The organism is Paenisporosarcina macmurdoensis (assembly GCF_042658845.1).
GTDB classification, from domain to species: domain Bacteria; phylum Bacillota; class Bacilli; order Bacillales_A; family Planococcaceae; genus Paenisporosarcina; species Paenisporosarcina macmurdoensis.
The window spans coordinates 1-56,161 of record NZ_JBHSRI010000020.1 but is presented as its reverse complement, the minus strand read 5'-3'; the positions used below and the strand labels follow the sequence as shown (position 1 = coordinate 56,161).

49 protein-coding genes, 1 tRNA gene, 1 rRNA gene, 1 pseudogene and 2 riboswitches are annotated in these 56,161 nt (G+C 37.7%); of the genes and pseudogenes, 40 read left to right on the top strand and 12 right to left on the bottom strand.

The window, feature by feature from the left end; translation table 11 throughout:
• Positions 1-208: 208 nt before the first annotated feature.
• Together rrf and ACFPYN_RS13055 are read left to right on the top strand one after the other, a co-directional pair.
• A 5S ribosomal RNA gene (gene rrf, locus ACFPYN_RS13060) occupies positions 209-324 on the top strand.
• Between the two features lie 306 nt (positions 325-630).
• Positions 631-786: a hypothetical protein gene (locus ACFPYN_RS13055; RefSeq protein ID WP_377734764.1), complete on the top strand. Its 156-nt coding sequence runs from the start codon at positions 631-633 to the stop codon at positions 784-786.
• Between the two features lie 88 nt (positions 787-874).
• Here the strand turns inward: ACFPYN_RS13055 and ACFPYN_RS13050 are convergent, their stop codons facing one another.
• Positions 875-2,311, bottom strand: coding sequence for an S-layer homology domain-containing protein (locus tag ACFPYN_RS13050; protein WP_377734762.1), 1,437 nt, complete (start codon positions 2,309-2,311; stop codon positions 875-877).
• Between the two features lie 155 nt (positions 2,312-2,466).
• Here ACFPYN_RS13050 and ACFPYN_RS13045 point away from each other — a divergent pair, with 155 nt between their 5' ends.
• The 6 genes from ACFPYN_RS13045 (at position 2,467) to tsaD (ending at position 5,815) form a co-directional block, all read left to right on the top strand.
• Entirely contained in the window at positions 2,467-2,721 is a 255-nt protein-coding gene (locus tag ACFPYN_RS13045; RefSeq protein WP_377734761.1) for a hypothetical protein, read from the top strand.
• 202 nt (positions 2,722-2,923) lie between these two features.
• Positions 2,924-2,999, top strand: a tRNA-Asp gene (locus tag ACFPYN_RS13040).
• 191 nt (positions 3,000-3,190) lie between these two features.
• Positions 3,191-3,643, top strand: coding sequence for a tRNA (adenosine(37)-N6)-threonylcarbamoyltransferase complex ATPase subunit type 1 TsaE (gene tsaE / locus ACFPYN_RS13035; RefSeq protein WP_377734759.1), 453 nt, complete (start codon positions 3,191-3,193; stop codon positions 3,641-3,643).
• Positions 3,640-4,347, top strand: a complete 708-nt coding sequence (gene tsaB / locus ACFPYN_RS13030; RefSeq protein ID WP_377734758.1) for a tRNA (adenosine(37)-N6)-threonylcarbamoyltransferase complex dimerization subunit type 1 TsaB — start codon at positions 3,640-3,642, stop codon at positions 4,345-4,347. The genes tsaE and tsaB overlap by 4 nt, the downstream gene beginning before the upstream one ends.
• Positions 4,344-4,799 (top strand): ribosomal protein S18-alanine N-acetyltransferase, encoded by a 456-nt coding sequence (gene rimI, locus ACFPYN_RS13025; protein WP_377734767.1) that lies wholly within the window; start codon positions 4,344-4,346, stop codon positions 4,797-4,799. Before tsaB ends, rimI begins: the two co-directional genes overlap by 4 nt.
• On the top strand, positions 4,796-5,815 hold the full coding sequence (gene tsaD / locus ACFPYN_RS13020) for a tRNA (adenosine(37)-N6)-threonylcarbamoyltransferase complex transferase subunit TsaD (RefSeq protein WP_377734755.1): 1,020 nt from the start codon (positions 4,796-4,798) through the stop codon (positions 5,813-5,815). The genes rimI and tsaD overlap by 4 nt, the downstream gene beginning before the upstream one ends.
• A gap of 335 nt (positions 5,816-6,150) precedes the next feature.
• Here tsaD and ACFPYN_RS13015 read toward each other — a convergent pair whose 3' ends face one another.
• Positions 6,151-8,082 (bottom strand): ABC-F family ATP-binding cassette domain-containing protein, encoded by a 1,932-nt coding sequence (locus tag ACFPYN_RS13015; RefSeq protein WP_377734754.1) that lies wholly within the window; start codon positions 8,080-8,082, stop codon positions 6,151-6,153.
• Between the two features lie 124 nt (positions 8,083-8,206).
• Between ACFPYN_RS13015 and ACFPYN_RS13010 the strand changes: the two genes are divergently transcribed.
• From ACFPYN_RS13010 to tatC, 3 genes are read left to right on the top strand one after another with little or no spacing between them, the layout of a single operon-like run.
• Positions 8,207-8,872, top strand: coding sequence for a redox-sensing transcriptional repressor Rex (locus ACFPYN_RS13010; protein ID WP_377734753.1), 666 nt, complete (start codon positions 8,207-8,209; stop codon positions 8,870-8,872).
• A gap of 52 nt (positions 8,873-8,924) precedes the next feature.
• Positions 8,925-9,122, top strand: a complete 198-nt coding sequence (gene tatA, locus ACFPYN_RS13005; protein ID WP_377734752.1) for a twin-arginine translocase TatA/TatE family subunit — start codon at positions 8,925-8,927, stop codon at positions 9,120-9,122.
• A gap of 21 nt (positions 9,123-9,143) precedes the next feature.
• Entirely contained in the window at positions 9,144-9,923 is a 780-nt protein-coding gene (gene tatC, locus ACFPYN_RS13000; RefSeq protein WP_377734751.1) for a twin-arginine translocase subunit TatC, read from the top strand.
• Between the two features lie 484 nt (positions 9,924-10,407).
• On the opposite strand, the gene ACFPYN_RS12995 is transcribed toward tatC, so the two are convergent.
• A complete protein-coding gene (locus ACFPYN_RS12995) occupies positions 10,408-11,139 on the bottom strand; it encodes a CPBP family intramembrane glutamic endopeptidase (RefSeq protein ID WP_377734750.1) in 732 nt (243 codons plus the stop codon).
• Between the two features lie 195 nt (positions 11,140-11,334).
• Between ACFPYN_RS12995 and groES the strand changes: the two genes are divergently transcribed.
• The gene (groES, locus tag ACFPYN_RS12990; protein ID WP_377734749.1) at positions 11,335-11,619 is read left to right on the top strand and encodes a co-chaperone GroES; all 285 of its coding nucleotides are present in this window, start codon (positions 11,335-11,337) and stop codon (positions 11,617-11,619) included.
• A gap of 31 nt (positions 11,620-11,650) precedes the next feature.
• Positions 11,651-13,270: a chaperonin GroEL gene (groL, locus tag ACFPYN_RS12985; RefSeq protein WP_377734748.1), complete on the top strand. Its 1,620-nt coding sequence runs from the start codon at positions 11,651-11,653 to the stop codon at positions 13,268-13,270.
• A gap of 204 nt (positions 13,271-13,474) precedes the next feature.
• Here the strand turns inward: groL and ACFPYN_RS12980 are convergent, their stop codons facing one another.
• Positions 13,475-14,485: a tyrosine-type recombinase/integrase gene (locus tag ACFPYN_RS12980; RefSeq protein WP_377734747.1), complete on the bottom strand. Its 1,011-nt coding sequence runs from the start codon at positions 14,483-14,485 to the stop codon at positions 13,475-13,477.
• 131 nt (positions 14,486-14,616) lie between these two features.
• On the bottom strand, positions 14,617-15,156 hold the full coding sequence (locus ACFPYN_RS12975; protein ID WP_377734746.1) for a hypothetical protein: 540 nt from the start codon (positions 15,154-15,156) through the stop codon (positions 14,617-14,619).
• Between the two features lie 158 nt (positions 15,157-15,314).
• Here ACFPYN_RS12975 and ACFPYN_RS12970 point away from each other — a divergent pair, with 158 nt between their 5' ends.
• From ACFPYN_RS12970 to ACFPYN_RS12960, 3 genes are all read left to right on the top strand, one after another.
• Positions 15,315-15,485 carry a hypothetical protein gene (locus ACFPYN_RS12970; protein ID WP_377734745.1) on the top strand — a complete coding sequence of 57 codons (171 nt, stop codon included), beginning with the start codon at positions 15,315-15,317 and terminating at the stop codon, positions 15,483-15,485.
• Between the two features lie 107 nt (positions 15,486-15,592).
• The gene (locus ACFPYN_RS12965; protein WP_377734744.1) at positions 15,593-16,417 is read left to right on the top strand and encodes a hypothetical protein; all 825 of its coding nucleotides are present in this window, start codon (positions 15,593-15,595) and stop codon (positions 16,415-16,417) included.
• 48 nt (positions 16,418-16,465) lie between these two features.
• Positions 16,466-17,560: a DUF4238 domain-containing protein gene (locus tag ACFPYN_RS12960; RefSeq protein ID WP_377734743.1), complete on the top strand. Its 1,095-nt coding sequence runs from the start codon at positions 16,466-16,468 to the stop codon at positions 17,558-17,560.
• Positions 17,561-17,940: 380 nt separating this feature from the next.
• Here ACFPYN_RS12960 and istB read toward each other — a convergent pair whose 3' ends face one another.
• Entirely contained in the window at positions 17,941-18,714 is a 774-nt protein-coding gene (gene istB / locus ACFPYN_RS12955; protein ID WP_377734742.1) for an IS21-like element helper ATPase IstB, read from the bottom strand.
• Positions 18,711-20,249 (bottom strand): IS21 family transposase, encoded by a 1,539-nt coding sequence (gene istA / locus ACFPYN_RS12950; protein ID WP_377734741.1) that lies wholly within the window; start codon positions 20,247-20,249, stop codon positions 18,711-18,713. The genes istB and istA overlap by 4 nt, the downstream gene beginning before the upstream one ends.
• Before the next feature lie 89 nt (positions 20,250-20,338).
• On the opposite strand from istA, the gene ACFPYN_RS12945 reads away from it, so the two are divergent.
• From ACFPYN_RS12945 to ACFPYN_RS12925, 5 genes are read left to right on the top strand one after another with little or no spacing between them, the layout of a single operon-like run.
• Positions 20,339-21,841 (top strand): class I SAM-dependent DNA methyltransferase, encoded by a 1,503-nt coding sequence (locus tag ACFPYN_RS12945; protein WP_377734740.1) that lies wholly within the window; start codon positions 20,339-20,341, stop codon positions 21,839-21,841.
• A complete protein-coding gene (locus ACFPYN_RS12940) occupies positions 21,831-23,108 on the top strand; it encodes a restriction endonuclease subunit S (RefSeq protein ID WP_377734739.1) in 1,278 nt (425 codons plus the stop codon). The genes ACFPYN_RS12945 and ACFPYN_RS12940 overlap by 11 nt, the downstream gene beginning before the upstream one ends.
• Positions 23,092-26,193, top strand: a complete 3,102-nt coding sequence (locus tag ACFPYN_RS12935; RefSeq protein WP_377734738.1) for a type I restriction endonuclease subunit R — start codon at positions 23,092-23,094, stop codon at positions 26,191-26,193. Before ACFPYN_RS12940 ends, ACFPYN_RS12935 begins: the two co-directional genes overlap by 17 nt.
• Before the next feature lie 30 nt (positions 26,194-26,223).
• Complete coding sequence (locus ACFPYN_RS12930) at positions 26,224-27,225, top strand: nucleotidyltransferase (protein WP_377734737.1); 1,002 nt, start codon at positions 26,224-26,226, stop codon at positions 27,223-27,225.
• Positions 27,226-27,229: 4 nt separating this feature from the next.
• A complete protein-coding gene (locus ACFPYN_RS12925; RefSeq protein WP_377734736.1) occupies positions 27,230-28,138 on the top strand; it encodes an S-4TM family putative pore-forming effector in 909 nt (302 codons plus the stop codon).
• A 378-nt stretch (positions 28,139-28,516) separates the two neighbouring features.
• On the opposite strand, the gene ACFPYN_RS12920 is transcribed toward ACFPYN_RS12925, so the two are convergent.
• Positions 28,517-28,930 carry a hypothetical protein gene (locus ACFPYN_RS12920; protein WP_377734735.1) on the bottom strand — a complete coding sequence of 138 codons (414 nt, stop codon included), beginning with the start codon at positions 28,928-28,930 and terminating at the stop codon, positions 28,517-28,519.
• 504 nt (positions 28,931-29,434) lie between these two features.
• On the opposite strand from ACFPYN_RS12920, the gene ACFPYN_RS12915 reads away from it, so the two are divergent.
• The 9 genes from ACFPYN_RS12915 to ACFPYN_RS12875 all read left to right on the top strand — a co-directional run bounded on the left by ACFPYN_RS12915 (position 29,435) and on the right by ACFPYN_RS12875 (position 38,278).
• Positions 29,435-29,959 (top strand): YehS family protein, encoded by a 525-nt coding sequence (locus ACFPYN_RS12915; protein ID WP_377734734.1) that lies wholly within the window; start codon positions 29,435-29,437, stop codon positions 29,957-29,959.
• Between the two features lie 447 nt (positions 29,960-30,406).
• Entirely contained in the window at positions 30,407-31,123 is a 717-nt protein-coding gene (locus ACFPYN_RS12910; RefSeq protein ID WP_377734733.1) for a thermonuclease family protein, read from the top strand.
• 181 nt (positions 31,124-31,304) lie between these two features.
• On the top strand, positions 31,305-33,116 hold the full coding sequence (locus ACFPYN_RS12905; RefSeq protein ID WP_377734731.1) for a LysM peptidoglycan-binding domain-containing protein: 1,812 nt from the start codon (positions 31,305-31,307) through the stop codon (positions 33,114-33,116).
• Between the two features lie 248 nt (positions 33,117-33,364).
• Entirely contained in the window at positions 33,365-34,078 is a 714-nt protein-coding gene (locus tag ACFPYN_RS12900; RefSeq protein WP_377734730.1) for an EcsC family protein, read from the top strand.
• A 17-nt stretch (positions 34,079-34,095) separates the two neighbouring features.
• On the top strand, positions 34,096-34,896 hold the full coding sequence (locus ACFPYN_RS12895) for a DUF4097 family beta strand repeat-containing protein (protein WP_377734729.1): 801 nt from the start codon (positions 34,096-34,098) through the stop codon (positions 34,894-34,896).
• Between the two features lie 308 nt (positions 34,897-35,204).
• Positions 35,205-35,492, top strand: coding sequence for a DUF1292 domain-containing protein (locus ACFPYN_RS12890; protein WP_377734728.1), 288 nt, complete (start codon positions 35,205-35,207; stop codon positions 35,490-35,492).
• Positions 35,493-35,658: 166 nt separating this feature from the next.
• A complete protein-coding gene (locus ACFPYN_RS12885) occupies positions 35,659-36,804 on the top strand; it encodes a cation:proton antiporter (protein WP_377734727.1) in 1,146 nt (381 codons plus the stop codon).
• 363 nt (positions 36,805-37,167) lie between these two features.
• Positions 37,168-37,761: a bifunctional transcriptional activator/DNA repair enzyme AdaA gene (locus ACFPYN_RS12880; RefSeq protein WP_377734725.1), complete on the top strand. Its 594-nt coding sequence runs from the start codon at positions 37,168-37,170 to the stop codon at positions 37,759-37,761.
• Positions 37,748-38,278 (top strand): methylated-DNA--[protein]-cysteine S-methyltransferase, encoded by a 531-nt coding sequence (locus ACFPYN_RS12875; RefSeq protein ID WP_377734724.1) that lies wholly within the window; start codon positions 37,748-37,750, stop codon positions 38,276-38,278. The genes ACFPYN_RS12880 and ACFPYN_RS12875 overlap by 14 nt, the downstream gene beginning before the upstream one ends.
• A gap of 65 nt (positions 38,279-38,343) precedes the next feature.
• Here the strand turns inward: ACFPYN_RS12875 and ACFPYN_RS12870 are convergent, their stop codons facing one another.
• Positions 38,344-39,813, bottom strand: coding sequence for an aldehyde dehydrogenase family protein (locus tag ACFPYN_RS12870; protein ID WP_377734721.1), 1,470 nt, complete (start codon positions 39,811-39,813; stop codon positions 38,344-38,346).
• A 395-nt stretch (positions 39,814-40,208) separates the two neighbouring features.
• On the opposite strand from ACFPYN_RS12870, the pseudogene ACFPYN_RS12865 reads away from it, so the two are divergent.
• Positions 40,209-40,418: pseudogene (locus ACFPYN_RS12865) on the top strand (endonuclease/exonuclease/phosphatase family protein); the annotation flags it as partial.
• A 439-nt stretch (positions 40,419-40,857) separates the two neighbouring features.
• Here the strand turns inward: ACFPYN_RS12865 and ACFPYN_RS12860 are convergent.
• Entirely contained in the window at positions 40,858-41,934 is a 1,077-nt protein-coding gene (locus ACFPYN_RS12860) for an alanine/ornithine racemase family PLP-dependent enzyme (RefSeq protein WP_377734720.1), read from the bottom strand.
• Positions 41,931-43,019, bottom strand: coding sequence for a DUF1611 domain-containing protein (locus tag ACFPYN_RS12855; protein ID WP_377734719.1), 1,089 nt, complete (start codon positions 43,017-43,019; stop codon positions 41,931-41,933). Before ACFPYN_RS12855 ends, ACFPYN_RS12860 begins: the two co-directional genes overlap by 4 nt.
• Before the next feature lie 422 nt (positions 43,020-43,441).
• Between ACFPYN_RS12855 and ACFPYN_RS12850 the strand changes: the two genes are divergently transcribed.
• Positions 43,442-44,194, top strand: coding sequence for an exodeoxyribonuclease III (locus ACFPYN_RS12850; RefSeq protein WP_377734718.1), 753 nt, complete (start codon positions 43,442-43,444; stop codon positions 44,192-44,194).
• A gap of 171 nt (positions 44,195-44,365) precedes the next feature.
• Here ACFPYN_RS12850 and ACFPYN_RS12845 read toward each other — a convergent pair whose 3' ends face one another.
• Positions 44,366-44,737, bottom strand: coding sequence for a hypothetical protein (locus tag ACFPYN_RS12845; protein ID WP_377734717.1), 372 nt, complete (start codon positions 44,735-44,737; stop codon positions 44,366-44,368).
• 270 nt (positions 44,738-45,007) lie between these two features.
• Between ACFPYN_RS12845 and ACFPYN_RS12840 the strand changes: the two genes are divergently transcribed.
• From ACFPYN_RS12840 to ACFPYN_RS12805, 8 genes are all read left to right on the top strand, one after another.
• The gene (locus ACFPYN_RS12840; protein WP_377734715.1) at positions 45,008-45,211 is read left to right on the top strand and encodes a hypothetical protein; all 204 of its coding nucleotides are present in this window, start codon (positions 45,008-45,010) and stop codon (positions 45,209-45,211) included.
• A 114-nt stretch (positions 45,212-45,325) separates the two neighbouring features.
• The gene (locus ACFPYN_RS12835; protein ID WP_377734766.1) at positions 45,326-46,795 is read left to right on the top strand and encodes a nicotinate phosphoribosyltransferase; all 1,470 of its coding nucleotides are present in this window, start codon (positions 45,326-45,328) and stop codon (positions 46,793-46,795) included.
• A gap of 12 nt (positions 46,796-46,807) precedes the next feature.
• Positions 46,808-47,635: an ammonia-dependent NAD(+) synthetase gene (gene nadE / locus ACFPYN_RS12830; RefSeq protein WP_377734713.1), complete on the top strand. Its 828-nt coding sequence runs from the start codon at positions 46,808-46,810 to the stop codon at positions 47,633-47,635.
• Between the two features lie 147 nt (positions 47,636-47,782).
• Positions 47,783-48,733 (top strand): AAA family ATPase, encoded by a 951-nt coding sequence (locus tag ACFPYN_RS12825; RefSeq protein ID WP_377734712.1) that lies wholly within the window; start codon positions 47,783-47,785, stop codon positions 48,731-48,733.
• Positions 48,730-49,944 carry a DUF58 domain-containing protein gene (locus ACFPYN_RS12820; RefSeq protein ID WP_377734710.1) on the top strand — a complete coding sequence of 405 codons (1,215 nt, stop codon included), beginning with the start codon at positions 48,730-48,732 and terminating at the stop codon, positions 49,942-49,944. The genes ACFPYN_RS12825 and ACFPYN_RS12820 overlap by 4 nt, the downstream gene beginning before the upstream one ends.
• A complete protein-coding gene (locus tag ACFPYN_RS12815; protein ID WP_377734708.1) occupies positions 49,941-52,142 on the top strand; it encodes a transglutaminase TgpA family protein in 2,202 nt (733 codons plus the stop codon). Before ACFPYN_RS12820 ends, ACFPYN_RS12815 begins: the two co-directional genes overlap by 4 nt.
• A gap of 34 nt (positions 52,143-52,176) precedes the next feature.
• Positions 52,177-52,278, top strand: a riboswitch (purine riboswitch).
• A gap of 268 nt (positions 52,279-52,546) precedes the next feature.
• Positions 52,547-54,085 (top strand): glutamine-hydrolyzing GMP synthase, encoded by a 1,539-nt coding sequence (gene guaA / locus ACFPYN_RS12810; RefSeq protein ID WP_377734765.1) that lies wholly within the window; start codon positions 52,547-52,549, stop codon positions 54,083-54,085.
• 104 nt (positions 54,086-54,189) lie between these two features.
• Positions 54,190-54,291: riboswitch (purine riboswitch) on the top strand.
• A 174-nt stretch (positions 54,292-54,465) separates the two neighbouring features.
• Positions 54,466-55,806 carry an NCS2 family permease gene (locus ACFPYN_RS12805; protein WP_377734707.1) on the top strand — a complete coding sequence of 447 codons (1,341 nt, stop codon included), beginning with the start codon at positions 54,466-54,468 and terminating at the stop codon, positions 55,804-55,806.
• The last annotated feature ends 355 nt before the right edge of the window (positions 55,807-56,161 follow it).

The following is a 56,161-nucleotide window of genomic DNA, read 5'->3' as shown; positions in this document are numbered from 1 at the left end:
GAGGTAGATAGGTTCGAGGTGGAAGCACGGCGACGTGTGCAGCTGACGAATACTAATCGATCGAGGACTTAACCAAAATTTTGAATGGCTTTCAATGGCCCGTTTATCCAGTTTTGAGTGAACAAGCACTAGTTTTTTAATAAAATAAAAAACACTTGTAAATCTCGACAAAACTTGTTATACTAAGTCTTGTCTCTAAAAACAATAGTCTAGTGATAATGGCAAAGAGGTCACACCCGTTCCCATACCGAACACGGAAGTTAAGCTCTTTAGCGCCAATGGTAGTTGGGGGTCTCCCCCTGCAAGAGTAGGACGTCGCTAGGCAAATAGAAAGCCGGTACCTGTTAAAGGGTATCGGTTTTTTTGTGTTCTAATGAATTGAAGTTGTAAGAAATAGATGAGCGATAAATAGTCCTAGGATACAAAGGAGAGATACTGATTATATTGCGTATAATTTTCTATTGATTCGAAGGTGTGTGAGAAAGAGGAGGAACAAAGAGTTCGAGGAAACAAGTTAGCTTACATTCCATAATGTGTTGCTGATCCAACAGCAGCGTAGCGAAAACCAAAGCAAAAAAAATTGCCCTCCTCGGATAGACCCTCGAGGAGGTTTTCTATGGGGAAATATGGGTGAAACCGAATAAATTACGCTTTAAGCCGAATAAACGAATCGTGAAGCCGATTAAATCTCATTTGAAGCCGAATAAAACACCACCGAAGCCGATTATTACCCATTTGAAGCCGATTAAATACCATATGAAGGGTGATCTTACATCCATGTCTTAGTATATAGGAAAGAGAAGATTCACTTCTCTAAGAGCCTAGTAAGGCATCACAAATAAAATAAGCCTTGCAAGATCCGCAAGGCTTATTTTTATTGGATTAAAGTTGACGCAATATAACCGAATACAGGGTCACCATTTCTCATAACCTTGGCTGGATACCAACCAAAAGTATTATATGGATTATTATTGTCGTACACTAACCCACCAACGATGGTAATAGTTTCCTGTGTAGTTGTTTTAGTTACATATAAATCAGGTTTTGTACCAGGTTGAGGGCGAAGTCCGTTTCCTTCATAGCGAACAGTGTCTTTATCTTCAAACATTTCTTTCGATAAGGTCGTTACATTTCCTACGATAGGGAAATGGGATTGTTGAAAGTCGATGTTATTATTTGCGAGATAAATGAAATCATCCGCGGACATATCGATGGAATCAATATGAGTGGTTATATTAAGGGATCTGAATACCTTTTCCTGATAAGCTCCATCGTTTCTTAACCCAGTTGATTTAACAAATGGACTATTGGTCGCTTTCGTTCCATTATAGGCCATTACTGCAAAGTACCAACTTTCTAAGTCAGCAGGATTTTTCTCACCAACTGAAGGCAAAACTGTACGTTTGAAATTCTTGCTTAGCATATCAACTCCTGCATATATGTTATAAGAAATTTCATTTTTTAAGCGATCTACATCGTACCCTTCAGTAGTCGTGATTTGCATAATTCCAATACCACCATCTTCAGTAACTAATGGGTCACCGTTTAGTTCGAATTGTTTCCAGCTTCCATTTTCAACTGTGGCCACTGCTTTCACAATCTCCGGTGGGATATTAGCTTTAAGTGCTTCTTTTGTCAGTAAGCAATTTACTGTTTGTCGATCTGGATTTTCTCCAGGTTCAGGCACGTAACCGCAAACATCCACATCTAATCTGAACTGGTCACTCATTGCCCGTGCAAGAAATGCTGAAAACTGCTGACGTTCTATCAATTCATCTGGACGAAATTTAGTAGCAGTATAACCAGCAGTAACTCCGGCAGCTAAAATTTTGCGAATGGACGAATATGAAGTTTTACTTATACCTACATCAGTAAATGAAATCAATTCTTCATCAGTCAATTCAAAAGCCCTAGCAATGAAAATTGCCATTTCACCGCGAGTAACAGGTTTTTTCGGTAGAAATTTTCCATCGGTAGTTCCAGAAAGGATACCAGCAATAGCTGCAGACTGGATTGCTCCAGAGGCAAAGTAGTCACTCTTTACATCAGAGAATTTAGTATCACTAGGAGCCGTATTTAAATCTAGAGTTTTCGCAATCATCATTGCAGCCTGCCCACGCGTAACCGTATCGGAAGGTCCAAAACGTCCATCTGTATATCCCGAAATAATGTCTTCTCCATCCAAATACATCATCTCTTTATAAAAAGAATCACCAGGTTTAACATCCGTAAACCCCGCAGCATTCGCTTGTCCAACATTTCCTACCAAAATCAGAACAAACGAAAATAGTAAAATATAAAATTTCTTCATTCACATTCACTCCCTTTATCTATATAATACCAAAAATAGGAATAAGAAAGTACCCATACTAATAGAATTGCCTTTATAGAAAGGACTTTCAATTCACCTTATTTATAAGAATATTATTCTTAAATAAATAATAAGATGGGGAGGAGGTGATGGTGTTGGATACTTTCAATATAATTGGGTTGTTGTGGCAGGTTTCACTTGTTGTTTCACTCTTTACGTTTTTATCAGGGTTATTTAGTCGGTCTTGGGTATCAATGTTTATTTGTTTTATCACTTTTCTACCTGTTGCTTATTATTTCAATGGAGCCGAAAATAACTGGAGGCTTGTAGCTTTCATGCCCATCGTGTTGCTTATTATTACGTATATCTTTTGGAGAACGACTTCAAATAGCCGAGTAAACAGGCGCTAATCGGCGATGCCATACATCAAATATCTGAGCTACTGCATGGAGTGATTTCGCTGTCTATTATGCTCTAAAATACACCGACACAAATAGTATGTTGAATAGAATTTCATCTTTTTAAAAACTTTTAAAACTTTTTTGCAAAAACCTATTGTAATTATTTCATACATTGGTATAATAAATCTTGTCGTTAAATATTAAATATTATGGTTCCGTGGTGTAGCGGTTAACATGCCTGCCTGTCACGCAGGAGATCGCGGGTTCGATTCCCGTCGGGACCGCCATTTTATTTTAAAATTATCAATCCACTTAGAAAGTAACCTTTCTGTGTGGGTTTTTTTGTTATTTGACTAAAATTAATAGTATGATTAACGTATTACTCAACTTCCACCATTACGAGAGCAAGTTGTGTTTTAAGTGAATAAATGGGTTGGATTCGATACACTAGAGAAAACATGTGTGAGGTATATAAAATATGACATATATTAAACAAGTCGCAACGCTTGAAGAAACAGAACAATTTGGCCAACGTTTAGGGGAACTCGTGCAAGCACAGGATGTGATTACGCTTGAAGGGGACCTGGGTGCAGGGAAGACGACTTTTACAAAAAGCTTTGCAAAAGGATTAGGTGTAGAGCGAAATGTGAACAGCCCTACTTTTACGATATTGAAGCAATATGTAGGAAGACTACCTTTTAACCATTTGGACGTGTATCGTCTTGCAGATAGCGAAGAAGATTTAGGTTGGGATGAGCTTTTCTATGGTGATGCAGTGACGGTCATTGAGTGGGCGAAGTTGATTGAATATGACTTACCAAAAGAGCGTTTACAAATAGAAGTATTTTACGAAGATGAATTTGCTCGACGTTTTGAAATTACCCCAATGGGTGAACGTTATGAGCAATTATGTAAGGAGTTATTTGCATGATTTGGTTAGGAATTGATACATCGAATGTTCCTTTATCAATAGCCGTGGTTCAAGATGACCAGCTATTAGTTGAATGGACAAGCTCGATAAAAGTTGCGCATTCTGTAGGGGCTATGCCTGCAGTTGAAGAAGTGTTAAAACAAGCAAATATTAATCCGCGTGACATTGATGCAATTGCAGTGGCTGAAGGTCCAGGTTCGTACACTGGAGTCCGTATAGGTGTCACGATAGCCAAAACCTTAGCTTGGACATTGAAAGTACCTCTTGTAGGCGTATCAAGTCTACAAACCTTGGCAGGGAATGGATCTCTATTCAACGGATTAATTTGTCCAATTATGGATGCACGCAGAGACAATGTATTTTCAGCTATATATACGAAAGACTTAGTAGCTGTCTTACCAGATGGACATTATGCTTTAGAGACTATTTTAGAGAAATTAGGTACGACAGAAGAAAATGTTTTATTTGTGGGCAAAGACGTACCAATCCACTGGGAAGCGATTCAACGAGTTTTAGGTGATCGTGCTATTCGTGCTCCATTGTATTTGGATTTACCAAGAGCTTCTGTCGTCATCGAGCAAGCAATGAAGAAGCCACTTCCTTCTATAGAAGCAACACATCATTTTGTACCCGATTATAAGCGTATTACGGAAGCTGAAACTAATTGGAATGCAGAACAGCAAAAGGCTGGCGATTTGAAATGATTGATACCGTTTTTTACCGTAAGATGACGGTTGCCGATATAGATAGTGTATTAAAGATTGAGCAAGAAGCATTTAGTTTGCCTTGGACTCGGGATTCTTTTGTTCAAGAAATGACGACTAATTTACATGCGTATTATGTTGTTGCAGAAAATGATTTAGGGCAAATTATTGGCTTCTGTGGAATGTGGATGGTAGTAGATGAAAGTCATATAACCAATGTAGCAGTAGCTAAAGAGTTTAAAGGGCAAGGAATCGGTGAAGGGCTTATGCGTGAAGCCATTCGAGTTGCTAAAGAACATGAAATTGTTCTCATGACTTTAGAGGCACGAGTAAGTAATACGATTGCTCAAAATTTATATCGAAAACTAGACTTTCAAAATGGTGGAATTCGAAAAGGTTATTATACAGATAACCAAGAGAATGCACTGGTAATGTGGGTGGAATTTAAATGACAAAAGATCAAATCATATTAGGTATTGAAACGAGTTGTGATGAGACCGCTGCATCGATTGTTCGTAACGGCTGTGAAATCGTTTCTAATGTAGTTGCATCACAAATCGAAAGTCATAAACGTTTTGGTGGAGTCGTTCCTGAAATCGCCTCTCGTCATCATGTAGAGCAAGTGACGATTGTCATTGAAGAAGCGCTCAAGCAAGCAAACATGGAACCGAGTGACTTGGATGCAGTTGCAGTTACAGAAGGGCCAGGACTCGTCGGTGCACTTCTCATTGGAATCAATGCTGCAAAAGCATTTGCTTTTGCAAATCGATTACCGCTAGTTGGAGTTCATCATATTGCAGGACATATTTATGCCAATCAATTAACAGAACTAATGCAATTCCCGTTACTGGCTCTCGTTGTGTCAGGAGGGCATACGGAGATCGTCTTAATGCCAGAGCACGGGACGTTTGAGTTAATCGGTGAAACACGCGATGACGCCGCTGGTGAGGCATATGACAAAGTAGCAAGAGTATTAAAGCTTCCCTATCCTGGTGGTCCGCATATTGACAGACTTGCACATGAAGGTGTCGAACCCATTGCATTTCCTCGTATATGGTTAGAGGAGGGCTCATATGACTTTAGTTTTAGTGGTTTGAAGTCATCTGTCATAAATTATATGCACAACGCTGAGCAACGCGGGGAAGAGATTAAACCTCAAGCCGTAGCTGCAGGTTTCCAAGATAGTGTAGTAGAAGTGCTTACTGCTAAAACATTGCGAGCAGCCAAACAATATAAGGTCAAACAAGTGATTGCTGCTGGTGGAGTGTCAGCAAACAAAGGGTTACGTAAATCGTTAGAAGATACCTTTGAAAAAGAAGGAATACCATTTACGGTCCCGCCGCTGTTTTTATGTACAGACAATGCTGCTATGATTGCAGCAGCTGGTTCTGTTATGTTCGAAAAAGGACTTATTAGCTCGATGTCAATGAACGGAAATCCAGGCATGACATTATTCGACTGGAAATAAGAAGACTCGATTCTCTTTTTGCAGAGAATCGAGTCTTTTTTAACAAAAATGAATTGTAATGTCAATAGAGAACATCTGTACTTATGCACAATTTGTGGATAAGATGTGTATAAGTCAGTGGAATTCAATATGTAGTGGTAGGTTTTCCATTGAACAATGTGCACAAAATCTTTTTTGCCTGTGGATAGTGTGGATAAGTCTGTTGATAGATTGATATATCAACCTTTTGTTTGTGAATAACCTTGTGGAGAGAAAAATGTCGAAAAAAGTACTTGACCCATATATATACTTGATGAATTGTGAGAAAATACCGCATGTTTAGACATGCGGTAATCTTACAATTGTTCTAATTCTTCTTCTAATTCCATCCATTCAGTCATGAGAACTTCTTGTTCCTCTTTATAGGATTCAAGCTCTTTTTGAAGGATCACCAATTGTTCATGGTCTTGGAAGATAGCGGGATCACACAATTTTTCTTCAACAGCAGTAATATTTTCTTCAATCACGCCTAGTTGACCTTCTAATTCCTCTAAGCGACGTGTAACTTGGCGCTCTCGTTTCTTCGCCTCTTTATCAATGGTTGAAGTAGATTGTTTGATGACAGGTGCTCCAACCTCGATTGGCCCCGCATTTTCAGCTCGAATTTCTTCAAGTTCTTTTTTCTTTTCCACATAATAATCATAATCACCTAGGTATTCAAAAGCACCGTCGCTTGATAGTTCAATGACTTTTGTGGCAATCCTATTTATAAAGTAGCGGTCATGTGACACAAAAAGGATGGTTCCTGGGTAATCAATTAACGCATTTTCAAGAACTTCTTTACTATCAAGATCCAAGTGATTAGTCGGCTCATCTAAAATCAAGGTGTTCGCTTTTAACATCATGAGTTTGGCTAAAGCGACCCTGGCTTTTTCGCCACCCGATAAGGACGAAATAGATTTGGTTACGTCATCACCACTGAATAAGAAGCGTCCCAATACATTGCGTACATCTTTCTCGTTCATTAATGGCCATTCATCCCATAATTCTTTTAGTACTGATCGATTACCAGTGAGTTTAGCTTGTTCTTGATCGTAATAACCAAATTGAACATTTGTGCCGTAATGAATCGATCCAGCAATTGGAGGAATATCTTTTACGACGGTTTTAAGTAAAGTGGATTTTCCAACACCGTTTGGACCAACTAAAGCAATTCGGTCTTCTCGAAATATTCGAAGATTTACATCTTGAGAAACTGGCTTTTCCGAGTAACCTACCGTGACTTGTTCCAATTTTAGTACGTCGTTTCCGCTTTGACGTTCAATCGAGAAACCAAAGTTCGCAGATTTTTCATCGCCATTCGGAGAATCCATCCAATCGGTTTTCTCCAATACTTTACGACGAGACTGTGCCATTTTAGTCGTTGAAGCACGGGCTAGGTTGCGTTGGACAAAGTCTTCAAGTTTCGCTTTTTCTTCTTGTTGCTTATCAAAGGACTTCATGTCCCGTTCATACGTTTTAGCCTTTTCATCCAAGTAGGAACTATAATTCCCGACAAAGCGTTTCACTTTATGGCGAGAAACTTCATAAACAAAATTCACCACTTGATCTAAGAAATAACGGTCATGAGAAACGATTAAAATGGCTCCTGGATAGCCTTGAAGATAGCGTTCCAACCAGCTAAGTGTATCGATATCTAAGTGATTGGTCGGTTCATCAAGAATTAATAAATCCGGTTTTGTTAATAATAATTTAGCTAAGGCTAAACGTGTTTTTTGTCCACCAGATAATGATTGAATCGGTTTATCATATTCTTCTGAGAAGAATTGCATCCCATGTAAGACAGAACGTGTTTCCGATTCATATTGGTAGCCACCCGAATCTTTAAATGCTACTTGCTTCGTATCATAGTCAGACATAATACGCCCGTAAGCCTCGGCATTTTCATGTACCGCAGGGTCAGCCATTTGCTGTTCGAGTGAACGTAATTCTTGTTCAGCTAAGCGATGATGCTCAAAAATCGTCATCATTTCATCCCATATCGATAAGTCAGAATCGATGCCAGCATGTTGTTCCATATAGCCAACTTTTGTTCCTTTTGGAATGATGATTTCTCCAGAGTCATACGACATTTCACCTGCAATAATTTTAAGGAGGGTCGATTTCCCGGCACCGTTCCGACCGACTAAAGCAACACGGTCTCTATGGTTAATTTCAAGTTTGACACCGCTTAGTATTTCATCGACGACAAACGTTTTATGTATTTGATTCACTTGTAAGACAATCATTAATTCCACCTCAGTTCTAACTTAGTTTAATGGAAGCGTGGGGCTCACGCAACGACTGAACTTTACTTCCTTCAAGTACTCATGTAAGATGAAATCGATTTCGCTTGAATGCAGGAGGAACGGCATGAAACTAGAACCGCTTAAAATTCCACAAGCTACAACCAAAAGAGTACCTCTCTACTACCGATTTCTCCAAAATTTTTCGAACGCGGGTAAGAAACGAATTTCTTCTCAGGAACTAAGTGAAGCGATGAAAATTGATTCAGCAACGATTCGCCGTGATTTTTCGCATTTTGGAGCATTAGGTAAAAAAGGGTATGGCTATGAAGTACAACACTTACTGTCGTTTTTCCGTCAAACGCTTGATCAAGATGAAGAAACGAATGTCGCATTAATTGGTGTAGGTAGCTTAGGTACTGCTTTTCTAAAATACAATTTCCACAAGAATCACAACACACGCATTGTAGTAGCATTTGATACGAGTGCCACTGAAGACGGAATGATGATGAGTGATATTCCTGTTTTTGAGCCTAGCAAGTTAGAAGAAAAAATCAAACAATATGGGATTGAGCTAGTGATTTTAACAGTACCTTCGCGTGCTGCTCAAGAAGTGACAGATCGTTTAACCAAAACGGCTGTTAAAGGGATTCTCAATTTTACACCCATGAGATTAACGGTACCGGATTCAATTCGTGTCCATACAATTGATTTGTCCGTTGAATTACAAACACTGATTTACTTCATTAAACAAGACGAAGAAAGTTCACACATCGTTCATAGTAGCAAATAGCAAACGTAGCAAAAGTAAGTTAAAATAATAATAGACAAGAGGAGGTGCCTACATGCCAACAGGTCCATTAAGTATTTTATTGATTGTGGTAGTGGCTTTGCTTGTATTTGGTCCTAAAAAGCTTCCTGAATTAGGACGAGCATTCGGTAGTTCGCTTCGCGAATTCAAAAATGCAACCAAAGGTCTCATCGATGACGATGAAGATGACGATGTTAAAAAGAAAAAGAAGTTAGACGACGAAGTTAAGTAAGTACGTTAGGGTGTTTTTCTGATGGAAGAAAGAGACATGACTACAGTTGATCATATTATTGAATTAAGAAAACGGCTGATGATTATCGTCGTTTTCTTTGTTGTTGCAGTGGTAGTCAGTTTTTTCTTAGCTGGCCCACTGATTGAATTTTTACAAGTGAGCGAAGAAGCACGGGACTTAACATTAAATGCGTTTAAAATAACGGATCCATTTAAGATTTTAATTACCGTAATGATGGTTTTAGCCATCGTAATGACTTCGCCAATCATACTCTACCAAGTATGGGCTTTTATTTCTCCAGGACTTTATAAGAAAGAGCGAACGGCAACATTAAGTTACATTCCGTTCATCTTTTTGCTATTTATAGCAGGGGTATCATTCTCCTATTATGTCGTATTCCCATTCGTCATACACTTTATGGCTGATTTAGCGGCTGATTTGAATATTGAGCAAACCATAGGAATTAATGAATACTTTGATTTTCTATTTCAATTAACCATTCCTTTTGGTTTTGTTTTTCAAATGCCTGTGGTATTACTTTTCTTAACAAGATTAGGAATCATTACACCTATGTTGTTAACCAAGTATCGTAAATATATTTACTTGGTACTAGTAGTGGTAGCAGATGTTTTAACACCTCCAGATATTATGTCACATGTTCTGGTAACCATCCCGCTCATCCTACTGTTTGAATTTAGTATCGTCGTAGCGAAAATTGGCTATCGCAAATATTTAAAAGCAGAAGCACTTCAACAAATAGAAGAAGCGAAGCGTCAAAATGAAAGCCTTCCACCGGAATAACCGGTAGAAGGCTTTTTTTCTTCCTGTTGAGGAGAGTGTTTTAACAAGTTAACTAGCATATGGAACATGTATGAGCGATAAATCTCTCAAGATGAGCGATAAATGCTTCGAAATGAGCGATAAATGTCCCAAGAAGAGCGATAAACCTCTCGAAATGAGCGTTAAATATTTCATAAGCAAAAATACCTCTTCAATCCCGTCTCGTTAGCCAAGTTGACTAGGTGTGAAACAAACTCTTCCTTTCAAACAGCAGCGCAGCGAAAACAAAACTATTCAAAAGTCCTTAGATAGGAGCCATTACGCTAATCGCTACATAGCTCTTTTCTGTGGGAGAGGAGAGTTTTTCAACAAGTTAACTAGGCTATGGGACGTGGATGAGCGATAAATGCTTCGAGATGAGCGATAATCACCCGTGAACATGAATAAATCTAAACAAAAAAACTCCCGATGATGATTTCATTGGGAGTTAATCATATGAAACTAGTTATTGTGAATTTGATAAGGTTTCTAAATACTTTTGGTAACGTTCTATATTATCCCGATTTAATTGGACCAAGACGACAAAGCCGTTCAGTAACATATGTGAAATGATTGAGGTCCAAATTCTTTTTGTTTTGTAATACAAAAAGGCGAATATAAATCCTGACACCGCATAGAGTAGTATGTGTGTAAAATCAAAATGGATGACTGCAAAGACGATGGCACTGACAGATCCGGCAATAAAGAAGTTCGACTTTTGTACAAGCGATCCGAAAATAACACGTCGGAAAATGAGTTCTTCTAAAATAGGGGCAAATATTGCAATTGATAATATGGCAACTGGAGCAGCGGCCGCTATTTTTACAAAAGTTGCTGTATTATCAGATCCTGGTTTTATTCCAAGAGCATTTTCAATCATTGCTGCAATGGCTTGACCTATCAACACCATGAAGAATCCAAGAATTCCCCATCCGATTGATACTGGGATGGAACTTTTTTTGCCTTTTAAGTTATTTAAAAACGATTTATCTTTACGGATAATCGCGAAACTTACAAGAGCTGCGACGGACATGCTAATAAAAATCCACCAACCACTTGCTAGTAGTTTGGCTTGTTGTTCTACCATGCCCTCTTGCCCATTTATAAAGCGGAAGAGTAGTGGAGCGAACAGTGCTCCAGACAATTGCATGATGACGTAAACGGTGATTAAATAAAAAGCTGTTTTGTTATTTTTCACGGGTAAAGTCCTTTCATCAAAAGAAGTTCTTTCTATATTGTATGGGTTTTCTGGCTACGTCGCAAAGAATACAAAAATCGCAGTGTTCTTACTTGCAAAAGTTCAGTCAATTCATTATGATAGGAGTTGTGTTAGCACTCAAGAACAGAGAGTGCTAATAAAATAATCACTACCATTCAGGGAGGTTGTTTTCACTTGTTAAAACCATTAGGCGATCGTATCGTAATTGAATTAATCGAGTCAGAAGAAAAATCAGCATTCGGTATTGTACTACCAGACTCTGCTAAAGAGAAGCCACAAGAAGGTAAAGTACTTGCTATTGGAACTGGTCGTGTTCTTGAAAACGGCGCGCGTGTAGAGTTAGATGTGAAAGAGGGAGACAAGATCATTTTCTCTAAATACGCTGGTACAGAAGTGAAATATGAAGGTAATGAATACTTAATTTTACGTGAAAATGACATTTTAGCAATTATAGGATAAAACATAATTATATTCTAGGAGGATTTACTAAATGGCAAAAGAAATTAAATTTAGCGAAGACGCACGTAGCGCAATGCTTCGTGGTGTAGATAAATTAGCAGATGCTGTAAAAGTAACGCTTGGACCAAAAGGACGTAACGTTGTTCTTGAGAAAAAATTTGGTTCACCACTAATTACAAACGATGGTGTAACAATTGCAAAAGAAATCGAACTAGAAGATGCATTTGAAAACATGGGTGCTAAGTTAGTAGCTGAAGTTGCATCTAAAACAAATGACATTGCTGGTGACGGTACAACAACTGCAACAGTTCTTGCTCAAGCAATGATTCGTGAAGGTTTGAAAAACGTAACAGCTGGTGCGAACCCTGTAGGAATTCGTAAAGGGATTGAAAAAGCGGTTGCAGCAGCTATCACAGGCCTAAAAGAAATCTCTCAAGATATCGAAGGCAAAGAATCAATCGCACAAGTAGCAAGTATCTCTTCAGGTGACGAAGAAGTAGGACAATTGATTGCTGAAGCAATGGAGCGCGTTGGCAACGACGGGGTTATCACAATTGAAGAGTCTAAAGGCTTCACTACTGAACTTGATGTGGTTGAAGGTATGCAATTCGACCGTGGATATGCTTCGCCATACATGGTAACGGATTCAGATAAAATGGAAGCTGTTTTAGAAAATCCATATATCTTAATTACAGATAAAAAAATTACAAGCATTCAAGAAATTCTTCCAGTACTAGAGCAAGTGGTACAACAAGGTAAACCACTTATCCTAATCGCTGAAGACGTTGAAGGCGAAGCTTTAGCAACTCTAGTTGTTAATAAATTACGTGGAACGTTCAATGCAGTAGCTGTTAAAGCTCCTGGATTTGGCGATCGTCGTAAAGCGATGCTTCAAGATATCGCAATTCTTACAGGCGCAGAAGTGATTACTGAAGAGCTTGGTTTAGAATTGAAAACAACGAACATTACACAATTAGGTCGTGCAGCTAAAGTAGTTGTAACGAAAGACAACACAACAATCGTTGAAGGCGCAGGCCAAGCAGAAGCAATTACTGGCCGTGTAAGCCAAATTCGTTCTCAATTAGAAGATACAACTTCTGAATTTGATAAAGAAAAATTACAAGAACGTTTAGCGAAACTTTCAGGTGGTGTTGCCGTAATTAAAGTCGGTGCAGCAACTGAAACAGAACTAAAAGAACGTAAACTTCGTATCGAAGATGCATTGAACTCAACTCGTGCAGCTGTTGAAGAAGGTATCGTTTCTGGTGGTGGTACCGCACTAGTGAACGTTTACAAAAAAGTGGCTGAATTAGCGGCTACTGAAACAGGCGACGTTGCAACGGGCGTGAAAATTGTTCTTCGTGCACTTGAAGAGCCAGTTCGTCAAATCGCAAACAACGCAGGTCTTGAAGGTTCAATCATCGTTGACCGCTTGAAACGCGAAGAAATCGGTATCGGTTTCAACGCAGCAAACGGCGAATGGGTGAACATGATGGAAGCAGGTATCGTGGATCCAACTAAAGTTACTCGTTCTGCACTTCAAAACGCAGCATCTGTAGCAGCAATGTTGTTAACTACTGAAGCAGTAGTTGCAGAAATTCCAGACAAAAATGCAGGCGGCGGTATGCCTGACATGGGTGGCATGATGTAATCTAACCATGCAACCCTTGATATGACGGGGTTTGTAGGGGATAGGATTGTGAAATGCTAACTTATTGCTAACTTTCGGGTTCCGAAACAACTAAATTAAGCTTTTGGGGAGACCTTTTGTAAGTTCTTTGAACTTATAGGAGGTCTTCTTTTTTGTTCTCTTTTAAGAACATTTCAGTTGAATGAAACTAAAGAATACCTTTCGTCAATTGACTAAATCTCTTAGAAGTTTCTTCTTCGACATTTTATGAGCGTAGATGTTCATTGTTGTATTGATGTCTGAATGTCCTAAGCGTTCTTGAATCTCTTTAACACCTGCACCAGCTTCAATCAATAGAGACGTATGCGTATGTCTAAAGCTATGTGGTGTGATGTGCTTATCGATGTCCAAACGCTTTAAAAGACGGATTAAACGGTTCATGACCTGTTTCATGTTTCTTGGGTGTCCTGTGTTTTCTGCAAAAATGAAATTATTGTCTTGATAAACCATACGCTGTTTCATCTTCAAGGCTCTTTGATCAAGCCGATGTTTCTTGAAAAGCGTGAGTAAATCTCCATCTAAAGAAATGATGCGAACAGATTTCTTGGTTTTTGGCGTTAATAATTGATAGCCTGTCTGACCGTTATTAGGATTGTAATAGGTTTTTGTAATGCGCATGGTTTTCTTAGTGAAGTCCACATCTGACCATTTGAGAGCCAGCAGTTCACCTAACCTCAGACCGGTATACGGCAATGTAACAAATGACAGATAGTCCATGTACAGCCCATGCTCTTTTGTTATTACTAGAAAAGATTTCAACTCTCTTAACTCCAGAAACTTCTCCTGAATGTCTTCCTCTTCAATTTCTTCAACAGTTTCCTGTTTTTTAGGCATTACAAACCCCTCAGTAGGATTCCGACTAAGCAAGTCCTTGCGAATAGCATGTTTGAAAATCATGTTTCCAGTTGTGTGAATACTGTCGATATAGTTTCTGCTGAATTTCTGGCTAAGAGCATTGATATAGGATTGATACATATGCCGTGTGATTTTTAAGGGAAGATGTTCCCATTGGGATACAAGCTGCTTCATAGCAATACTCCGTGCTCTTACACTGCTGATTTTCGCTTGTGTACCGTAATACTCAACCCATTCAACTGCAAACTGTCCAAAAGTGATCTTTGTTTCATGGATCACTGCGCCTTCTACAATCGATTCTTCAATTTTATTTGCAGCCAATTGAGCTTCTTTCTTAGTTCTAAACCCAGACTTTGTAACTAGTTACAGGATCTTGGGCGATATTAACGATATATGCCCATTTGTCACCTCGTTTATGGATATGCGCCATTGTAACTTTCACCTCCTTTCAATCAATCCTCTAGAAGTATTTCTAGCATAGTTTTAACTTTTTCAATCTCAGAATCAGTTAATACCTTGTTTTTATAAAGTACCTTATGTTCTTTTTGATCTAAAAGGCAAGAAAGGTTAAAGAAGTTCTCTTTTAATTCTTCTTCTGAATAGTATTGAATATATTTATTTCCATTTTCGTCTAATTTCTCGACTTTTGATTGTACTTTAAATGAAATAGTTCTATGAGTATTATTTTTAATTCCCTTATACCGTGAGGCTGCATAATCATTATCTATAATATTCTCATGCCATTCAATAAAGTTTCCTACTTCTAAAAATTCCCCAATTCTTTCATTGTAGAGTTCGATGGTAGAAGTATTTTCTGCTTTTTCAAGTTGAAGATACCGTTCAGATTCGATATTTAAAAAATCTGCAACTTCCTCTACACTTTTGTTTTTAGAAAATCTTAGAATTTTTAAGAAATCACCGATAGTTGAATAATATGTTAGGTAAAAGTGGGTTTTTTCATCTATAAGGGAATAACCCTTTCCTACAGACATTATTGTGTTTTGTGTAAGAGCTCTAATAATTGGATCAGCGCTTTCAAGAATACTTTCTTCGTTTTTTGGATTAAAAACCTCGGCTCCTGTTTCGTGATATTTTTCTTCTAAGAACTTGTTTTAAATCTTTTCAATATAAAGCAGGGGAGATAAAAATTATGGATATGGCTGAATATAAAACGTTAAGCATTTATGCAAAGGATTATGACACCATAATGAATTGGGGATTTGGTTCTGGATACAATGGAGCAGAAGTGATTTCTATTATATTGGAATTTCACAAAACTCGAATTTTATCTAATAAAGAAAAAGAGCTAGAGTTCGTTTGAAATTATTACCTGTAAGAACCTATATGTTTTAAATATAATAATACAAATATGAAGGTCTTCTGTATAATGCTCTTGTATACATATTAAGGAAGGAAAGAAGGAGGAAAATGAAAGAGGAATCATCAAAAGTTTTTTTAAAAAAACGAGCGTATCTATTAGGCAATATTATTTTCCAACATCTTAAATTGTTACTGCCGCTAGCTATAATGACGTGGTCATTGTACAATACTATTGATTTTGAGGTAATTTGGCTTAAGTTAGTTTTTCAAGTAATAGTATTATTTTTAATACCTATATTTTCTTGGGAATTATCAAAAGTAACAATTAGAATGACGAAGAATTATGCGGGACCAATAAGTAAAGGTATATTATACTTTTTTACTATTCTATTGCTTGGTGTAATTTATATGTTTACTTCTTTATTTATGCTAATTCACATAGTTGCACTTATGGGAAAACAGCTGGAATCAAGCTGGCTTGTCATTCTTCTTGTAATTAATTCATTAGTATTCGCTTTGGTACATATTAGATCCTTGATAAGAGCGTACTATGAAGGTATCGAGAATGAAAAAGTAATAGAACAAGCAATTATGTTTATTATTATCTTTTGCTATGGAATTCCTGCCTTGTTGTTGACATTATTTAATGCACAATCGGCCGGGGTAATTCCAGGTCATTTTATTATCTTCATAAACGTATTACTTGCAGGTTTACTTTCTATTAGTCTCCAAGGATATAAGAATGCATATAATAATTCGGCGGGTACTGTTATATTTGCAAACTATCTACAAGATTTTTTTGCTTTATTAATAGTATTTGCTGCCCTAGATTTAAAAACAGAAAATTCTATTTCATTTCACGTGTGGTTAATATTTTTTACTATCACATTCGCTGGTATACGTTCATATAGAGAGATTAATATTAAAGCATAGGTCAATAAAGTGAAATACTAGAGAATACAATAAGGAGGATGATTTTTAATGGTTCAATTCGATCCATCCTGGGTTTCAAATTCATCTAAACAACATCTAGTTCCTAACACTTATTTAAAGGCTTGGAGTGATAATAATGTTGATGTTTACTATATTGATAAAAATGAAAGTAAGATAGACTTTAGTAAAGAGGAGTTTCAAAGAAAGACTAGAAGATTAACGACCATAAAAGAATTTTATTCACGCAATATTTACTCGGAATTTTTTGAGAATAATGATTTAGAAGAAATATTTAAACCTCTTACTTCTCAAAAATACTCTGTAGTATTTGAAAAAGAAAAAATTGAATCTGTAAAAAAATTAAGAGAATTATTTCATCAATTTAACGAATGGAGTATTTATGATTCCAATCAGATATTAATATCAGAAGAACAAAAGCAAGTTCTGAAAGAGGATATTAAAAAAGTTCGAATAAGAAATATTGAAGAGGCTTGGAACCAGATGTTTGAAGATAAGTGGCCAACTACTCGTGATGCTATTCTTCAAGCAGTTCAAGCGAATCTAGGGGCAGAAAGAATTAGTGCTGTTAAAAGGGAAGAACTGATTCGATTTATGGTGGCCATTGAATGGAGAACTTACCCACCACAGCAAACACTATTGAAAACGTTTGATGAATTAGCAAGTTTAGAATTTTTGAGTTTCTTACATGAACATGTAGAAGAAGAAGAAGAAAAGTATTTGCCAATGTATAGCACTCACGGAGAATATTTTCTACATAACATAACTTTAAAATACTTTCTTGCTTATTTTCAAAATAAAGGGCCTATGTATGATGAATATATAACAATGTTTAATAACATGGACATTGAACTATTGATTCCTGAAGCAGGATTTGAATTTATTACTTCCGATAATCCAGTGCGAATGTTTACAAATTCAAATAATGAGTTGGAATACATATTCCCTATCACACCCGTTTTAGCTTGTGCAATTAGAAAGAATAGTAGGAATCAAGATGTTAGTAAGTATTGGATTACTACTTATCCCAAAGAGAAAGTCTTCATCTATAATGATAATATTAGGAAATCCTGCTATAAAGGTTATGTTTTAAAGCAACCAGATTTAAAAGTTTACTTCAAGTAAGTTTAGTTAGTATTGAATACTTAGTGACATGAAATATATAATAGTTTTCTATAAAAAGAGGGTTATGTAAGAGACCGAGAGGTTATCTTGTGTAACCCTTTCTTTGTTGGTAAAATTAGGTTTATAGTACTTTTTTTATAGAGTTACAAAAGTTACATATATATTTAGAGTTACAGTAAAAGCTGTTAATGTATAAAGAATTTATAAATCTAGCAATAGTATCGAACTAAAAGAAGCGTGAAAAAGAAAGAGGGAAATCATATGTCTACAGCAAATATTGGTTTTGAAGAAAAATTATGGTCAATGGCAGATAAGCTCCGTGTAACCGTCAAGTAAGAATGAACAGTTTTCGTCAATTAGTTTTGAACAGTTTTCCGCAATTAAGATTGAACACTTATTTCGGAAAACAAAGTTTTCCGGTATTTCATTCTTAAGCTGTCATCTTCTTCACTAAAAGAGATTATTTCACTACGATGTAGAAGTCGATCTAGAATTGCTGTGGTAAGAGTGGGGTCTCCTAAGAATTTACCCCACTCATTCGGTCCTTTATTTGATGTAAGAATGAATGCTACATTATCGTATAGCTCATAAATGAATTGGAAAAACAGACTTGCTTCTTTTGGATCGATTGTCATATACATAACATCATCGATAATGACTAAGTTAGAAGAAGTAATCCTCTTATACCGTGTGCGAGATTTACTAGTATATTCACGGGTTTTCAATACATAAATCAGTTCGGCCATAGAAATGAATGCTACTTGGTAACCATGATTAATTGCATGTATCCCTAAACCCACCGCCAGGTGTGTTTTCCCTGCACCTGGCGGTCCCATGAGAATTAGGGTGAAATTTTCCGCAACCCATTCCAACTCTTTAAGCAGTTTAAATTGACGTTCTCCTATAGCGTGTTGTTCTTTCAAGTCATATTCAGTAAGTGTTTTATGGTAAGGAAAATCAGCCCATTTCATATTACGGTCGATACTCTTTCTCTCCCGGCAATTCAATTCATGACTTAATAATTTATGAATAAATTCATGATAGGTCCAACTCTCTGCCTCTGCATTGCGTAAAAGCGTAGGCAGTTCCTTTGCGGTTTCAGCTAGTCGAAGAGTTCGACATTTCTCTTGAAGTCCATCCGCTGGATTTGTCATTGGTTTCTACCTCCAGTCAAAATATTGGCGTAGTAGTCTTCCGAGCGTTCCGCTGCTTGAAGATGCTCATATTTTGTTGGGAGAGTATGCACCTTCAGTTGATGATCTTCTTTTGCTTCTTTATGCAGGGAGTAGGCTATATCCCTGAAATCATTGGCACTAATCAGGTTCATTAATTTCACTTTTTCCAAGGTCACATTAATATGAGCGGTATGAGTCTCGATAACAACTTTTAATACACGAAGTTGATCCAATAGATAGCGACCATATTTTCTTCGTAATTCATCGATAAACCATTCAATAAGTGCGTGGTCGTTAAATACCTCAGCTATTTGATGGGCAAGCAGTGTTGTTTTCGATTCTTTTAATTTCTTATGCTTTGGATCCCTGATGACTTGACCTTTTCCAACCGCAATATGGTGTGAAGCCAGAATGAGACCAGTTGGCTTTAAACGAATTTTCAGTTGTCCATCTTTCGTAATCTCTAAATAGGCAAGGTTCTTAGACTTCGAATGGTACGTTCCTGCGGGTACGGAATACCGATTTCCCTCGTATCGAAGAACGTTGTCCTTGGTAATATTTCTTGTTATACTTTCAGTAAGATGATTCTCGAAAGAGAAGGTTGAAGAGACTATTCGCAAGTGTTGCTTTTCCAGGGCGTGCACTTCGAAGGGTCTTTTTTTCGTATTGTGATGAATTTTATGATTTCCCGTTCTTTCAAGCCAATCTAGTGTCGATTCGTTCCAAGTTGATAGATGGTCATATGTCCTGTTTTTACTAAAGTTATATTTAACGAACTTAACCACTTGTTCAATCTTTCCTTTGGATTCCGGATCACTCTTTCTGCAAAGATAAATTTTAAACCCGCGTGCTTTTCGGTATTTTTCAAACTCTGCAGTCAATATCAAATCTCCTGCATTTTCGCTGACAGACAATATTGCATCTTGGTCGTAGACCATTTCAATGGATATTCCTCCAAAGTAATGAAAAGCATTTTCATGACAGCGTATCATGTCTTGCGTACGGAAAGGTTTGTCTAACCATTCCACATATTTAAACCGGGAATGTGAGAGAACAAAGGCTATAAAGTACAATCGTTTATTCGTTTCCTCTGTCGTTGTCACTTTGTCTTGTCCAAAGTCCACTTGTATCTGGTAACCCATTGGAAGATCCGGAACGGCTTCATAAATCCTCTGGCTGCTGACCTTTGGAATTTGGTAAGTATCCCTCACTTCATTAACATAACTCCTCACAGTACTTTCAGCGATATTTTGCACATCGCATTTTTCCTGCAGCCAATCATAAACTTGAGCACCCGTTAGATCGGGATGTTGTTTCAACCACATAACAATGTAATCCCGATAGGGATCTAATTTCCTTCCGCGCGCTTGAAGAGTTAAGATAAACGCCTCAAATTCTTCTGGAGACTTCCCAAGATACGATCGCACAGTATTCCGAGAAATAAATAGTTTGCGGGCAATCGCTGCTTCCTTGAATCCTTCTTCTTTTAACTTCAGGATTTGATAATAATCCATTTTCTTTTTCACTCCATAATCCTCACTTTCTATAAACTAGTTACTAGTATATAGAAGCGAAGTTTTTAGTGAAAACTGTTCAATCTTAATTGGCGAAATCTGTTCAATTTAGTTTAGCGTTTACACTCCGTGGCAGCATGGACGCTTCTGAATATAAAAATGTCGTATTGGGGCTTCTATTCCTTAAATACGTTTCGGATTCTTTTGAAGAGAAATATGAAGAACTTACGCAAGACAAATGGGCAGATCCGGAAGATAAAGACGAGTACCTAGCAGAGAATATTTTCTGGGTGCCGAAAGAAGCACGTTGGACTTATATCAAAGAAAACGCTAAAAAGCCTGAAATCGGTCAGATAATTGATACTGCCATGATTGCTACTGAAAAAGAGAACGAATCTTTGCGGGGAGTGCTGCCAAAAGACTATGCACGTCCGGCTCTCGATAAAACAAGACTGGGAGAAACAATCGATTTGTTTTCGTTCAGAATTGGAGATAAAGAAAGCCGCTCCAAAGATATGCTTGGTCGCGTCTATGAGTATTTCCTGTCGAAATTCGCAAGCGCAGAAGGAAAAAATGGCGGTGAGTTCTATACACCGAGTTCTGTGGTTAAACTGCTTGTTCAAATGCTGGAGCCATATAAAGGCAGAGTATATGATCCGTGCTGCGGTTCTGGGGGCATGTTTGTCCAAAGTGAAAAGTTTGTCGAAGAACACCAAGGGCGTCTAGGTGATATTGCGGTCTATGGACAAGAATCAAACCCTACAACTTGGAAACTGGCAAAAATGAACTTGGCTATCCGCGGTATTGACGGAAATATTGGAGATCATAACGCGGATACGTTCCATAACGATTTACATAAAGGATTGAAAGCTGATTACATCCTAGCAAATCCACCTTTTAATATCAGTGATTGGGGCGGAGAAAAGTTAAAAGAAGATGTTCGCTGGCAGTTTGGAACGCCGCCAGTCGGAAATGCCAACTATGCATGGATTCAGCATATGGTTTCAAAACTTGCACCATCTGGTACAGCTGGCTTTGTTCTAGCGAATGGGTCGATGTCGACAAATACGACATCAGAGCTTGAAATCCGCAAAAATTTGATTGAGCAAGATCTTGTCGAATGTATCGTTACGTTGCCTGGGCAATTATTCTACTCTACGCAAATTCCGGTTTGTTTGTGGTTTGTCACGCGCAATAAAGCGAAAAACGGCAAAAAAGAACGGCGTGGAGAAATCCTCTTCATCGATGCCAGAAAACAAGGTAGCATGGTTTCGCGTACATTGAAAGAATTTTCTATTGAAGACATCAACAAAATCTCAGACGTGTATCATGCATGGCGGGGAACGAATGAACAAGAATACGAAGATGTTGCAGGCTTCTGTAAAGTAGCAAAACTGGATGAAGTTCGAGAGCATGAATATATTTTGACTCCTGGCCGCTATGTTGGGTTGGAAGCAGCGGAAGAAGACAGTGAGCCGTTTGAAGAAAAAATGGAGCGATTGACTGGCGATCTTGCAGAGCAATTCGTGAAATCGAAAAAACTTGAAGGCCAAATCCGTAAAGCGTTGGAGGGGATCGGGTATGGGGTTTAACAATTTTGAGACTGTAAAATTACCTGAAATAGGTACCTTATCTAGAGGGAAGTCAAAACATAGACCAAGATATGATCCGGTTTTATACGGAGGTAAATATCCCTTTATACAAACTGGTGATATAAGAAAAGCTGGAAAAAGAATCAAGGATTTCGAGCAGTCTTATAGTGAAGTAGGATTAAGTCAAAGTAAATTATGGAAAAAAGATACTTTATGTATAACTATTGCTGCTAATATAGCGGAGACATCCATTTTAGATTTTGAAGCATGTTTTCCAGACAGCGTTGTAGGCTTTATCCCGGATACTAGCAGGTGTTCAATTGATTATATTTACTACTACTTTCAATACTTTAAAAAAGAAATTCAAAGTAGAGCTTATGGCTCTGTTCAAGAAAATATCAATCTCAAGGTTCTAAATGATATTGATATCATATTGCCATCCTTACATATACAAAACAAAATTACTTCAATACTTTCACCTCTTGATGAGAAAATAGAAGTTAACAACAAAGTTATACAAAACTTAGAAGAATTTGCTCAGACATTTTTCAAACGCTGGTTTGTAGATTTTGAATTTCCAAATGAAAATGGAGAACCTTATAAATCCAGTGATGGAGAAATGGTAGAGAGCGAAATAGGTTTAGTTCCGGTAGAATGGCAAGTTGGAAAAGCGTCAGATATATTTCACTTTTCTCCTAAAACTACTTTAAAAAAAGGTGAATTAGTAGATTACATTGAAATGAAAGATTTAAATGATTCTGCCGTGATTCATTCATGGAAAAAAAGAGTGTTTAGTGGTTCGGGCAGTAAATTTATTAATGGTGATACACTACTTGCTAGAATTACCCCGTGCCTTGAGAATGGCAAGATTGGATACGTTGAATTTATGGAAAAAGAAGAAGTGGGCTGGGGGTCAACCGAGTTTATTACGATTAGAAGTAAAGAAGGTTATCCAAAGACACTTACTTACTTTTTTGCTTCGAATCCTGATTTTAAAAATTATGCGATAAGTAATATGAACGGAAGTTCAGGAAGACAACGAGTTAACCATCAAACACTTGGCAACTATTCTTGCGTTGTATATCCAATAGAAATTACTCACAAGTTTGCAGAAATTGCTGATGAAATCATGGAAATGATGTCTAACATGCGAAATGAAATTAACACCTTGATAAATATTAGAGAGACCCTTCTTCCGAAACTCCTCTCCGGAGAAATCGAACTCTCTGACGAAACCGAGGTGACTGAACATGTACCGATTCCATGAAGATGATCTTGAACAAGCTACCCTGGAATGGCTTGAAAACTTAGGGTATGAAATAGAGAACGGACCAAATATCGCCGTGGACGGTGATTCACCTGAACGGGACAGCTATGCCGATGTCGTACTTGAAGGCAGGCTTGAAGAAGCGTTAAAGGAGATCAATCCGGATGCTTCGATGGAAACTGTACTGCGCGCGGTTCAGTTGGTCACGATGGTTCAGTCTCCGAATCTTATAGTCAATAATCGGATATTCCAGAAATATGTCACTGATGGCATTGATGTAGAAGTTCGCAAAGAAAACGGGCGTAATACAGTAGAGAAACTATGGCTGTTTGATTTCGAGAACCCGGAAAACAATGATTTTTTGGCAGTCAATCAGTTTACAGTCATTGAATGGCAGCAGAATAAACGCCCAGATGTAATTGTTTTCGTGAATGGCTTACCGCTGGTAGTCATTGAATTGAAAAACTCGACAGATGAGCAAGCAGGAATCTCAAAAGGTTTTAACCAGCTTCAAACATATAAAGCGACGATTCCTTCTTTATTCCAATACAATGCTTTTTTGGTGACGAGCGATGGCATCAATGCCAGAGCGGGATCGCTGACTGCAGACGAAGAACGGTTTATGATGTGGCGAACAGTGGACGGGGAGTCGATTGCTCCTTCCACCATGCCGCAACTTGAAGTATTGATTCAGGGTATGTTCAAGCCGAAAGTTTTGCTGGATTTGCTTCGCCATTTTGTTGTGTTCCAAACGGATGGAGAAAAAACCTTTAAAATTCTGGCTGCGTATCATCAATATTACGCGGTCAACAAAGCGGTCGAACAGGCAAAACGCGCGGCTGCCGAAAGGGGAGACCGGAAGATTGGGGTTATTTGGCATACGCAAGGGTCGGGAAAAAGTTTGTCGATGGTGTTCTATACAGGCAAGCTGGTGCTTGAGATGAACAATCCGACCGTCATTGTCTTAACGGACCGCAATGACCTCGATGACCAACTCTTTAACACATTTTCCATTTCGAGTGATTTATTGCGCCAGACGCCGAAACAAGCCGATAGCCGCAGCGATTTGAGAAATTTATTGGCTGTTGAATCGGGGGGCATTATTTTCACGACGATGCAAAAGTTTGCGCCGGAAGAAGGGTTCACGCATATGGATGCATTGACGACTCGCCGGAATGTCATTGTCATGGCCGATGAAGCGCACCGGACGCAATATGGCTTCCAAGCGCAAGTGACAAAGACAACAGATGATGTTGCGACCAAATACGGTTATGCGAAATACATGCGAGATGCTTTGCCGAATGCTTCTTTTATTGGATTTACAGGAACTCCGGTGGAATCAAGCGATAAAAATACACCGGCTGTTTTCGGTGATTATATTGATATTTATGATATGACGCAGGCGGTTGAAGATGGTTCTACTGTGAAGATTTATTATGAGAGCCGCATAGTGAAACTGGATTTGCCAGAAGGCTTGGATATTGACTTAGAGTATGATGAAATAACTGAATTCCAAGAAGAGTCGGATAGAGAAAGACTGAAATCCAAATGGTCTCGTTTGGAAGCATTGGTGGGTGCTGAACAGCGCCTTCAAAAGTTGGCTGCTGACATGGTGAATCATTTTGAATCCAGACAAGATGCAATGTTCGGAAAATCGATGATTGTTGTCATGTCACGACGAATTGCTATTGACCTTTATCAGGAAATCATCAAGTTGCGTCCAGAGTGGCATTCAGATGATGACAAGAAAGGCGTCATCAAGATTGTTATGACCGGCACTTCGAGTGATCCGGAACACTGGCAGCCTTTTATCGGCAATAAAAAACGACGGGATGATTTAGCTCGCCGGATGAAGGATTTTAATGATGAACTGAAAATTGTCATTGTTCGCGATATGTGGCTGACCGGGTTTGATGTGCCTTCTATGCATACGATGTACATAGACAAGCCGATGAAAGGGCATAATTTAATGCAAGCCATCGCAAGGGTAAATCGGGTCTTCCGGGACAAGCCAGGAGGATTGATTGTCGATTATATTGGAATTGCAGACAGCTTGAAAGAAGCGTTGAAGCAATACACCGACAGCGATCGTGGCAATACTGGAATTGATACGGCCGTGGCAGTGGACATATTATTAGAGAAGTTCGAGATTATTCAAGATATGTTGTACAAGCATAGTTACGATAACTTTAACTCAGAGAAAGCTTCTGAACGTATGCGAGCCATTACAGAAACGATGGATTTTGTCATCGGTCTCGGAGAAGAAGAGAAGAAGCGTTTTATGAAAGTTGTGACGGAGCTTGGAAAGGCATTTGCCCTATGTGCCACAGAACCGGAGGCAATGGAATTAAATGCGGAGATTGGTTTTCTGAAGGCGGTTAAAGCTGCTCTTGTAAAATTGATTCCTGGTGATGATCGGAAACAAACACCGGAACAAATTGACGCGCAGCTAAACCAGTTAATATCGAAATCAGTAATATCGGATGAAGTGATTGATATTTATACTTCGCTTGGTATTCAGAATCCCGACATTTCTATTTTGTCAGATGAGTTTTTGGATGAAGTTCGCGCACTGCCGCAGAAAAACTTGGCAGTGGAGTTATTGAATCGTTTATTGCAAGGAAAAGTGAAAAATGTTCAGCGTACAAATCTCGTAAAAGCACAAAAATTCACTGAGATGTTGAACAACGCCATCAACAAATACAACAAACGGGCGATTGAAACATCTAAAATCATCGAAGAACTGATTGAACTGGCGAAAGAAATGAATGATTCTGTGAAGGCAGGAGAGGCATCTGGTTTGATCAAAGAAGAAGTAGCCTTTTATGACGCTTTAGCTTCTCACGAAACAGCAGAGCAAGTATTAGGTGATGATATCTTGAAAGTCATTGCACATGAGCTTACAAAGGCAATAAAAGAGAATATGAGCATTGACTGGAACTTAAGAGAGTCGGCTAGAGCCAAAATGAGGATTACTGTTCGAAGGTTATTGAAGAAGTATGGCTATCCACCTGATTTGCAGAAGTTGGCAGTAGAGACTGTTGTTGAGCAAGCTGAGTTGATGGCAGAAGCTACAAAATTTTGATATTTATTTACGCTAATAGGGGGAAATGATTTGTCGAGGTCAGTAATTACAGCTTTTAACGAGTTTCAAAAAGATACAGTAAACTTAGATACTAATTTAAATGATAGGGCTAAAAGAAGTAAGAACTGGTTGCTAGAAAAAATTTCGAAATTTGATTCTACAGTTGAAAATTTTCCTCTCTTATATCCAAAGATAGACATACATTTTGGTTCATACGCAAGAAAAACAAAAATTCGAGAACTTGATGATATTGATTTAATGATCGGATTGAATGCTCAAGGATCAACACACGCTGAATATTCAAATAGAATAGAAATTCATGTTTCTGATAAGGCTACTAACCTATTGAGATTATGTCATCCTCAAGGGAATGTTTTAAATTCTAAACGAGTGATTAATAAATTTGTTTCTGCCTGTGAAAATATTCCACAATACAATAATGCAGATATTAAAAGAAATCAAGAAGCAGCTACATTAAAGTTATCATCCTATACATGGAATTTTGATATTGTTCCTTGTTTTATAACTCAAGAAAATAGCGATGGTGAAACATTTTACTTAATTCCTGATGGAAATGGGCATTGGAAGAAGACTAATCCCAGATTAGATAAAGAACGTGCTTCTCTTATAAATCAATCCCATGATGGTAATGTTCTTCAAGCAATAAGAATAATGAAGTACTGGAATAGAAGAGTTGCTATGCCGACTATAACTTCATATTTATTAGAAACTATCATATTGAATTATTACAAAGCAAATACGAATAAAGCTAGTTCTTATGTTGATATTGAAATTCCAAAAATTTTAAACTACCTATATGATAATATTTTAGGGGATATAAACGACCCTAAAAATATTCAAGGAAATATTAATGGTCTTACATTTGATGAGAGGTATAGGGTTCGAACTAAAGCATCTTCAGATTACACTAAAGCAATCGCGGCAAGAAAATTAGAAGAAGATGGTAATAATAAGAGTTCTATTAATAAATGGAGAGAAATATTTGGGGATAATTTCCCTAAATATGAGTGAAAATATGAATATAGCTACTAGGCAAAATAAAACAATAAACCTAAAAAGATTGGCTGCTCAAAGACAAATATATTCCGAAGCAAAGGATTTACTTAATATTCAATTCCTTGTGTGTGTAGTAGCTGCCATAGTATTTGCTATATTAGCAAATATATTAAGTGATGAATTTGCAATTTACCCCATTACAGGTGCTATATTATGCGTACTTTTTAATGAAGTATATCTTTCTAAACGAATTAAAAAGTTAACGACAAAAGCTGCTTATATTCAAGAAGAATTTGATTGCGATGTTTTACTGATTCCTAAAAATCGTATGAAAGAAGATTTTCCAGAACTTCTTGAGATTATAAATTATAAAAGCAAAAAATTCTTGGAAAAAGGAAATAATTATGACTTGCTTAAAGACTGGTATCCTGGAATCAAAGAGGCAGATATTAGTTATGGGAGAATTATATGCCAGAACACTAATTGTTTCTGGAACAAGAAGTTGCGTGAAAGATATTCAGCTTATTTGGCTGGATTCTTTTGGATAATTTTTATTCTTCTTTTGGTAATTAGTATAATGAACGATTTAACTTTAACAAGTTTTATTGGGGCGGTTTTAGCTCCGCTGATTCCAAGTATTGTTTTTGTATACAACATTTTTGCAGTGAACAAAGATTCAATCACTAAATTGAATCATATTAAAATTAAACTAAATGAAATCATTGAAAAATTAAAAGTTAAGGAACATTATCCTAAAGAACAATTAGATAATGATATACGATCATTACAAGATTTGATTTTTGAAAATCGCTTAATTATTTCTTTGACGCCAGACAAATTTTATTTTAGATACCGAGATCGAGATGAAGGAATTGCTGCTGCTTCAAACGAAGAGTTAATAGATTTGATAAACAATAGGATTCAATAATCACTGGTAGGAGTTTTGAAAGAATTGCTAGTAGAATAATTAAGTATTTGACAAGAATAAATAATCAATCTGGAAAGAAGAAATTTAAAATAAACAGCTTCCTTCTCTTCAACTTTTTTAAAAAATGAATGAATTATTGCTGGCACAAAGTTGTGCCAAAGCGATTTTTCACTGGAACAAAACTGTGCCAAACGCTAAAAAAAGTGGCACAAAACTGTGCCAAAATAGAATTTTCATGTACCCACCCAAACACTAGGCTCTGCCTAGTCCCACATTGAAAATGGGGGCAAGTTTCCCTTATGCTCTTTCTCTCTATTTCACATTGTCTGCAAAAGTTACTTAGTTTTAACATTCACTTAGGAGGTTTCACAAATGGAATTAAAAATTAGAAATAAACTCTTCAAGATTCTCATGTTGATTATCTAGGCTTGTCTCTAATTCATATTCTTCAACTACGTTGCCTTTATTGATGTAATAGACTGTATTTACGTTAGGCATGTTGGGACGGAAAGGATTGTTACTTAAGCCATTTTTATTTTCATTAGATACATCATTTTGAAAGACATCGAATAGCATAACAGTTTGTTCTTTTTCTAAAAATGCCTTTTCGACGTTTCTAAGTAGCTGTGAGTCTTCTTCGTCTTTAATGAGTACAAAGCCAGTTTGACCAGTATCGAGTATTTCTTGCACATCTTCAGTAGAAGCATCGATTGTGCCATATTCTTTAGTAGTACAAGCACTTAATAGAAATGATATACTGCAAATGACAAAAATCCATTTGATCGTTTTCATAGAATCGCTCCTTAGATTGTGGTTTGCTAACTTATTTGCTAACTTTTTTTTGAGTTTTGATGAATCTCTATAAGTTAGTTAGTTCCGAAACCCTTAAGAGCGCTAAGTTTTTACATCCTATGAAAAGGCAAAATATGCCCCCGATATGGGCGGCATGATGTAACAATGTTTTAAAACCCCTCTATTTAAAAGGGGTTTTAGCCTGTTACATTGAAACACATCTATAAGAAAAGGTCTTTCATCAGTTTACTAACTGGTGAAAGACCTTTTTTCTATTGTTGCTGTCATATGAGGATAAATGTATATTGTTATGATAAGGCTAAGAAATGAATGCATTTGTAGAGCAGTCGATTTAATATTAATTTTATGTGCTATTATTAGGGTTGAATAATTACTATAAACACACAAATGCGTAATAAATTAAAACTGCTCAAGTAATACCTTTTTCTTCGTTAAGAAGAACTTGAGGCTGTGTAAATAGGCAATGTTATAGGAGGTTTATTGATGGATAATAATGATTTATTAATTAGATTAAGATATGCTCTAGATATTAAAAATAAAGATATGATAGAGATATTTAAACTGGGTGGCATTGAAGTAACAAAAGAAGAAGTGCTATTGATACTTACGAAAACAAATGATGGTTACCATGATGAAGCTGACAGTATTGATGGTGATATAGTTGAACATGAAGAGAATATAAAATGTGATAATATCATGTTGGAGTCGTTTTTAAATGGCCTGATTATCTCTAAAAGAGGAAAACAAGATCCCAAGCCTGGACAACCTGAAAGATCGGCATATTCTAAAACTGAACGAGTTAACAATATCCTTCTGAAGAAAGTGAAAATAGCACTGGCATTAACAAGTGAGGACATACTTGATATTTTAGAAACTGCAGGAGTCTTTATAACAAAAGGCGAATTAAGTGCTTTTTTAAGAAAAGAAGGACATAAGAATTATAAAGAGTGCGGAGATCAGAACACTAGAAATTTCTTAAAAGGATTAGCAATAAAATATAGGAAGTAAGGAACCAACGGCATGATGTAATCTAAACTGCCCGTTCCTGAAAGCCTCGCAGTTCTTTAATATATTGTAATCAAAAAGACTACTTCTCATGAAAATGGGAGGTAGTCTTTTTTTATTTCTAAATGTACAAGAATGAAGAAAATGCCGAACCTACAATAGTGAAAAATAGATACTTATGCAAATATTAAAACTATGTTACAATTAGCCCAAATGTTTTAATTTTATCCAAATATTAGAATATTTTATATGTCGAATGGCATATTAGTAAAGGTTAAAGCTCGTTTTCTAAAAGGAATTAAATCAAGCATATGAGAAAAAAAAGAAGCTTTATTAGCTGTGTGGAAAGTTTAATAAGGGTGGAGACTATTCTTATAAAGATTACTTCATTACCGAATCCAAATTAAGAGGAGAATTTATCTGTTTAAATCGAAACTTTTCAAGGCCATATTGGCATCGTTACTTGCTGTAACTGTATTTTTCGGTTCAGTATCACCGCTTTCACCAATAGATGAATCTTCAATAGTTCAAGCGGCAGCAAAACCACCAGCAACTGCGTTTAAATCTAAGGTGACTGATGTGGTTGACGGTGACACAATCAAATTAATATATAAAGGACGTAAAGAAACGGTTCGTTTCATTCTTATTGACACTCCTGAAACGAAAAAACCTAATACATGCGTTCAATTATTCGGACCTGAAGCATCTGCTTATACAAAGAAAGTGTTACTTAATAAAGAGGTTAAAGTTGAATTAGGAGTCGATACTCGAGATCAGTATGGCCGACTTCTTGCTTACATCTATATTAAAGATGTGATGTTTAACAAGACATTACTTGAAAAAGGTCTGGCTCGAGTTGCAATCTATAAACCAAACACTAAATATCTTAAAGAATTACAAGCTGTAGAAAAAGTAGCTAAAGGGAAAAAAGCAGGAATCTGGTCAAGTGTTAATGCAAGAAATGGTGGTTGTGCACCGAAAGTAGCGACAGCACCAAAGCCAGCTATTACCAAGCCAGCACCTAAGCCCACTACACCAGCAAAAGCAGAAGTCTTTAAGAACTGTACTGAATTACGCAAGAAATATCCAAGTGGTGTTGCAAAAGGACACGCTGCCTATCAATCAAAAATGGATCGTGATAAAGACAACTGGGCATGTGAAAGATAAATCTCTTGCAGTTCTTTACTAAATTATAAGCAAAAAGACTACATCTCATGAAAATGGGAGGTAGTCTTTTTTTGAATTTACGGATTTAATGATTTCGGCATGCATTATCTACTTCTTCCTGCGATAAGTTAAGTATTCGGTAAAAAACGAAAGTAGATGTAAATGATATTGGAGGTAAGAGATGCAAATTTTTTATACCGTCCGTCCAGGGGATACGCTGTATCAGATAGCAAAGAGATGGGAGCTACCGGTTGAGTCCCTTATTGCTGCGAATAATTTGGAAACACCCTACACGATTTACGTAGGTCAGCAACTTTCCGTTCCTCCTGGTGTCGATGTCATCCGTGTAAGGGCAGGAGATACCGTTTTTACTATTGCTCAATTTTTCGGCGTTCCACAATCCGCTATTATCGAAGCAAACAAGCTTGATCCTCCCTATATCATACAAGCGGGTCAACTGTTGAAAGTCCCTCTAGGTAGCCCATACTATATTGTTCAACCCGGGGACACATTATTTAAAATCGCATCTCAATTTAATGTAAAAACAAGTGGACAAAGTAATCCTGAACTAATCAGGGAAGTGAACCTCCTACCATCGGCTACCATTTTCCCGGGTATGAAGTTAATCATTCCATATGCTCCTCCCGGGGATCAAGGTTTAATTGCCTATATATCCAACGTAGGGGGAGATTATGATCTATGGTTGTATAACCCTAGTAATGGTGAGAATCTACAATTCACAACCGGTTTAGGAGAATCCTTTTCAATTCCCTTTTGGTCACCAGACAGTACAAGAATCGCCTTTGTAGGAAAAGATGAAATTCTCTATGTCCTCCAGTTATCTGAAGGTGGAATTAGCCGTATTGATCAGTTTAGTGAAGGCTTAGGCAATTATGTAAGTTGGTCACCGGACAGTCAAATACTAACTTATACGAAAAAGAATGATGTAATTCTGTACAATATCAATACACATCAATTTCAAAAAATAAACCAACCTGGTGCAACAGATGTCCAGTGGTTTCCGAGCGGGACAGAATTGCTTTTTCAAGCGCCCGACGCATCAGGAATTAGTCAGCTATACCGTATTCAAACCGATGGAACAAATAAACAACAAATAACTCAAAACACGGGAAGTCGTTTTAATGATGCTCGTCTTTCTCCAAATGGATCCTACGTACTTTACACAACTCCTGGTGCGAGCATCTCCATTATTTACACATTAGAAATTTCAACGGGGCGTATTTTTGAAGTAAGGGGTGGCCCTCTTGCTAAAAACTATTTTCCAGTATGGTCTCCTAATTCCTCTACTATTGCTTACAGTGCTACTGCTTTTGAAGAAGTTGGATATTTCTCTCTAATTAAAACAACTGGTCGACGAGGGAAAAACGACCTGACGAGAGCTATATCAAATTGTTTTGCCACTCCTGTAACATGGTCACCAGATGGCAGGAAAATTGCCTATCTTTCAGACTGTACCAATGGAACGGCTAGTGAAATATGGATGATTGACATCTTGCATCCTGTACCGATTCGATTAAGAGAAGTTGCCTTCATTACGTCTTTGCAATGGTCCCCTAGTGCAATTGTTCCTATGAAGAAAACCTATACCAGCACTGTCTATAACGTTCAATTTCAATACCCTTCAAACTGGCAAAGGAAGACAGACGAAAGATATGAAGGTCTCGATGGCTTCTTTCAAGTTTCAGCGATTTCCTCAGATGAAACGATTAACGAAGTATGTCTCAATGAAGCTTACCACGGGCTTCATCCTTACGGTTCCGCACCTCGCATCATCAAAGCACAAATCCAACAACAAGATGCATGTTTTATTTTCCCTTCAGCGGACCAACCACCAGAAATGGAAGATCAAGCTGCTCTAATTATCAGGTATCCACAACCTATTCAAATTGGAGATAGTACGTACAATTATTTTATCTTGTGGGTATCCCAAAACCATCTGACTGAAATAAGTTCTACCCTTATTTTTCTATGATTTTAGCAACACAAATTCAAATTAAAGAAGGACTTTATCAGCTTAGCCATCTGAAAAAGTCCTTCTTTTCTATATTTTGCATCATATGCTTTAACGGGGGAGTATATTTTCCTTTCAAGTAGAAACTTTGGTTACTACGTCTCAAGTCTTAGATGTAAACACCTCCTAGGTCCATTTGAATAATTTACTCAATGGCTATACTTAAAGTAACGAAGGAAATGATTGTTTGTACAGAAAGGGTAGAAAATATGGTTGATTATACGATGAAAGTAGAACAAGAACTGCTGGTTTGGAAGCAGAAAATGACAAGACAATCAGGACTACTAAGTCGTGTGTCAAAGAATGCACAGACGAGGATAAATGGTCTTCTTCCAGAAAAGTTTCATAAAGTGATGACGGAAAGCATTAAAAACATGGTGAAAGCCACGCTCGCAGGTTCAAAATTCACGACGAAAAAACGATCATCACAGAAATTAAGTCTCTTTGAGAGAGACGAACTATTTAAGGAAAAGCTTTCTACCTTCAGAAAGACGGCAACGATTGAAGGTGCTGGAACAGGTGCAGGGGGCATACTGCTTGGCATCGCTGATTTTCCATTGCTATTATCCATCAAAATGAAATTTCTGTTTGAAGCCGCTGCTGTGTATGGATTTGATACGGATGATACCGAAGAAAGACTCTTCATCCTGCACATATTTCTATTGGCCTTCTCAAGCGAGGAAAAACGAAAAGAGACATTATTTATCATTGAAAACTGGGAGCAACAAAAAGCCCTGGTCGCCGATATGGACTGGCGGGAATTTCAACAGGAATATCGGGATTACATTGATTTAGTGAAAATGTTCCAAATGCTACCTGGAATTGGCGCAGTGGTTGGTGCGTTTGCCAATTACAATCTGTTAGACCAACTCGGAGAAAGCGCAATGAATTCATACAGATTGCGTTTATTGCATGCCAAATAAAAGGGAGCTGATACAAAATGATGTTTAAAAACAAACTAGTTATTTCATTCTTGGTATTGCTAGTAATAGCAGGTGGAATCACGTTTATGTTCAAAACAATGGATGTCTTTGCACAGAACGACAATAAGAAAAAAGTAGTTGAAGATTCTTCATTCACGAACATTGAAGTTTCTACAAACAATGCCGAGGTCGTCATTGTACCGACCAAAAGTTCAGATGCAACTGTTGAATATGAAGGTGCTAGTACAAAGGCAAAATACAATTTTGAGGTAGATGTAAAAGGAGATACACTTTCCGTGCATTTGAAACAGAAACGCCGAATTTTCTTTTGGTTTGGATTCCATTCACGTGACTTGAAATTGATCGTCAACGTTCCAGAAAAACAATATGAAAACATCCAGGTAAAGAGTAACAATGGGCTTATCAATGTAGAAAATCTACAAGCCGAAATGGTTTTATTAGAGACAGACAATGGCAAAATCTTACTGAAAAAGGTTGTAGCCAACTCGGTTACTGTTGAAACTGATAACGGTAAAATCGTATTGGACCATGTCGAAGGTAAAATCAAAGGAACTACGGATAATGGACAAATCTCCGTGCTAACAAATAAATTAGAATGGCCGATTGATTTAGCAACAGACAACGGCAGTATCGAGATGAAAACTGAATCTGAACCGGCAAATGCGACCATAGATTCGGAATCGGATAACGGCAAAATCATCATATTTGGTAATGAGATTAAGCGTTCAACTTACGGTGAAGGTAAACATTTAATTAAGTTACGGACAGATAATGGTTCAATTACAGTAACGAAATAAAGACGAACGAAATGAATTGATTTTTTAATGAAGCTAAGATGTAATTAGAAAACCATCATTCTAGAAAAGAGTCAAACCTTGATAATATAAGGTTTGACTCTTTTAATTCTAGGGTAAAAAGGTAGATACTCTGTAAAATTGAATAATGAATGAAAATAACAATGTATGAAATACTAGAAGCAACAGTAAAGTGTTATAATTACTCATTCTGTTTGTATGAGAAATCACTTATCGTGACTGTATAGACACGTTAAGAAGTAAATGAACTTGAAAACTAACGTAATAAAGTATTGAAAGGGGAATGTAAAATGGAAAAAGTAGAAGTGGGTAACATATTTGTATTATTGGATGAGAACGAACAGGAACAAGAGATTGAGGTTCTAGGAACTTTAACAATCGATGAAGTTGAATACGCTGCTGTTGGATTTGCTGAAGAAACTCAAGATGAATCAAAAGAAGATATCGATGTTTTCTTCTTACGAGTGGAAGACGGCGATGAATTATCTGTAATTGAAACAGATGAGGAATTTGATAGAATTTCTGCGGCGTTTAAAGAAGCTCAAGAAGCTCAAGAACATGCAGAAGAAGAAGAGTAAATAAACGGTCGATAGAGGATTGGAACGTTTTCTTTTACGAACAATACGATAAAATTATGACCATCAAATTGATGGTCATTTTTATGTGATAAGATCGATAAGTAAGAGCGATTTAGGGTAAGTAAAGGATATATTCAACTTGTTACAGAAGGGATGTGAGTCGAGAATGAATTTGCCACTGGCGATAGGGTTAATCCTGTTTGCATTGTTTGTTGCGGCTTTTGTTGGAATTAAATTGCTACGTATACCAGACATCGTGATTTTTATTTTATTGGGTGCTGCATTATCCTTTACAAATTACTTTGGAGACACGGATGTATTTAAGGTAGCAGGAGAAATCGGATTAATTGTACTGTTCTTCTTATTAGGTATGAAGTTTACGTTCAAAGAGCTCGGTAAAAAAGGCAAGAAAGTCTGGAAAGCCAGTGTGCTCGACGTCGTTCTCGGTTTGGGTGTTACCTTTGCGATCGCTATGTTCTTTGGTCATGACCTATTTACCTCGCTGTTAATTGGGGGTTTGGTATATGCTACTAGCTCATCTATTACGGTTAAGTTGCTAGAACATAAAAACAAACTCGACAATAAGGAATCTGGGTTCATTTTGTCCTTGTTGATATTCGAAGACCTGATTGCGCCTATTTTAATTACGGTATTAATAGGCTTAAGTGGAGATGGCTTCTCGGGAATGGATTTTGTATTTGTTTTCCTGAAAATCGCACTGCTTGTATTAGGTGCTCTTGTTATCGGTAAAGTGTTGTTCAAAAAAGTTCATCATCTGATTAACCGTTTTCTCGAAGAAGATTATTTCGTGTTGTTTGTACTCGGTGTCGCGATCACATATGGCGGATTTGCGCTATTTTTGGGATTATCAGAAGTAATCGGCGCGTTCCTAGCAGGTATCATGCTTGCGGAAACGAGTTTTAAAGACAAAGTTCAAGAAGTGGCAATGCCCGTGAGGAATTTATTTTTGCCCTTCTTCTTTTTAAACTTTGGACTGACATTGGAATTCACAAAAGAAGTACCAGCATTTGGATTGCTAATTGTCGTTGTGATTTGGTCAGTTTTTGCCAAATTAATTGTCGGTTATTTTGGTGGGCGATGGTACGGTTTGGACAAGCGGGAGTCGTTTGAAAGTGGACTAGCACTTACACCTAGAGGTGAGTTCTCCGTTATTATTGCGGCATTAGCAACCGGTGTCGTGCAAATTTTTGCAGGGATGTACATATTAATCGCTGCCCTGCTAGGCATGGTACTATTTCAAATGGCCCCGAAAATTAGTCGGAAATTAATGGGTGACAAAAAAGAAGAATAACGCTTCATACGATTAAACCCAACTGTTTGTGAGTTGGGTTTTTCTTTACTGAAATTGGAGGCATTGGTTATTGTCCACTCATTGTGGTTTATCGTCCACTCATCGTGCTTGATTGCCCACTCGTTGTGCTTCATCGTCCACTTAACTTGGTTTGTTGTCCACTCATCGTCCTCTGTCGTCCATTCGCTTGGAGGAGGACACTATTCCTCCCTAGAAAGACATCATTTCTGGCATATTCATTATTACTAACTAATAATTTCTCAAGTTCACCACATTAAATTTCGTTATCTTGCTTTTGCGTTCCAAATACCATCTGCTGAGTATGTGAAGCGGGTATACTTATAGTAGATAAGAGGTGAGTCCATGCACAAGGATGATCAACAATTTACATCTATATCAGACGAGCAATGGCAGGCAATTACGCACAATGATGCATCGTACGATCCTATCTTTATTTACGCGGTAAAGTCGACGGGTATTTTTTGTAGACCTTCTTGTAAATCGAGACTACCGAATAAAACCAATGTCTTTATTTACAAGAATGCACAACAAGCATTAACACAAGGATTTAGGTCGTGTAAACGCTGTAAACCAGAGGGGTTACATGTACCTGATGAAGACTGGGTTGTGCAAATTGCCGACTATATAGACAGCCACTATTCACAACCATTGACGCTAGAGGTACTTGCGGATATGTGCCATGGAAGTCCTTATCATTTACAACGAACGTTTAAGCGAATCAAGGGCATAACACCTGTCGAATATATTCAAAATGTGAGAATCGACTATGCGAAAGACCATTTGAAGGCTACTGATAAGTCGATTGGAGAAATCGGTCAACGAATAGGATTCCCGAATGCACCTTATTTCATCACCCTTTTTAAGAAAAAAACAGGGTATACACCTTTGCAATATAGAAAATCACTCTTGGAGGTATCAGAAGATGGAAGAGAGTAATGGGAGGTTCATTTATTGGACTCGATTGGAACATGAACAATGGAATATGTGTATCGCTGCGACAGCACAAGGACTTTGTTATGTAGGATCGCAAAACAAAGGATTTGAAGAACTTGAAAACTGGGCGAAAAAACGTCTACCGATTTACGATTTAGTTGAAAATGCTGAAAACATGAAATCTTATAAGGATGAGTTAATTGATTATGTATCAGGTAAACGCAAGAACTTCTCTGAACCTGTCGACCTCCATGGAACCCCATTTCAAAAGGAAGTTTGGAAAGCCTTACAAGAAATTCCTTACGGTCAAACGGTATCGTACACAGATATTGCGGTCCGTGTTCAAAAACCTGGATCAGTTCGTGCTGTTGGTACTGCTATCGGGGCAAATCCAGTGTTAATAACGGTTCCTTGTCATCGCGTCCTTGCAAAGAGCGGGAAACTGGCTGGCTACCGTGGCGGACTCGAAATGAAAGAACAACTATTGGCATTGGAACTCACAAAAGAGATTTCCAAGTAAGATCATACACTGTCTCCATAGAAAAACCAGCCTCTGTAGTAAAGGCTGGTTTCTTAATCATAACTTTATTTTAGTTGATTAATAAATGGTCCATAGTCACGACGGATATGTTGTACCGACAACCATTTTAACGTAGTAAATTCTTCGAGCACCCATTCACCATTGAAGCGGCCAAGGCCAGAGTCTTTTTCGCCGCCAAAAGGCATATGTGCTTCATCGTTTACGGATTGATCATTCACATGAATCATGCCTGTGTGTATTTTATGTGCAATCGATGTTCCTCGCTCAATATTAGAAGAGTGAACAGATCCGCTTAAGCCAAATGGGTAAATATTCGCCATTTCAATCGCTTCTTCTTCACTGTCAAACGGAATAAGGATGGCAACTGGACCGAAAATTTCATTTTCTGCAATAGGCATTGTATTCGTTACATCAGTTAACACAGTAGGGGCCAATACATTACCCTCAACAGTTCCACCTAGACGAATCTTAGCTCCTTGTTCAACACTTGTTTTTAAGTCGCCTAAAATACGCTCAACTTGGTCGTGATTAATTAGAGGACCAACGTTTGTATCTTTGTCGGCAGGATTGCCGTATTTAAGATTTTTAGCCATGTTAATAAATAACTCAGCAAACTCGTCATAAACTTCTTTGTGAACTAAGATCCGATTAATGGACATGCAAATTTGACCTTGATGATAGAACTTACCAAACAAAGCTGATTCAACCGCTTGCTCTATATTTGCATCATCCATTACAATAAAGACGTTATTTCCGCCCAACTCGAGAGCTGTTTTTTTCAGCCCTTTTCCAGCAAGTTCTCCGATATGTCTACCTACATCAGTTGAACCAGTAAACGAAATTAGGCGAGGCGTTTTGTGAGTGACAATTTCATCACCAATCTCAGAGCCGCGTCCCACAATGACATTCAACAACCCTTTTGGAAGACCCGCTGCTTCAAAAATGCTTGCGAATAACAAACCGCCTGTAACAGGTGTATCCGTTGCTGGTTTAATAACTACTGCATTTCCTGTGGCTATAGCAGGAGCTATCGAGCGAATGGCTAAGTGGAAAGGGAAGTTCCAAGGGCTAATAATTCCAATGACACCTAAGGGATTACGATATACTCTGTTTTCTTTGCCAGGTGTTTGAGAAGGCAGGATTTTTCCTTCCATGCGGAAAGGATAGGTCGTTGCTTCTTTTAAGATATTAATCGAGGCTCCGAATTCAGCACTTGCTTTCATAAAGGTACTACCAGCCTCTTTAATTAACCAGTCAATGATCAGCTCTTTATTTTCTTGCATGACAACTAGTGCTTTTTCCAATATGGCACGTTTATTCTGAGGGAGTTCTTTAGCCCATTCGTCCTGTGCTTGCTGTGCAGCTTTATAAGCTGAGTCTAAATCTTCTTTATTGGCAGATTGTATCGTAAAAAGCTCTTCTCCATTAAACGGATTTACATTGATTATTGATTTTTCACTATTTCCGTTCAACCATTTTCCATCTATATATATACGGGTAAAGTCAGTTTTCATTATTTTTCTCTCCTTTATTATTCACATTGCTGTTGTTAGGCCTGCTTAGGAATTAGGCCGATGTTTGATAACATCAGTTCCTAGACATCATTTAAAAAGTTTTATAAAGTTTTCGTACTTTAAACTTTACCCGTGGGTTATTAAAATAAACTAATGGCAGCACATTCAGATTGGTTTTACTGCTTCGGGAGAAGGTCCTCATGTCTGTTTGGCAAATGAGAACTAGTGGTTGATTGGAGTGAAAGGGCAGCGGGATTAGCATAAGCTGAAGACTCCACCCGTAACGGAAATCGAAGGAATTTTTTTTATAAAGTGCGTGTTCTTAACTGGTTTGATGAATTATGAAATTGACTCACATACATAAAATAAAGAATCAATTGAGGAGTAATAGATAAATGAAATTAGTTTCGTGGAGTGTGAATGGCATTAGAGCGTGTGTACAAAAAGGGTTTTTAGATTATTTTCAACAAGTGGATGCAGATATTTTTTGCCGGCAAGAGACAAAATTGCAAGCAGGTGAAATTGATTTATTATTAGAAGGCTATGAACAGTATTGGAAATATGCAGAAAAGAAAGGGTACTCAGGAACGGCCGTTTTTACAAAATAATCGCCGCTTTCCGTTAAATATGGCAGTTGGGGATGCTGATGGGTAAGCCCTAAATAAAAATGGGGATTTTGGGCAAAATCTTTCCGTAGAGGCTAGTGCTGCAGCGTTGCAGAAACATGGTAGTACTGGTGAATTCCATCTAACAAAAAGCGCCGATATTTGTAATAATCTTTATAAAGAAAATAGTTGATTGGAGTGAAAGGGTGGCGACTCCAGCGGGAATAGCATGAGCTGAAGACCCCGCAGGCAACAAGTTGTGGTTCCGCAACTTGTTTGCGACGAGTAACCGCAGGAGCAGATGTTTTTTGCTCGTCGAGGAGGGCTGAGCCCATGCCCGCGGAAAGCGTCCGACTGCAACGTAAATCAACCTCTACTATATAAAAAAAAGGAACTGCCCATAGTCATGTTTTATGACTTTAAGGACAGCTCCCAATAATTAAATGGTATCAATATACTGTTTATAAACATATGGAGAAGTCATTAAGGATAGAAGAGCACCATAGTTTAGGGTGAACGTCACTTCATCCCCAACTTCTAAATTATTTTCTTTTGCATCAATGACTGTGTGGTCGCTACTTGAACCAATAATATCAATATCCAATAATGGTTGTAGTCCGGTTACTAGTACATCTTGATTTCCGACTCCAAGAATTGCTCGCGTCATTTGTCCGCGGTCTTCGAATTCTGGAAAGATGCCGAAAGCATTTTGCCCTATTTCTCCGTAAGGTACAGATGGTTTTACTTTCAATTCAATCACTTCTGTAACGAAAGTGAAGGCATCCGTATATAATTCGGGAATTGCCATGCGGTTTAAGGTTTCACGTCCTAAATAAATGGATTCGCCCAAGCGTAAGTTGTTCACCCGTCCAACATCATCCGTGGTCATAAACCAATTATAATTGGCAGAGTTCCCTCCAGATACATAACAAAGAGCAAGCGAAAACTTCGTTTCAATATCGTTAGCCAGTGTTGATAAATCCTTCATTTTTTGTTCGTTTGGTTTAACGCCACCGAAACAAGCAAAGTTTACTCCAATTCCTACAATCTTGATACCGGCAAGGTTTAAAACCTTTTGAATAAACCCATCAAGGTTTTCAGGCATGATACCTTCTCTTAAATCGCCCATTTCAATCATCAGAATAATTTTATGAACAATATCCTTACTCAAAGCGACTTCAGATAATTTATAAATGACAGCAAGTTCTGTGTTAATGCTAATATCTGCATGTGTAATAACCGCTTCTACTTCACTTAAAGCCGGGGATCTTAATAAGACAAAGTTTGTTTTAATACCTGCATCTCGCATTTTCTGTAGGTTTAACAATTTTGAATCCGCGAGCATATGAATACCTTGCTCTAGTAAAACCGTTGCAATTTCTGGTGCACCGCAAACGGTTTTGGTCACGCCCATAAGCCCAATATGTTTAGAACCGTATAGTTCGACGAGCTTTGCTGCATTATAAGCGACTTTTGCAAGATTGATTTCAATCCTTGGTGTGACAGGCTGAATCAATTGACAACGACTAATTTCTCTTTGCTTCTTAAGGCTGGATAAGCCTCGAAAATACTTTCAATCAACTTGTCGCAGCCAAATTTAAGCGCATCAGTCGTTGGAAGTTGAAGATCAATTTCATAGTCTGAAATGGTTTTAACGAGTTCAGCATCCGTCATGTTTTCATGATTAATCGTGATCGCAATCACTTTAGATTTAGAGAAGTTTTCAATAAGTTCGATTTCACTTTGTACAGTAGGCATTTTCATATAACTAAAATCACCTAAAAATTCGCGTTTAGGAGCATGTTGAATAATGACGGCGCCAGGTCTTGAGCCTCTGATAATTCCACAAGAACTTATATACGCAGGATGACTTAACGCCCCTTGACCTTCCACGATAATGATATCGGGTTTATCGTTTTCATAAGCTTTCATCACTTGGTTTTCAATTTCACCCGTCATAAACTGAGAAGGAATAGCATCAATGGCAACCCCGTATTTCGCGCCTTGAATTAAACCAGTCTGTCCAGTTGCGATAAAAGCGACATTTAAACCTCTTTCTAGCAAAGCATCTTCGAGTAGAACTGCTGTTGTTCTTTTGCCTATTGCGCTATCCGTGCCCAGTACGGCGATCACGGGTGTAGTGATGTTTAAAATGCGTCCAGAAAAAAGATGCATATCCTTTTTCTGGGCAGGCTTTCTGACATCATGGATCGTCACATGATTGTTTTTAGCATGCTCTACAAATTTCACATCATCAGTAAAGAATTCATGTAGAGGGTTAACAATATTCATCCCATGTTCCATTGCTTGAAAAAGAAGATTTCTCTCATCTTCTTTCAGAAAAGCTTCAGAAGGTGCGATTCCATATATGAATTGATTTGGTACATGGTTTAGTTTTCCTAACGCTTGATCGAGGTTTTTGAAGATAGGAATGCCATTTTTCTTTCCTAATAGAAATTCACCCGCATCTTGTCCAACTTTCGTGCTATCAATTACGCCGAGAATTTCGAATTTCCGTGAACTTCTAACCAAGCCATTCGCTGTCTTTCCATCCATCGTTCCAAACTTGTTTTCACAATATACGATTGCCGTTTCTTTCATAAGGTGTTTTCCTCCCAAAATCAATTTTTACTACCGTATCTTTGAGTAAAAGCGTTTTTGCATTTCGGTCAAGGAAAAAAGCACCTGTCCCATCTAGAAAACAATTACAAGACTATAAATTGTTAAATATTTTCAGAATATACAAAATATTATCATAATTATAAGTATATCATAGTTACCATATTCAGGATTCATTTAGAAGAATACGAGGAAACTAGAGACAAATAAAAAGATACATTCAATTAGTCTATTACTTAAAGTCCATGATTATGCCTATAATTTTGAAAAAGTTCGTTTTAGTTTCTTCTATATAGTAAGTACTCGCAGTTTATGAACAACCTTTTCTAGACTTTAGACAGAAAGTTATATAAAGTGTCCGTACATACATAAAATTTGAGAGTCGAATAAGGAGTTAACCCTTTATGAAGTTAGTATCATGGAATGTGAATGGCATAAGAGCATGCGTGAAAAAAGGTTTTTTAGATTATTTTCAACAAGTGGATGCAGATATTTTTTGCCTACAAGAAACAAAATTACAAGCTGGGCAAATAGAATTGCTATTGGAAGGGTACGAACAGTATTGGAATTACGCAGAAAAGAAAGGCTACTCAGGAACGGCGGTATTTACAAAACAAAAGCCGATTTCGGTCAAGTATGGAGTAGGGGATGCAAATGAAGAAGCGGAAGGCAGAATACTGACATTGGAATTCGATCAATTCTATTTAGTAAATGTCTATACGCCAAATGCAAAGCGAGATTTAACTAGACTTCCTTATCGACTGGAATGGGAAGATGAACTGCGTAGCTATTTGAAAAAATTAGATCAAGTGAAACCGGTTATTATGTGTGGTGATTTAAATGTAGCCCATGAAGAAATTGATTTAAAGAATGCAAAGCCGAATAAAGGCAACTCTGGATTTACAATAGAGGAACGGGGCAAGATGACGGCGTTGCTTGATGAAGGCTTTATTGATACGTTTCGCTATTTTTATCCAGAGCAAGAAGGCGCATATACATGGTGGTCTTATATGAGTAAGGTGAGAGAACGTAATATCGGATGGAGAATTGATTATTTCATTGCGTCTAAGAGATTAGAAGATAGGTTGAAACATGCAACCATTCATCCACAAGTCCTTGGCAGCGATCACTGCCCGATTTTGTTGGAACTTCAATAATGATTGGCTATGTTAAAGATCTTGTAGAACATACAAAAGAGTACATTTGCGTTTAGCAAACCGCAAGACGTGCGGCAGCGCAAATGCACGATTAACAACAATTAAAAGCCTTTCATAAGTTCATTGAACTTGCGAAAGACTTTTATGTAGAGCTCCAAAGTATGTTAGAACTTAACCAACTACTTCTGTTACGACTACCTTATTCGTGTATAGCGTGGAACCAATATAGCCGGCTAAGTACGCGATAAGCAAAACGAATATCGATGCAAAACCTACATCAAAATTTCTACTATATAATTCACTGAGGGTAATGAAAAGAGCGCCACAGATACCACCTATGTGGCGAGTTGAATTATTGGAAAAGCGAATAGCAACGACGCCACCACTAATAGCAATAATAAAAAAATTGATTTTAATTAGTAAATCAAAAGACATGGTTGGTAGTAATTTCACTTCAATAAAGAGCAATAACTGTAAAACGATAAATTGAGCAAGTAATGAAAGTAAAATAACTGGTAGCCATTTAAATCTTTTTCCTTTCAATGTGAACCCTCCTTGTTAGCAAATTATATGCATAAAGAGTGTGACATAGAATAACGAACAGTATTCCTGGTTCATACTTAGAGGATCAAAGATTGGAATCATCAATAGGTACAATGTAAATGAAGATTGCGTCTTCCTAAACTCAAGAAGGTATACGGATCGTTGAATCTTTTTCAACAAAAGTATAGAAATTTCCCAGTAGTTGTAGAGTTTCGAGTATAATAGAGAGAAGCAAAGACTAATCAACTGTTGATTTAAGGAGGATTTAAAATGACTGAAAACAAGGAAACAACCGAACAAGAAGCGCCAAAGAAAAAAATGACGTTAAAAGAAGCTATGCAAAAGCAGTTAGAAGCGAAGAAAAACCTTTCGTCTGATGGCAATGCCAAAGGAAATGCAGGACAATCCGGGAAAAAAATGCAAAGCCAACAAACGAAAAAAGTGAGCAATACACGTAGAAAAATGGGGACATAATTATAGTAGCGCAAACCAACTTCTTTATTGGTTTGCGTTTTTGTTAGGATTGATAAGAAAACGGGTAAATGGTGTATACTAATGACAATTATGAACTTGGAAGAAGGGGTTTTGATGACGTCAAAATATGCAGATGATGGACTTGCATTACATACAGATTTATATCAAATCAATATGGCCGAAACCTATTGGGCTGATGGAATACATAATCGCAAAGCTGTATTTGAATTGTTTTTTCGCAAATTACCTTTTGGCAACGGCTACGCGATTTTTGCGGGTCTCGAACGCGTACTAGATTATCTACGGGATTTCCGTTTTACCGAAAGTGATTTAGCCTATTTACAAGAGGAACTTGATTATAAGGAAGATTTCATCAGTTATTTGCGTGAAGTTCGATTTACAGGTGATGTCTATTCGATGGTTGAAGGGGAACTAGTTTTCGCCAATGAACCAATTATTCGTATTGAAGCTCCACTTGTTGAAGCTCAACTAATTGAAACCGCACTTTTAAATATCGTTAATTATCAAACGTTAATTGCCACAAAAGCCAGTCGGATTAAACAAATCGTTAAAACTGATACCGTTATGGAATTTGGTACGCGGCGTGCACAAGAAATGGACGCGGCAGTTTGGGGCTCACGGGCATCTATTATCGGTGGGATTGAAGCAACTAGTAATGTACGAGCAGGCAAAAAATTCGGTATTCCTGTAGCGGGTACACATGCACATTCACTTGTTCAAGCTTATAAGAGTGAATACGAAGCTTTTCATGCCTATGCTCAACGTCATAAAGATTGTGTATTCCTCGTCGATACATACAATACCTTGAAAATTGGTGTTCCTACGGCTATTCAAGTGGCAAAAGAACTTGGTGATAAAATCAATTTCGTTGGAATTCGTTTAGACAGTGGTGACATTGCGTTCCTTTCAAAAGAGTCACGACGTATGTTAGATGCTGCAGGATTTCCAAATGCCAAAATTGTGGTATCGAATGATTTGGATGAATACACAATCTTAAACTTAAAGGCCCAAGGTGCAAAAGTGGATATGTGGGGAATTGGTACTAAACTGATTACTGCGTATGACCAACCAGCTCTTGGTGCGGTTTATAAAATTGTTTCAATTGAAGATGAAAAAGGCGTAATGGAAGACACCATCAAAATCTCCTCTACAACTGAAAAAGTAACGACTCCAGGTCAAAAAAGATTATATCGTATTATTGATCGTGAAAACGGTAAAGCAGAAGGCGATTATATAACCATGTCCGATGAAGATCCGACTCATGAAAAACGCCTGAAAATGTTCCACCCAGTTCATACATTTGTATCTAAATTTGTGACGAACTTTGAAGCAAAAGAGCTTCATACGAAAGTAATTGAAAATGGACAAGTTATTTATACGAATCCGACACTGTTTGAAATGCGAGATTATGCAACTTCTAACTTGGAATTACTATGGGATGAATACAAACGTTCCTTAAATCCAGAAGAATATCCTGTGGATTTAAGTCAAAAATGCTGGGATAACAAAATGCGAAATATCCAAGAAATTCAAGAAATGGTGGATCGCATGCATTACGCTTAAGGAGGCACTATGATGACAAACTTACAACAGACTATTATCGAAGAACTGAAAGTGAAACCATCGATTGACCCTCAAGAAGAAATTCGCGTATCGATCGATTTTATGAAAGCTTATTTAAAGAAACATACTTTCTTAAAAGGACTGGTTCTTGGTATATCAGGCGGACAAGATTCAACACTTAGTGGAAAGCTCGCACAAATGGCAGTGGATGAATTAAATGAAGAAGCGGGAGGACAAGTTTATTCCTTCCATGCTGTTCGCTTACCATATGGAGTGCAGTTTGATGAAGACGATTGTCAAGACGCACTAGAATTTATTCAACCCACTAAAATTTATACAGTAAACATTAAAGATGCTGTTGATGCTAGTAAACGAGCACTTGATGAATCTGGGATTATTCTTTCGGATTTTGCAAAAGGCAATGAGAAAGCAAGAGAGAGAATGAAGGTTCAATATTCAATTGCTTCTATGCACAATGCTATTGTACTTGGAACAGATCATGCAGCTGAAGCGATTACTGGTTTTTATACTAAATACGGTGATGGTGGAGCAGACTTGGTGCCTATTTTTCGATTGAATAAGCGACAAGGGAAACAGTTATTAAAATTGCTTGGTAGCCCAGAACATTTATATACGAAGATTCCAACTGCAGATTTAGAAGAAGATCGCCCTGCGCTACCGGATGAAATTGCGCTTGGTGTCACCTATCATCATATTGATGATTATTTAGAAGGAAAAGATATTCCGAGTGAGCAACAAGAAATAATTGAGCGTCACTATTTACGTTCACAGCATAAACGACATTTACCCATCACGGTATATGATCAATTTTGGAAATAATATCGAACACACTTAGCAAACGTTAAGTGTGTTTTTTTGTACTCTAATAAGTTGTGAAGTAGGGAAATTTTAGGTAGACTAGTGCTATAATGTGTTAATTTTCAAACAAGTATAAAAACTTAGTGGGACAATTGGGGGAATAAATAGATGAATAACCAGGAGAAAATACATGCAATCGTAGATAATATTGAACGAGTAATGATAGGGAAACGAAATATTGCAGAGTTAAGTGTAGTTGCGTTGATTGCACAAGGACATGTGTTACTTGAAGATGTACCAGGTGTTGGGAAAACAATAATGGTCCGTGCATTAGCGAAATCAGTTGGAGCTCAATTCAAACGAATTCAATTTACCCCTGATTTACTACCTTCAGATGTAATTGGTGTATCCATCTATAATCCAAAAGATATGGAATTTGAATTTAGACCAGGTCCAATTATGGGGAATATCGTACTAGCAGACGAAATCAATCGTACGTCACCAAAAACACAATCCGCACTACTTGAAGGAATGGAAGAGGCAACGGTCACTGTCGATGGCGTAACGATGAATATTCCGAAGCCGTTTTTTGTCATGGCAACGCAAAACCCCATTGATTATGAAGGTACTTATCCCCTACCTGAAGCCCAATTAGACCGATTTTTATTGAAACTTCGAATGGGATATCCTACTCATGCAGAAGAAATTGAAGTATTAAAACGGGCTGAAAAGTCAGCACCAATTGAAGATCTAAGCTCTGTTATGTCCGTCGAAGACTTAATTCTGTTGCAAAAAGAAGTGAAGGCTGTATTAGTCGATGATACGATCAAAAATTACATTGTTGATTTGGCGAACCGAACTAGAAAAGATTCCTATGTCTACCTAGGCGTTAGTCCTCGTGGATCACTAGCATTAATGAAAGCATCACAAGCATATGCCATGTTAAAAGGACGCGACTTTGTTACGCCAGATGATATTCAATATTTAGCGCCATTTGTGTTTAGTCATCGAATGATTTTACGTTCAGAAGCTCGATATGACGGGATCACACCCGAAGAAATTGTTGAACGAATTTTAGCGAAAACAAATGTCCCTATTAAGAGGCTCGTTAAACAATGAGGCGAATAAAACTTTCGTTTGGACTTGGATGGCGTCTCTTGTTTGTCATCTTTCTATTAATCTTTTCGTTTTCCTTTGCTATGTTTCAAGGGGGCTTCGTAAGCTGGTTTATTTTTTATACGGTTCTGCCTTTTGCGGTATACTCCATTGTATTTTTCTTTATTCCCATATCGAAAATACAAGCCGAACGCTATATTCAAACCGCTCAAATACGAAAAGGCGGAAAGCTTGTCGTCACGGTGAAGCTAAAAAGGACTTCTCGTTTTCCCATGCTCTATTTAGTTATAAAAGAGCTGACACAAAGCCCTCAACTAATTCGTCATGCAGAAAGCCAATTGAAAACAGTTAAAATGTTAGGGATTCGCCAAACGATTGAGTGGACGTATGAAATTGATCATATGCCACGTGGGGAACATGCTTTGGATGGAGTTGAAATTACGGTAAGTGACTTTTTCGGTTGGGTCAAAAAATCGGTTGTCCTTCCATTAAAACAAACAGTCATTGTTTATCCGAACGTGACAGACATGATTTATATGCCCATTGAAACTCGCTACGATCAAGGAGCGGCTGCATCGCCATTCGCCATTGTGAAAGATACGACCATGGCGGTAGGCGTTCGTGACTACCAACCAGGTGATCGAGTTTCATGGATTCATTGGAAATCTTTTGCCCGTACACAAACGCTACGTACAAAAGAGTTTGAAGATAGACAATCACAAGATTTATTCATCTTAATGGATCGAAAAGCTTCGGATAATTTTGAAGAACAAATAGAATTGACGGCATCGGTGTTGCACGCGGTTGTACGAAACCAAGCTAGTGCTGCATTTTTGTCCTTAGGAGCTAGCCGGTTTTATTTCCCCGCAATTCAAGGTGAAGATCAACTGCAACGAACCATGTTTCACTTGGCCAAAGTGGAAGCGGATTTGAAAAAGCCAATTGAACAAGTTTTGCCAAATGACCCAGCTATGTCAAATGCTACATCTGTTTTACTTATCACTGGAGATTTGACTGCAGGACTAATTGATGCAATTCCTAGAGCTGCAAAAAACTTGCGTCAATGTACAGTTTTTATCGTTGTTAAGAAAGGCGAAAAACTATCAAAACAAGCAATAACTATGCATCAACTTGCTCGATCGAGAGGAATGATTCTTCACGTGCTTTCTCAAGATCATTTCGCAAATGCCTTTACGGAGGTAGGACGCTCATGAAAAACAACTTTCAAAATAAATGGCTACAAGCGATATTTTATATACTAGTATTCTTCCTGTTACGGGAATGGTTACTACCGGTCTTGGAATTAACGAATACAAACTATTTATCTATTTTCATAGCCTTCATCGTGCTATGTCTGGTTTTTAGCTTTTTCTCTGTCTCTTGGTGGCTATCAGGTCCAGGTAAACTATTTTATATTGCTTGGGTTCTCGTAGTTATTTATACGAATGAAGTATTCTTCACAGGAGAAGCCATTTCGTTTCTGTACAACGATTTAATGACCAATACGAGCGCGCTAGTCACACGAGATTGGACAGCCGTTACGAATAGTTTTAGGACCGTACTATTTTTCTCCCTTTTATGGATGACAGCTTATTTAATTCATCATTGGATAAGTGTACGTATGAATATTTTCTTGTTTTTCTTCATGGCCGTAGTATTTATTGCAGCACTGGATACATTTAGCCCCTATGTAGGCGATGGAGCCATTTTGCGCGTTATGATTTTAGGCTTGTTATTATCTGGCCTATTAAAAGTAGCAAAAATTCTTCAACAAAATCATCTATCTGTGACTAGTGAGAAATATGGATCTCTTGTGGTTCCGCTCATTATGATAGTGGCATTTAGTGGTGCCCTCGGTTATGTCCTTCCAAAAGCAGATGCTTTATGGAACGATCCAGTTCCTTTTCTTCAATCATTTGCTGAAGGGGCAGGTTCAAGACCAGGTGGTGTAGGTGGAATACGGAAAATCGGTTACGGAGAAGATGATTCCGTATTAGGAGGAGGATTCCAATCTGATTCTACCGTTGTATTTGAAGCGGTCGTGAAAACAGGTCAGTACTGGAAAATCGAAACCAAAGATACTTACACATCTAAGGGTTGGGAACAATCGGTTGATTCTTCAAATGAAACGCTAACCTATAACGAAGGTGACACGATTGATACCGGTTTTACAACGGGACCTGCAGAAGATCAAGATGTGGCACAATATACGTTTGAATTACAATATCCATTCTTAATGTATCCGTATGGTTCAGTTACAGCTGATGCACAGGATGGGACAAGTTTCTCGGTTTCAACGAATACGCAAAAAATTGAAACGTACCAAGAAAACGATACGGTAGCATTAAATGAATATAGTATTTCTTTCAGTGAACCGACTTATAGTTTAACCGCTTTGCGTGGAACTTCTGCTGCGTCTTTAACTGAATTAGGGTCAGAGTTTGATCGTTATTTACAGGTACCAGAGGCATTACCCGAGCGTGTTAGTGAACTAGCACAATCAATTACCCAAGAAGAAACCAATTTGTATGATAAAGCTCGAGCAATTGAACGATACTTTGCTAGAAATGGCTTCGTTTACGATCAACAAAATATAAGTATCCCAGAAGCAGACCAAGATTATGTAGATCAATTCTTATTTGATACAAAACGAGGATATTGTGATAACTTCTCTACATCCATGGTAGTCATGCTTCGTTCTTTAGATATCCCGGCCCGTTGGGTAAAAGGATTTGCTGAAGGAGAACAAATGGTAAATGACAACGGGGATAGGTTTTACCAAGTAACAAACAATAACGCCCATTCTTGGGTTGAGGCCTATTTACCAGGAATCGGATGGATGCCATTTGAACCCACTATTGGATTTAGTAGAGCAGGAAATATTGATTTTGATATTGAATCAGGCGCTACAGAACCGCCTGAAGAACAAGTAGCACCGCCAAAACCCGATAAACCAGCAACACCGGATGCTGCTGGTGATAACAAATCTATCTCTGAACGTTTTACAGAAATAATGAAAAATAGTGTGGATTGGGTTTCAGATAATCGTGGCCGCATTATTCTTTGGAGTATTATTGCAATAGCAATTGGCATAGTTTTGTACCGTATAAGACAAAAATGGATGCCTAAACTATTAGTGCCATACTATCGATTACGGAAAGACGATTGGAATTCTTTTGAATCGAGCTACCATCGATTATTAAAACAACTGTCTTTATATGGTGTTTCACGTAATGAAGGACAGACACTTCAATCGTATGCAAACTACGTCGATGGATTCTTCGGTACTAGGGATATGAAAACATTAACGACTGCCTATGAAAAGGGCTTTTATGGAAGTGAAATCGAGTCGCACGAATGGTTGGAACTGAGAGAAAGTTGGGAAAATTTAATCAATCGGACAAGCGGTTGATTTTACTTCAAACTACCTGTAGAATTGAGAAAAATTACACAGACCGGTTTGCCCTTATATATGTCCGATAATACGGTTCGGATGTTTCTACCAAGTTGCCGAAAATGACTTGACTATGAAGGCGAATGCAGCTACGTCTATTAAATGGACGTTTGTTTGTATTCGCCTTTTTAATTAAGAACAGACATTTTTGTTTGAGCTCCAAGCGTTAGTCTTCACCTTAGCTTTACAAATCGATTTCTAAATCGGTTCTTTTAGCTAGGGAGGCAGACATCCATGACACTTTGTGCTTTTCTTATGTAGAGCAAAAGAACGCGTAGAAAGGTTCTCTTTCGTACGCGTTTTTTCTATTAATAGGGTCCGGAAAACCAAGTGAAGAGGTGTACGAATTGTCATTAACTCCTATGTTAAAAGAACAAGAAAAGATCGTCGTGCTTGATTTTGGTAGTCAGTACAACCAATTAATTACTCGTCGTATTCGTGAATTTGGTGTTTATAGTGAATTACTTCCACACACAATAACGGCTGAAGATATTAAAGCGATGAATGCAACAGGTATTATTTTCTCTGGTGGACCAAATTCGGTTTACGATGAAAATGCATTTCAAGTGGACCCTGCAATTTTTGATTTAAACGTGCCTATACTTGGAATTTGTTACGGTATGCAATTAATGTCACTTCACTTTGGCGGTAAAGTTGAAAAAGCTTCACGTCGTGAATACGGGAAATCTGAAATTACAGTTGTTAAAGAAAGTCCTCTATTTAAAGACCTTCCAAACGAACAAGTGGTATGGATGAGTCATGGTGACCATGTAACAGTTGCACCTGAAGGCTTCGATATAATCGCAACTAGCCCATCTTGTTCAGTAGCCGCAATTGCTGATGAATCACGTGGCCTTTATGCTGTTCAATTCCATCCAGAAGTTCGTCACTCCGTTTATGGTATTGACTTACTACGCCAATTTGTATTTGGCATTTGTAAAGCAACAGGAGATTGGTCAATGGAAAGCTTCATTGAACTTGAAATCGAAAAAATTCGTCATGAAGTTGGCGATAAAAAAGTATTATGTGCTTTAAGTGGTGGAGTAGATTCATCAGTAGTGGCCGTATTACTGCATAGAGCAATTGGTGATCAATTAACATGTATGTTTGTCGACCACGGATTACTTCGAAAAGGTGAAGCGGAGAGTGTGATGAAGACTTTCGCTGACGGCTTCAACATGAATGTTATCAAAATTGATGCACAAGAACGTTTCATGAGCAAACTAACGGGTGTCTCAGATCCTGAAACAAAACGTAAAATTATCGGTAATGAATTCATTTATGTATTTGACGATGAGGCAGCTAAACTTGAAGGTATGGACTTCCTTGCACAAGGAACACTTTATACAGATATTATCGAGAGTGGAACAGCTACTGCTCAAACAATCAAATCTCATCACAATGTAGGCGGATTACCTGAAGATATGCAGTTTACGTTAATTGAGCCATTAAAAACGTTATTTAAAGACGAAGTTCGTGCACTTGGAACAGAACTTGGTATGCCAGATGAAATCGTTTGGCGTCAACCATTCCCAGGCCCTGGTCTTGGAATTCGCGTTTTAGGAGCTATTACAGAAGAAAAACTTGAAATTGTACGTGAGTCGGATGCGATCTTACGTGATGAAGTAAGTAAAGCAGGTCTAGATCGCGACATTTGGCAATACTTCACAGTTCTACCCGACATTCGCAGTGTAGGTGTTATGGGAGATGCGCGTACGTATGATTACGCAATTGGAATTCGTGCAGTTACATCTATCGATGGGATGACTTCAGATTGGGCTCGTGTACCATGGGATGTTCTGGAGAAAATCAGTGTCCGTATTGTAAATGAAGTTCCTCATATTAACCGAGTACTGTATGACATTACGAGTAAGCCACCAGCAACGATTGAGTGGGAATAACAAGTTCAACTGGAAAAGAATGTGATTTCCGAACTTTATGTCCTTTTTATTGAATAATGTTCGGAAAAACGCTTGAAACTACTTTTGAAAAATGTTATATTACTATTGAAATTAAATACTGTCGTCGTATAATGTCGGGAATATGGCCCGAAAGTTTCTACCGAGTTACCGTAAATGACTCGACTACGATTTTAGAAAGACGGACCGTTCCGTCTTTCTTACTTCTTATTAACTTTTGTTAGTAAGAGAATCGGAGGCATGCGACTATTTGTTGCATGCCTTTTTGTTTTGTAATAAAAAGTGGAGAGAGCTACTCAAGTTCGAACCACTTCTTACTATAGAAGAAACAAACGTGTACACGACAACACGGAGGAAAAGACATGAAGAAGTATTTTCAATTTGAAGAACTTGGAACAAACTATCGTCGTGAGATTATCGGCGGATTAACAACGTTCTTATCAATGGCTTATATCTTAATCGTTAATCCATTAACACTGTCATTAAATTCAGTACCTGATTTACCAGACTCGATGCGAATGGATCCAGGTGCGGTGTTTGTGGCAACTGCTTTAGCTGCGGCTGTCGGATCACTCTTTATGGGACTCATAGCCAGGTATCCAATAGCCCTTGCTCCCGGAATGGGCTTAAATGCATTTTTTGCTTATACAGTTATATTAACTTACGGCATTCCTTGGCAAACAGCGTTAACGGGCGTACTATTTTCAGGACTTATTTTTATTGTTCTTTCATTAACTGGTGTTCGGGAAACCATCATTAACGCCATTCCAGCTGAATTAAAATATGCGGTTGGAGCGGGTATTGGTTTATTCATCACATTTATCGGCTTACGCAATGCAGGAATCATTGTTAATAACGAAGCTACATTAGTAGGCTTAGGTGATTTATCTGCTGGTAATACGTTACTTGCAATCTTTGGTTTAGTTTTAACTGTAGTCTTTATGGTTCGCGGCATTAAAGGTGGTATCTTTTACGGTATGCTTTTAACAGCTGTAGCTGGAATGATTTTCAGTTTAGTAGAAGTTCCTTCTTCTATAATAGGGAAGGTTCCAAGTGTAGCTCCAACTTTTGGTGTAGCTTTTGATCCAATCATGAATGATCCAGGTTCACTAATGACCATTCAATTTTTAATTGTTGTTCTTACATTCTTATTTGTAGATTTCTTTGACACAGCAGGAACTTTGGTTGCTGTTGCAAACCAAGCAGGTTTAATGAAAGACAACAAGTTGCCAAGAGCAGGCAAAGCGTTACTTGCAGATTCATTAGCTACTGTAACGGGAGCTATCTTCGGAACATCAACAACAACTTCTTATATTGAATCAAGTGCTGGAGTTGCTGCAGGGGCTCGAACCGGATTTGCTGCAATTGTTACGGGTGTACTTTTCTTATTCGCTTTATTATTCTCGCCAGTACTTTCAGTTATGACCTCAGCAGTAACTGCACCGGCACTAATTATTGTTGGTGTGTTGATGGTATCAACATTAAACAAAATTGAATGGAATAGATTCGAAATAGCAGTACCAGCATTCTTGACGATTATCGCTATGCCTCTTACGTATAGTATTGCTACAGGAATCGCGATTGGATTTGTGTTCTATCCAATCACGATGCTGTTAAGCGGAAATGCTAAAAAGGTCCATCCGATTATGTACGGAATGTTTGTAGTGTTCATATTATACTTTGTATTCGTAGAAGGTCATTAAGTAGTTCAAGCAGGGCATCACTTTTCTAAAGTGATGCCCTGTTTTTTTATAAGAAAAACTACTTATTGATAGCTTTTGATATTGATAGGAAGGTACCATATAATACCCCTTGTAATTACAGAAAATTCTGATAGAATAAAAAGTACAAAAGGTTTTGAAATAGTGTTGACTTATATAAGTCAGGCTGATATATTTATTGAGTTGCTGATTTAAGCGCAACGAGGTAAACGAATAAGTAAAACTTTTTGTTGACATGACAATGAAGATTTGCTAAGATATAAGAGTTGCTGTTGAAACAACGACGCCAACTAATGAACCTTGAAAACTGAACAGCAAAACGTCAACTAACAAGCGG

Coding starts and splice junctions, on each gene's coding strand:
- groL (WP_377734748.1), top strand. CDS start 11,651: ATGGCAAAAGAAATTAAATTTAGCGAAGACGCACGTAGCGCAATGCTT.
- ACFPYN_RS12975 (WP_377734746.1), bottom strand. CDS start 15,156: ATGTCTGTAGGAAAGGGTTATTCCCTTATAGATGAAAAAACCCACTTT.
- ACFPYN_RS12895 (WP_377734729.1), top strand. CDS start 34,096: ATGATGTTTAAAAACAAACTAGTTATTTCATTCTTGGTATTGCTAGTA.
- ACFPYN_RS12850 (WP_377734718.1), top strand. CDS start 43,442: ATGAAGTTAGTATCATGGAATGTGAATGGCATAAGAGCATGCGTGAAA.
- ACFPYN_RS13050 (WP_377734762.1), bottom strand. CDS start 2,311: ATGAAGAAATTTTATATTTTACTATTTTCGTTTGTTCTGATTTTGGTA.
- tsaB (WP_377734758.1), top strand. CDS start 3,640: ATGATTTGGTTAGGAATTGATACATCGAATGTTCCTTTATCAATAGCC.
- istB (WP_377734742.1), bottom strand. CDS start 18,714: ATGACAAATCCAGCGGATGGACTTCAAGAGAAATGTCGAACTCTTCGA.
- ACFPYN_RS12840 (WP_377734715.1), top strand. CDS start 45,008: ATGACTGAAAACAAGGAAACAACCGAACAAGAAGCGCCAAAGAAAAAA.
- ACFPYN_RS12815 (WP_377734708.1), top strand. CDS start 49,941: ATGAAAAACAACTTTCAAAATAAATGGCTACAAGCGATATTTTATATA.
- ACFPYN_RS12905 (WP_377734731.1), top strand. CDS start 31,305: ATGCAAATTTTTTATACCGTCCGTCCAGGGGATACGCTGTATCAGATA.
- ACFPYN_RS12890 (WP_377734728.1), top strand. CDS start 35,205: ATGGAAAAAGTAGAAGTGGGTAACATATTTGTATTATTGGATGAGAAC.
- ACFPYN_RS12820 (WP_377734710.1), top strand. CDS start 48,730: ATGAGGCGAATAAAACTTTCGTTTGGACTTGGATGGCGTCTCTTGTTT.
- tsaE (WP_377734759.1), top strand. CDS start 3,191: ATGACATATATTAAACAAGTCGCAACGCTTGAAGAAACAGAACAATTT.
- ACFPYN_RS12870 (WP_377734721.1), bottom strand. CDS start 39,813: ATGAAAACTGACTTTACCCGTATATATATAGATGGAAAATGGTTGAAC.
- ACFPYN_RS12970 (WP_377734745.1), top strand. CDS start 15,315: ATGGATATGGCTGAATATAAAACGTTAAGCATTTATGCAAAGGATTAT.
- tsaD (WP_377734755.1), top strand. CDS start 4,796: ATGACAAAAGATCAAATCATATTAGGTATTGAAACGAGTTGTGATGAG.
- ACFPYN_RS12855 (WP_377734719.1), bottom strand. CDS start 43,019: ATGAAAGAAACGGCAATCGTATATTGTGAAAACAAGTTTGGAACGATG.
- nadE (WP_377734713.1), top strand. CDS start 46,808: ATGACAAACTTACAACAGACTATTATCGAAGAACTGAAAGTGAAACCA.
- ACFPYN_RS12960 (WP_377734743.1), top strand. CDS start 16,466: ATGGTTCAATTCGATCCATCCTGGGTTTCAAATTCATCTAAACAACAT.
- ACFPYN_RS12900 (WP_377734730.1), top strand. CDS start 33,365: ATGGTTGATTATACGATGAAAGTAGAACAAGAACTGCTGGTTTGGAAG.
- ACFPYN_RS12885 (WP_377734727.1), top strand. CDS start 35,659: ATGAATTTGCCACTGGCGATAGGGTTAATCCTGTTTGCATTGTTTGTT.
- ACFPYN_RS12925 (WP_377734736.1), top strand. CDS start 27,230: ATGAATATAGCTACTAGGCAAAATAAAACAATAAACCTAAAAAGATTG.
- rimI (WP_377734767.1), top strand. CDS start 4,344: ATGATTGATACCGTTTTTTACCGTAAGATGACGGTTGCCGATATAGAT.
- ACFPYN_RS13010 (WP_377734753.1), top strand. CDS start 8,207: ATGAAACTAGAACCGCTTAAAATTCCACAAGCTACAACCAAAAGAGTA.
- ACFPYN_RS13015 (WP_377734754.1), bottom strand. CDS start 8,082: ATGATTGTCTTACAAGTGAATCAAATACATAAAACGTTTGTCGTCGAT.
- ACFPYN_RS12880 (WP_377734725.1), top strand. CDS start 37,168: ATGCACAAGGATGATCAACAATTTACATCTATATCAGACGAGCAATGG.
- ACFPYN_RS12940 (WP_377734739.1), top strand. CDS start 21,831: ATGGGGTTTAACAATTTTGAGACTGTAAAATTACCTGAAATAGGTACC.
- ACFPYN_RS12875 (WP_377734724.1), top strand. CDS start 37,748: ATGGAAGAGAGTAATGGGAGGTTCATTTATTGGACTCGATTGGAACAT.
- ACFPYN_RS12805 (WP_377734707.1), top strand. CDS start 54,466: ATGAAGAAGTATTTTCAATTTGAAGAACTTGGAACAAACTATCGTCGT.
- tatA (WP_377734752.1), top strand. CDS start 8,925: ATGCCAACAGGTCCATTAAGTATTTTATTGATTGTGGTAGTGGCTTTG.
- tatC (WP_377734751.1), top strand. CDS start 9,144: ATGGAAGAAAGAGACATGACTACAGTTGATCATATTATTGAATTAAGA.
- istA (WP_377734741.1), bottom strand. CDS start 20,249: ATGGATTATTATCAAATCCTGAAGTTAAAAGAAGAAGGATTCAAGGAA.
- ACFPYN_RS12935 (WP_377734738.1), top strand. CDS start 23,092: ATGTACCGATTCCATGAAGATGATCTTGAACAAGCTACCCTGGAATGG.
- guaA (WP_377734765.1), top strand. CDS start 52,547: ATGTTAAAAGAACAAGAAAAGATCGTCGTGCTTGATTTTGGTAGTCAG.
- ACFPYN_RS12920 (WP_377734735.1), bottom strand. CDS start 28,930: ATGAAAACGATCAAATGGATTTTTGTCATTTGCAGTATATCATTTCTA.
- ACFPYN_RS12915 (WP_377734734.1), top strand. CDS start 29,435: ATGGATAATAATGATTTATTAATTAGATTAAGATATGCTCTAGATATT.
- ACFPYN_RS12835 (WP_377734766.1), top strand. CDS start 45,326: ATGACGTCAAAATATGCAGATGATGGACTTGCATTACATACAGATTTA.
- ACFPYN_RS12825 (WP_377734712.1), top strand. CDS start 47,783: ATGAATAACCAGGAGAAAATACATGCAATCGTAGATAATATTGAACGA.
- ACFPYN_RS12965 (WP_377734744.1), top strand. CDS start 15,593: ATGAAAGAGGAATCATCAAAAGTTTTTTTAAAAAAACGAGCGTATCTA.